The organism is Pseudogemmobacter hezensis, from assembly GCF_013155295.1.
GTDB lineage: Bacteria > Pseudomonadota > Alphaproteobacteria > Rhodobacterales > Rhodobacteraceae > Pseudogemmobacter > Pseudogemmobacter hezensis.
This window is the reverse complement of the sequence record NZ_JABJXT010000006.1, coordinates 57,519-113,808: the sequence shown is the minus strand read 5'-3', so window position 1 is coordinate 113,808 and position 56,290 is coordinate 57,519. Positions and strand designations below refer to the sequence as shown.

Annotated in this window: 57 protein-coding genes and 1 tRNA gene (2 of these 58 only partly in view); 10 read left to right on the top strand and 48 right to left on the bottom strand. The window is 62.2% G+C overall.

The window, feature by feature from the left end:
- From HOY34_RS08580 to ptsP, 29 genes are all read right to left on the bottom strand, one after another.
- Positions 1–1,583 carry the 5' portion of a ribonuclease J gene (locus tag HOY34_RS08580; protein ID WP_172361849.1) on the bottom strand. It extends 94 nt beyond the left edge of the window, so 1,583 of the gene's 1,677 nt are visible here — the first part of the coding sequence; its start codon is at positions 1,581–1,583; the stop codon falls past the left edge of the window.
- Positions 1,580–2,353, bottom strand: coding sequence for a type III pantothenate kinase (locus HOY34_RS08575; RefSeq protein ID WP_172361847.1), 774 nt, complete (start codon positions 2,351–2,353; stop codon positions 1,580–1,582). The genes HOY34_RS08580 and HOY34_RS08575 overlap by 4 nt, the downstream gene beginning before the upstream one ends.
- An 18-nt stretch (positions 2,354–2,371) precedes the next feature.
- Positions 2,372–3,100: a biotin--[acetyl-CoA-carboxylase] ligase gene (locus HOY34_RS08570; protein ID WP_172361845.1), complete on the bottom strand. Its 729-nt coding sequence runs from the start codon at positions 3,098–3,100 to the stop codon at positions 2,372–2,374.
- Positions 3,090–4,547, bottom strand: a complete 1,458-nt coding sequence (gene nuoN, locus HOY34_RS08565; RefSeq protein WP_172361843.1) for an NADH-quinone oxidoreductase subunit NuoN — start codon at positions 4,545–4,547, stop codon at positions 3,090–3,092. The genes HOY34_RS08570 and nuoN overlap by 11 nt, the downstream gene beginning before the upstream one ends.
- Before the next feature lie 12 nt (positions 4,548–4,559).
- Positions 4,560–6,119, bottom strand: coding sequence for an NADH-quinone oxidoreductase subunit M (locus HOY34_RS08560; protein ID WP_172361841.1), 1,560 nt, complete (start codon positions 6,117–6,119; stop codon positions 4,560–4,562).
- 15 nt (positions 6,120–6,134) lie between these two features.
- Positions 6,135–8,534: an NADH-quinone oxidoreductase subunit L gene (nuoL, locus tag HOY34_RS08555; protein WP_172361839.1), complete on the bottom strand. Its 2,400-nt coding sequence runs from the start codon at positions 8,532–8,534 to the stop codon at positions 6,135–6,137.
- A 4-nt stretch (positions 8,535–8,538) separates the two neighbouring features.
- Positions 8,539–8,844, bottom strand: a complete 306-nt coding sequence (nuoK, locus tag HOY34_RS08550) for an NADH-quinone oxidoreductase subunit NuoK (protein WP_172361838.1) — start codon at positions 8,842–8,844, stop codon at positions 8,539–8,541.
- A 29-nt stretch (positions 8,845–8,873) separates the two neighbouring features.
- On the bottom strand, positions 8,874–9,389 hold the full coding sequence (locus HOY34_RS08545) for a hypothetical protein (RefSeq protein ID WP_172361836.1): 516 nt from the start codon (positions 9,387–9,389) through the stop codon (positions 8,874–8,876).
- A complete protein-coding gene (locus HOY34_RS08540) occupies positions 9,386–9,928 on the bottom strand; it encodes a hypothetical protein (protein ID WP_172361835.1) in 543 nt (180 codons plus the stop codon). Before HOY34_RS08540 ends, HOY34_RS08545 begins: the two co-directional genes overlap by 4 nt.
- A gap of 3 nt (positions 9,929–9,931) precedes the next feature.
- A complete protein-coding gene (locus HOY34_RS08535) occupies positions 9,932–10,534 on the bottom strand; it encodes an NADH-quinone oxidoreductase subunit J (RefSeq protein WP_172361833.1) in 603 nt (200 codons plus the stop codon).
- Complete coding sequence (locus HOY34_RS08530) at positions 10,531–11,001, bottom strand: carboxymuconolactone decarboxylase family protein (RefSeq protein ID WP_172361831.1); 471 nt, start codon at positions 10,999–11,001, stop codon at positions 10,531–10,533. The genes HOY34_RS08535 and HOY34_RS08530 overlap by 4 nt, the downstream gene beginning before the upstream one ends.
- A 21-nt stretch (positions 11,002–11,022) precedes the next feature.
- Positions 11,023–11,517: an NADH-quinone oxidoreductase subunit NuoI gene (gene nuoI / locus HOY34_RS08525; protein ID WP_172361830.1), complete on the bottom strand. Its 495-nt coding sequence runs from the start codon at positions 11,515–11,517 to the stop codon at positions 11,023–11,025.
- Between the two features lie 5 nt (positions 11,518–11,522).
- Positions 11,523–12,560, bottom strand: coding sequence for an NADH-quinone oxidoreductase subunit NuoH (gene nuoH, locus HOY34_RS08520; protein ID WP_172361828.1), 1,038 nt, complete (start codon positions 12,558–12,560; stop codon positions 11,523–11,525).
- Positions 12,561–12,630: 70 nt separating this feature from the next.
- Positions 12,631–13,032, bottom strand: a complete 402-nt coding sequence (locus HOY34_RS08515; protein ID WP_172361827.1) for a YNQ4 family lipoprotein — start codon at positions 13,030–13,032, stop codon at positions 12,631–12,633.
- 4 nt (positions 13,033–13,036) lie between these two features.
- Positions 13,037–15,079, bottom strand: coding sequence for an NADH-quinone oxidoreductase subunit NuoG (nuoG, locus tag HOY34_RS08510; RefSeq protein WP_172361825.1), 2,043 nt, complete (start codon positions 15,077–15,079; stop codon positions 13,037–13,039).
- Positions 15,080–15,085: 6 nt separating this feature from the next.
- Positions 15,086–15,604 carry a DUF3291 domain-containing protein gene (locus tag HOY34_RS08505; RefSeq protein WP_253944326.1) on the bottom strand — a complete coding sequence of 173 codons (519 nt, stop codon included), beginning with the start codon at positions 15,602–15,604 and terminating at the stop codon, positions 15,086–15,088.
- Positions 15,601–16,023 (bottom strand): DUF5333 domain-containing protein, encoded by a 423-nt coding sequence (locus HOY34_RS08500; RefSeq protein WP_172361823.1) that lies wholly within the window; start codon positions 16,021–16,023, stop codon positions 15,601–15,603. The genes HOY34_RS08505 and HOY34_RS08500 overlap by 4 nt, the downstream gene beginning before the upstream one ends.
- Positions 16,024–16,148: 125 nt before the next feature.
- Positions 16,149–16,520 (bottom strand): hypothetical protein, encoded by a 372-nt coding sequence (locus HOY34_RS08495; protein ID WP_172361821.1) that lies wholly within the window; start codon positions 16,518–16,520, stop codon positions 16,149–16,151.
- A gap of 25 nt (positions 16,521–16,545) precedes the next feature.
- On the bottom strand, positions 16,546–17,844 hold the full coding sequence (nuoF, locus tag HOY34_RS08490) for an NADH-quinone oxidoreductase subunit NuoF (protein WP_172361819.1): 1,299 nt from the start codon (positions 17,842–17,844) through the stop codon (positions 16,546–16,548).
- 12 nt (positions 17,845–17,856) lie between these two features.
- Positions 17,857–18,078, bottom strand: a complete 222-nt coding sequence (locus HOY34_RS08485) for a DUF5337 domain-containing protein (RefSeq protein WP_172361817.1) — start codon at positions 18,076–18,078, stop codon at positions 17,857–17,859.
- Positions 18,079–18,088: 10 nt separating this feature from the next.
- The gene (nuoE, locus tag HOY34_RS08480; RefSeq protein WP_172361815.1) at positions 18,089–19,183 is read right to left on the bottom strand and encodes an NADH-quinone oxidoreductase subunit NuoE; all 1,095 of its coding nucleotides are present in this window, start codon (positions 19,181–19,183) and stop codon (positions 18,089–18,091) included.
- Between the two features lie 99 nt (positions 19,184–19,282).
- Entirely contained in the window at positions 19,283–19,570 is a 288-nt protein-coding gene (locus HOY34_RS08475; protein ID WP_172361813.1) for a hypothetical protein, read from the bottom strand.
- Complete coding sequence (locus HOY34_RS08470) at positions 19,570–19,848, bottom strand: hypothetical protein (protein ID WP_172361811.1); 279 nt, start codon at positions 19,846–19,848, stop codon at positions 19,570–19,572. The genes HOY34_RS08475 and HOY34_RS08470 overlap by 1 nt, the downstream gene beginning before the upstream one ends.
- Positions 19,845–21,101 carry an NADH-quinone oxidoreductase subunit D gene (locus HOY34_RS08465; RefSeq protein ID WP_172361809.1) on the bottom strand — a complete coding sequence of 419 codons (1,257 nt, stop codon included), beginning with the start codon at positions 21,099–21,101 and terminating at the stop codon, positions 19,845–19,847. Before HOY34_RS08465 ends, HOY34_RS08470 begins: the two co-directional genes overlap by 4 nt.
- Complete coding sequence (locus HOY34_RS08460) at positions 21,098–21,703, bottom strand: NADH-quinone oxidoreductase subunit C (RefSeq protein ID WP_172361807.1); 606 nt, start codon at positions 21,701–21,703, stop codon at positions 21,098–21,100. Before HOY34_RS08460 ends, HOY34_RS08465 begins: the two co-directional genes overlap by 4 nt.
- Before the next feature lie 5 nt (positions 21,704–21,708).
- Positions 21,709–22,257, bottom strand: coding sequence for a NuoB/complex I 20 kDa subunit family protein (locus HOY34_RS08455; RefSeq protein WP_172361806.1), 549 nt, complete (start codon positions 22,255–22,257; stop codon positions 21,709–21,711).
- Positions 22,248–22,613: an NADH-quinone oxidoreductase subunit A gene (locus tag HOY34_RS08450; RefSeq protein ID WP_172361804.1), complete on the bottom strand. Its 366-nt coding sequence runs from the start codon at positions 22,611–22,613 to the stop codon at positions 22,248–22,250. Before HOY34_RS08450 ends, HOY34_RS08455 begins: the two co-directional genes overlap by 10 nt.
- A 1,035-nt stretch (positions 22,614–23,648) precedes the next feature.
- On the bottom strand, positions 23,649–24,890 hold the full coding sequence (locus HOY34_RS08445) for a DegT/DnrJ/EryC1/StrS family aminotransferase (RefSeq protein ID WP_172361802.1): 1,242 nt from the start codon (positions 24,888–24,890) through the stop codon (positions 23,649–23,651).
- Positions 24,891–24,974: 84 nt separating this feature from the next.
- Positions 24,975–27,221: a phosphoenolpyruvate--protein phosphotransferase gene (ptsP, locus tag HOY34_RS08440; RefSeq protein ID WP_172361800.1), complete on the bottom strand. Its 2,247-nt coding sequence runs from the start codon at positions 27,219–27,221 to the stop codon at positions 24,975–24,977.
- Positions 27,222–27,542: 321 nt separating this feature from the next.
- Between ptsP and HOY34_RS08435 the strand changes: the two genes are divergently transcribed.
- Complete coding sequence (locus tag HOY34_RS08435) at positions 27,543–28,385, top strand: hypothetical protein (RefSeq protein ID WP_172361798.1); 843 nt, start codon at positions 27,543–27,545, stop codon at positions 28,383–28,385.
- 77 nt (positions 28,386–28,462) lie between these two features.
- Here the strand turns inward: HOY34_RS08435 and HOY34_RS08430 are convergent, their stop codons facing one another.
- Positions 28,463–29,008 carry a GNAT family N-acetyltransferase gene (locus tag HOY34_RS08430; RefSeq protein ID WP_172361796.1) on the bottom strand — a complete coding sequence of 182 codons (546 nt, stop codon included), beginning with the start codon at positions 29,006–29,008 and terminating at the stop codon, positions 28,463–28,465.
- Positions 29,009–29,180: 172 nt separating this feature from the next.
- Entirely contained in the window at positions 29,181–30,440 is a 1,260-nt protein-coding gene (locus HOY34_RS08425) for an aspartate kinase (protein WP_172361794.1), read from the bottom strand.
- Positions 30,441–30,673: 233 nt separating this feature from the next.
- Between HOY34_RS08425 and HOY34_RS08420 the strand changes: the two genes are divergently transcribed.
- Together HOY34_RS08420 and HOY34_RS08415 are read left to right on the top strand one after the other, a co-directional pair.
- The gene (locus HOY34_RS08420) at positions 30,674–31,570 is read left to right on the top strand and encodes an S-methyl-5'-thioadenosine phosphorylase (RefSeq protein ID WP_172362053.1); all 897 of its coding nucleotides are present in this window, start codon (positions 30,674–30,676) and stop codon (positions 31,568–31,570) included.
- Between the two features lie 46 nt (positions 31,571–31,616).
- A complete protein-coding gene (locus tag HOY34_RS08415) occupies positions 31,617–32,150 on the top strand; it encodes an adenine phosphoribosyltransferase (protein WP_172361793.1) in 534 nt (177 codons plus the stop codon).
- Between the two features lie 7 nt (positions 32,151–32,157).
- Here the strand turns inward: HOY34_RS08415 and HOY34_RS08410 are convergent, their stop codons facing one another.
- From HOY34_RS08410 to coxB, 10 genes are all read right to left on the bottom strand, one after another.
- Positions 32,158–33,570: an FAD-binding oxidoreductase gene (locus HOY34_RS08410; RefSeq protein WP_172362051.1), complete on the bottom strand. Its 1,413-nt coding sequence runs from the start codon at positions 33,568–33,570 to the stop codon at positions 32,158–32,160.
- Positions 33,571–33,655: 85 nt separating this feature from the next.
- Entirely contained in the window at positions 33,656–34,246 is a 591-nt protein-coding gene (locus HOY34_RS08405; RefSeq protein ID WP_172361791.1) for a GNAT family N-acetyltransferase, read from the bottom strand.
- Complete coding sequence (locus tag HOY34_RS08400; protein ID WP_172361789.1) at positions 34,246–35,505, bottom strand: M16 family metallopeptidase; 1,260 nt, start codon at positions 35,503–35,505, stop codon at positions 34,246–34,248. The genes HOY34_RS08405 and HOY34_RS08400 overlap by 1 nt, the downstream gene beginning before the upstream one ends.
- A 153-nt stretch (positions 35,506–35,658) precedes the next feature.
- Positions 35,659–37,050, bottom strand: a complete 1,392-nt coding sequence (gene thrC, locus HOY34_RS08395; RefSeq protein WP_172361787.1) for a threonine synthase — start codon at positions 37,048–37,050, stop codon at positions 35,659–35,661.
- Positions 37,051–37,062: 12 nt separating this feature from the next.
- Positions 37,063–37,728: an SURF1 family protein gene (locus HOY34_RS08390; protein WP_172361785.1), complete on the bottom strand. Its 666-nt coding sequence runs from the start codon at positions 37,726–37,728 to the stop codon at positions 37,063–37,065.
- Positions 37,729–37,958: 230 nt separating this feature from the next.
- Positions 37,959–38,825: a cytochrome c oxidase subunit 3 gene (locus HOY34_RS08385; protein WP_172361783.1), complete on the bottom strand. Its 867-nt coding sequence runs from the start codon at positions 38,823–38,825 to the stop codon at positions 37,959–37,961.
- Positions 38,826–38,881: 56 nt separating this feature from the next.
- Positions 38,882–39,475 carry a cytochrome c oxidase assembly protein gene (locus HOY34_RS08380; protein ID WP_172361781.1) on the bottom strand — a complete coding sequence of 198 codons (594 nt, stop codon included), beginning with the start codon at positions 39,473–39,475 and terminating at the stop codon, positions 38,882–38,884.
- Positions 39,472–39,708, bottom strand: coding sequence for a cytochrome c oxidase system small membrane protein (locus tag HOY34_RS08375; protein WP_172361779.1), 237 nt, complete (start codon positions 39,706–39,708; stop codon positions 39,472–39,474). Before HOY34_RS08375 ends, HOY34_RS08380 begins: the two co-directional genes overlap by 4 nt.
- The gene (gene cyoE, locus HOY34_RS08370; protein ID WP_172361777.1) at positions 39,708–40,652 is read right to left on the bottom strand and encodes a heme o synthase; all 945 of its coding nucleotides are present in this window, start codon (positions 40,650–40,652) and stop codon (positions 39,708–39,710) included. The genes HOY34_RS08375 and cyoE overlap by 1 nt, the downstream gene beginning before the upstream one ends.
- Before the next feature lie 71 nt (positions 40,653–40,723).
- Positions 40,724–41,638, bottom strand: a complete 915-nt coding sequence (gene coxB, locus HOY34_RS08365; RefSeq protein WP_172361775.1) for a cytochrome c oxidase subunit II — start codon at positions 41,636–41,638, stop codon at positions 40,724–40,726.
- A gap of 184 nt (positions 41,639–41,822) precedes the next feature.
- Here coxB and tldD point away from each other — a divergent pair, with 184 nt between their 5' ends.
- From tldD to HOY34_RS08350, 3 genes are all read left to right on the top strand, one after another.
- On the top strand, positions 41,823–43,247 hold the full coding sequence (gene tldD / locus HOY34_RS08360) for a metalloprotease TldD (protein ID WP_172361774.1): 1,425 nt from the start codon (positions 41,823–41,825) through the stop codon (positions 43,245–43,247).
- A gap of 136 nt (positions 43,248–43,383) precedes the next feature.
- Positions 43,384–43,800 (top strand): hypothetical protein, encoded by a 417-nt coding sequence (locus tag HOY34_RS08355; protein ID WP_172361772.1) that lies wholly within the window; start codon positions 43,384–43,386, stop codon positions 43,798–43,800.
- Positions 43,801–43,842: 42 nt separating this feature from the next.
- On the top strand, positions 43,843–44,430 hold the full coding sequence (locus tag HOY34_RS08350) for a hypothetical protein (protein WP_172361770.1): 588 nt from the start codon (positions 43,843–43,845) through the stop codon (positions 44,428–44,430).
- Positions 44,431–44,563: 133 nt separating this feature from the next.
- On the opposite strand, the gene murD is transcribed toward HOY34_RS08350, so the two are convergent.
- Positions 44,564–45,970 carry a UDP-N-acetylmuramoyl-L-alanine--D-glutamate ligase gene (gene murD / locus HOY34_RS08345; RefSeq protein ID WP_172361768.1) on the bottom strand — a complete coding sequence of 469 codons (1,407 nt, stop codon included), beginning with the start codon at positions 45,968–45,970 and terminating at the stop codon, positions 44,564–44,566.
- A 411-nt stretch (positions 45,971–46,381) separates the two neighbouring features.
- Positions 46,382–46,477 (bottom strand) — tRNA-Sec (locus HOY34_RS08340).
- Between the two features lie 312 nt (positions 46,478–46,789).
- Here HOY34_RS08340 and HOY34_RS08335 point away from each other — a divergent pair.
- Positions 46,790–48,211: a GGDEF domain-containing protein gene (locus HOY34_RS08335; RefSeq protein WP_172361766.1), complete on the top strand. Its 1,422-nt coding sequence runs from the start codon at positions 46,790–46,792 to the stop codon at positions 48,209–48,211.
- A gap of 367 nt (positions 48,212–48,578) precedes the next feature.
- On the opposite strand, the gene HOY34_RS22305 is transcribed toward HOY34_RS08335, so the two are convergent.
- The 3 genes from HOY34_RS22305 to HOY34_RS08325 are packed head-to-tail and all read right to left on the bottom strand — an operon-like array spanning position 48,579 to position 49,993.
- A complete protein-coding gene (locus HOY34_RS22305; RefSeq protein ID WP_366926938.1) occupies positions 48,579–48,908 on the bottom strand; it encodes a transposase in 330 nt (109 codons plus the stop codon).
- Positions 48,878–49,525 carry an IS5 family transposase gene (locus tag HOY34_RS22300; RefSeq protein WP_301538892.1) on the bottom strand — a complete coding sequence of 216 codons (648 nt, stop codon included), beginning with the start codon at positions 49,523–49,525 and terminating at the stop codon, positions 48,878–48,880. The genes HOY34_RS22305 and HOY34_RS22300 overlap by 31 nt, the downstream gene beginning before the upstream one ends.
- Before the next feature lie 15 nt (positions 49,526–49,540).
- Positions 49,541–49,993 carry an AraC family ligand binding domain-containing protein gene (locus tag HOY34_RS08325; RefSeq protein WP_172361765.1) on the bottom strand — a complete coding sequence of 151 codons (453 nt, stop codon included), beginning with the start codon at positions 49,991–49,993 and terminating at the stop codon, positions 49,541–49,543.
- Between the two features lie 364 nt (positions 49,994–50,357).
- Here HOY34_RS08325 and HOY34_RS08320 point away from each other — a divergent pair, with 364 nt between their 5' ends.
- Both HOY34_RS08320 and HOY34_RS08315 read left to right on the top strand, forming a co-directional pair.
- Positions 50,358–50,969, top strand: a complete 612-nt coding sequence (locus HOY34_RS08320) for a DUF6778 family protein (protein ID WP_253944325.1) — start codon at positions 50,358–50,360, stop codon at positions 50,967–50,969.
- Positions 50,970–51,160: 191 nt separating this feature from the next.
- On the top strand, positions 51,161–52,549 hold the full coding sequence (locus HOY34_RS08315; protein ID WP_172361763.1) for an NAD(P)/FAD-dependent oxidoreductase: 1,389 nt from the start codon (positions 51,161–51,163) through the stop codon (positions 52,547–52,549).
- Positions 52,550–52,635: 86 nt separating this feature from the next.
- Here the strand turns inward: HOY34_RS08315 and HOY34_RS08310 are convergent, their stop codons facing one another.
- Positions 52,636–53,562: a GT-B fold glycosyltransferase domain-containing protein gene (locus HOY34_RS08310; RefSeq protein WP_172361761.1), complete on the bottom strand. Its 927-nt coding sequence runs from the start codon at positions 53,560–53,562 to the stop codon at positions 52,636–52,638.
- On the bottom strand, positions 53,559–55,823 hold the full coding sequence (locus HOY34_RS08305; RefSeq protein ID WP_172361759.1) for a glycosyltransferase family 61 protein: 2,265 nt from the start codon (positions 55,821–55,823) through the stop codon (positions 53,559–53,561). Before HOY34_RS08305 ends, HOY34_RS08310 begins: the two co-directional genes overlap by 4 nt.
- A gap of 379 nt (positions 55,824–56,202) precedes the next feature.
- On the opposite strand from HOY34_RS08305, the gene HOY34_RS08300 reads away from it, so the two are divergent.
- Positions 56,203–56,290: the 5' portion of a glycosyltransferase family 2 protein gene (locus HOY34_RS08300; protein ID WP_253944323.1), read on the top strand. The gene runs 2,189 nt beyond the window's last position; 88 of the gene's 2,277 nt are visible here — the first part of the coding sequence; it begins with the start codon at positions 56,203–56,205; its stop codon lies off the right edge, out of view.

Here is a 56,290-nt window from a genome sequence, read left to right as displayed (position 1 = left end):
TCCTCGACCTTCTCGTCGTTTTTCAAAACCTTACGTCCGGCGCGGCCCATCCATTCGTCAAGCTCGGCCTCCATCGTCTCGGCCAGATCGCGCCCGCCCTTGCCGCGCGGCGTCAGGCCCATCAGTTCGACCCAGGGCTCGCCCAAAGGCTCACCCGCCTCATCCAGGATCACCGTCGCCAGCACATGCCCGTTCAGCGCCATGCGGATCCGGTTGCGGATCACCCCATCCAGCGCCCCGATCAACACGGTGCCATCCAGATAAAGCCGCCCCGTCTCGATATATTCGACGACCTTCGGATGCTCGCCGGTCAGATCGACCATCATGCCGTTCACAGCCACCTGGGTGGCAATCCCCCCCTCCGAGCCGATCCGCGCATGTTCGGTCAGATGGCGATGCTCGCCATGCATCGGGATCAGCATATCGGGCAGCAACAGACGGTGGACATGCTCCAGATCCGGGCGGTTCGCATGGCCGGAAACATGGTAAAGCCCGCCCGCATCATCAACGACCCGGACGCCCTTCTCGGAAAACTCGTTCCAGATCTTATAGACGCCCTTTTCGTTCCCCGGGATCGTGCGTGAGGAAAAGAGGAAAGTATCGCCCCGCTTCAGCTCATGGCCCAGATATTTGCCGCGCGACAGCGCCGCCGCTGCCGCCCGCCGCTCGCCCTGACTGCCGGTGACCAGCAGCATCAGATTGGCGCGCGGGATCTCCAGCGCGTCCTCGGTCGAAACCACACGCGGGAAGGATGTCAGCACCCCGGTCGCCTGGGCAACCGAAAGCATCCGCTTCATCGAGCGCCCCATCACACAGATCGTGCGATCCGCCGCCACCGCCGCATCGGCCAGCGTCTTCAGCCGCGCCACATTCGAGCCAAAAGTAGTGGCCACGAACATCCCGTCCGAGGCCTTGATCAGCTCGGCCAGGGGTTCCGCCAAAGTCGCCTCAGAGCGGCCCGGATGGGTCGAGAAGACATTGGTGCTGTCGCACATCAGCGCCTTGACCGGGGCCTCATCAGCCACCGATTGCCACAGCGCATCATCCCAGGGCTCACCCACCACGGGCGAGCGGTCCAGCTTGAAATCGCCCGAATGCACCACACGGCCCGCCGGGCTGTCGATGATCAGCGCCGCCGATTCCGGGATCGAATGCGAAAGCGGCACGAATTGCACCTTAAACGGCCCCGCCTCGACCACGTCAGGCCGCGCCCCCACCGTCACAATCGCATCCGTCGGATGGCCCAGCTCATCCAGTTTCAGCTTGCCGATCGCGGCGGTGAATTTCCGCGCATAGACCTTTGCCTTCAGCTTTGGCCACAGATGGCCAAGCGCGCCGATGTGATCCTCATGGGCATGGGTGATGAAGATCGCCTCAAGCCGCGAGGCGCGTTCCTCCAGCCAGGTGATGTCGGGCATGATCACCTCGACGCCGGGCGCACCATCCATATCGGGGAAGGTCACCCCCATATCGACGAGGATCAGCCTCTCCTTCCCGGGGGCGCCATAGCCGTAGACATAGGCGTTCATCCCGATTTCACCGGCACCACCGAGGGGAAGGTAGATCAGCCGTTCGCTTTTCATGCGTTTTCCTTGTTGTAGTCATGGATCAGGACGAGGCCATGCATGGTCAGATCGTCCTCAATCGAGTCGAAAATTTCCGTGTCCTGGGCGAAGAGCGGCGCAAGACCGCCGGTGCCGATCACCTTCATCGGGAGATCTCTCTCCTGGCGGATCGCACGCACAATGCCTTCGACAAGGCCAATATATCCCCAATACACGCCAGACTGCATACAGGCCACCGTATTCGTGCCAATCGCCTGCTGCGGCCGCGTCACATCAACATGAGGCAGCGCGGCGGCGGCCATATGCAGCGCCTCAAGCGACAGGTTCACCCCCGGCGCGATCACGCCGCCGATATAGGCGCCATCGGTATCGACCACATCGAAAGTGGTCGCGGTGCCGAAATCGACCACGACCAGATTGCCGCCATGACGGTCAAAGGCCCCTGCGGTATTGACCAGACGATCGGGGCCGACCGTGGTGCCCTGATCGACGCGCGGCTGATGCGGCAGCAGGCATTCGGGCTTACCGACCACCAGCGGGCGGCAGTCGAAATAGCGGTTCGACAGCACCCGCAGGTTAAAGACCACCCGCGGCACGGTCGATGAGATGATGACCTCTTCGATCTTCGGCTCGATCCCGTTCAGCATCATCAGCGAGGACAGCCAGACGTAGTATTCATCCGCCGTCCGCTTGTGATCGGTGCCGATGCGCCAGGTGGCAAGAAAGCGCGTGCCGTCCCAGATCGCAAAGACGGTATTCGTGTTGCCGCAATCAATGGCGAGAAGCATGGCTCTGCCCCGTCGGTTTCAGAAAAAGACTTCCGCCGCCGGAATGGCAACGGTGCCAGAGGCCATGCGCAGAACCAGGTTTCCGTCCTGGTCGATGGTCTCGAAAATTCCCTCACGGGTTTCAGATCCGGTGCGGGCGATGATCTTCTCGCCGATCCGCGCGGCCCGCGACAGCCAGGCGCTGCGGATCGGGGCAAAGCCCTCATGGCGGAAGACCGCCTCCCAATGGGCCATGGCGGGGGCCAGCGCATCAAGGAATTGGCCGGGCGTAACGCGCACCCCGGTTTCCCCCAGCAAAGAGACGGGCGGCACGGCACCAGGCTCGACGGCGCTGGCGGGGGGGGCGTGGATCAGGTTGATCCCCATGCCGATCACCAGCACCGGGCCAGAGGCCTCAAGCAGGATCCCGGTCAGCTTGCCGCCATTCAAGAGCACATCATTGGGCCATTTCAGCGCAAATCCGGTGCCGTCACCGACGACCGCGACAAAGGCATCGTAAAGCGCCAGCGCCGCGATGAAGCTGCGCAACCCAAGGCTTGCGGGCGGCTCATCCAGGCGCTGCGCGAGGCTGCCATAGAAATTGCCGGGCGGGCTGGACCAGGGACGCGCCCGCCTGCCCTTGCCTGCCGTCTGCTCGCCCGCAAGAATCCACAGGGGCCCCCGAAGATCGGGAGCCCGCCGGAAGGCCTCAAGATTGGTGGAGTCGACCGAAGCCAGCTCCAACCGTTCCGTGTTATCAGCGCACAAGGGATTGCGCCGCTGCAAGGGCCGGGCCCTCGATGCCAAAGAGGTTGATCGCCCCCAGCACCAGGATCGCCGCCACAGCCATCATCAGCACCCATTGCACCGGAGACATGCGGCTTTGCGCCGGGTCTTCGCTGTCGCCGAAGTAGATGAAGTAGACGACGCGCAGATAGTAGAAGGCCCCGATCACCGAGGCGATACCGCCCGCCACCGCCAGCCAGACCATGCCCGCATCGACCGCCGCTTTCAGCACGGCGAATTTGGCGTAGAAGCCGATAAAGGGCGGCACGCCTGCAAGGCTGAAGAACAAAGCCAGAAGCGCCAGCGCCTTCAGGGGCTCTGATTTTGACAGCATTTTCAGGCTGGCAATATCGGTCACCGGGCGGCCATCACGCTCCATCGACAGGATGAAGGCGAAAGACCCCACGCCCATCGTCACATAGATCGCCATATAGATCAGCGTTGCCTGCACGCCCTGGACGGCCTGATCGGCATTGCCCGTGGTCGCAGCCGCCAGACCAATCAGCGCATAGCCCATATGGGCGATCGAGGAATAGGCCATCAGACGCTTGATGTCTTTCTGGCCAATCGCCGCAATCGCGCCCAGATACATCGACAGCACCGCCATTGCCGCCAGCACCTGGCCCCATTGGCTGGGGATTGCGCCAAAGGCATCCCAGGCCAGCCGCGCGATCAGCGCCATGGCCGCAACCTTGGGCGCGGTGGCGAAGAAGGCGGTGACGGGCGTGGGCGAACCCTCATAAACGTCGGGCGTCCACATATGGAAGGGCGCGGCCGAGATCTTGAACGCCAGACCCGCCAGCATGAACACCAGACCGAACAGCAGGCCAAGGCTGACATCATCCTGCAGCGCAACCGAGATCCCGTCAAAAGCCGTGGTGCCGGTAAAGCCGTAAACCAGCGAGGCCCCGAACAGAAGCATCCCCGAAGAAAGCGAGCCAAGCACGAAGTATTTCAGCCCCGCCTCTGACGATTTGGCGCTGTCACGGCGCATCGCGGCGGTCACGTAAAGCGCCAGCGACTGCAGCTCCAGCCCCATATAAAGCGCCATCAGATCGCCCGCCGAGACCATCATCATCATGCCGGTCACGGCCAGGGTGATGATCACCGGGAACTCAAAGCGCAGCATATTGTAGCGCGCCATATAGTCCTGGCTCATCACGATGACGGCTGCCGCCGAGGCCAGGATCACCACTTTGGCGAAACGGGCGAAGGGGTCGTCATTGAACATGCCGTGGAAGGCTGTCCGCTCGCCCTCGCCCGCGAAACCGATCCAGAGCGCAAGCGCCACGAACAGCCCCGCCGTGGCCCAGACCAGCGGCACCGCCACTTTGTCCTTGCCGGTAAAGACGCCGAACATGAGCGCCGCCATCGCATAAAGCGCGAGGATCACCTCGGGCAGGACGATGTTGAAATCAACTGCGGTCATTGTCGCGCTTCCTCAGTGCATCGCGGCCTGCTCTGCCACAACGGGCAGAGCTGCGCGGAAGTTCTCGATCAGATGGGTCACAGACGGCCCGATGATGTCGGTCACGGCGCTTGGGTAAATGCCGAGGAACAGCGTCATCACCACCAGCGGCGCGAAGACCAGTTTCTCACGCGTGGTCATATCGGTGATCAGTTTCAGGCTGTCTTTGGTAAGCGTGCCAAAGATCACCCGGCGGTAAAGCCACAGCGCATAGGACGCCGAGAAGATCACCCCCGAGGCCGCGAAGAAGGCGATCCAGGTATTGACCTGGAAGATCCCCATGATGGTCAGGAACTCGCCCACGAAACCCGATGTGCCCGGCAGACCGACGTTCGCCATGGTGAAGAAGAGGAAGACAAGCGCATAGGCCGGCATCCGGTTCACCAGACCGCCATAGGCGTCGATCTCACGGGTATGCATCCGGTCGTAGATCACGCCCACGCAAAGGAAGAGCGCACCAGAGATGAAGCCGTGGCTGATCATCTGGAAGATCGCGCCGTCAACACCCTGCTGATTGACCGCGAAAATCCCCATGGTCACATAGCCCATATGGGCGACCGAGGAATAGGCGATCAGCTTCTTCATATCCGACTGCACCAGCGCCACCAGCGAGGTATAGACCACCGCAATCGCCGACATCCAATAGACCAGCGGTGCCAGCATATCAGAGGCCACCGGGAACATCGGCAGCGAGAAGCGCAGGAAGCCATAGCCGCCCATCTTCAGCATCACCGCCGCCAGGATCACCGAGCCTGCGGTGGGTGCCTGCACGTGGGCATCGGGCAGCCAGGTATGAACCGGCCACATCGGCATCTTCACCGCAAAGCTGGCGAAGAAGGCAAGGAACAGCATCGTCTGCACGCCGCCGACGACATGGATGCCCAGAAGATCAAAGGCCTCGAAGCTGAAGGTATGGGTCAGAAGCGAGACCTGGCCATCGCCACATGCGCCGATACAGGTGGTGCCTGCATCCATATACATGAAGATCATCGCCACCAGCATCAGCACCGAGCCGAGGAAGGTGTAGAGGAAGAATTTGAACGCCGCATAGATGCGGTTCACGCCCCCCCAGATGCCGATGATCAGGAACATCGGGATCAGCCCTGCCTCGAAGAAGAGGTAGAACATCACCAGATCCAGCGCGCAGAACACGCCGATCATCAGGCTTTCCAGCACCAGAAACGCGATCATATATTCCTTGACGCGCTTTGACACATCCCAGGCCGACCAGATCACCAGCGGCATCAGGAAGGTGGTCAGCATGACGAAAAGGATCGAGATCCCGTCAACGCCAAGCCGCCATTTCAGGCCAAGGATCCAGTCCGCCTCGGTGACGAACTGGAAATCGGTATTCGACGGATCAAACTCGGCCAGCAGGAAGAGGCTGGCGAGGAAGGTCGCAATCGTCGCGAAGAGCGCCAGATATTTGGCATTGCCCTGGGCGCACTCATCATCGCCGCGCAGGAAAAGCGCCATGATCAGCGCCGCAACCAGCGGCAGGAAGAGGATGATATTGATAAGTTGATGTGCCATGGATCTCGCGCCTCCTTATTTGGCGCCGCCGAAGAGCGTCATCCAGGTGACCAGGGCAACAATCCCGAGCACCATGGCGAAGGCATAGTGGAAGACAAAGCCCGATTGAACGCGGGCCGCGAGGCGGGTGAAGAAGGGAACGATCCCCAAAGCCACCCCATTGATGGTGCCGTCAATAACTTTGACGTCGTTTTTCCAGAACAGGCGGCCAAGCGCTTTCGAGCCTTTGACGAAGACGAAAGTATAGACCTCGTCGAAATACCACTTGTTCAGAAGGAACAGATACAGCGGGCGCTGCTGGCGCGCCAGCCGGCCCGGCCAGGACGGGTTTTTGATATAGAACAGCCAGGACAGGATCAGCCCGATCACCATTGCGATAAAGGGCGAAACCTTGACCCAGGACGGCACCATATGCGCGGCCGCGATGATCGTGTTCGGGGCATGGCCCGAAGCCTCGACCTTTTTCGCGTCCACGCGGGTGTCGACAATCGCCTGCTCTTCGGCGCCATAGGGCAGGATCAGCAGCGCGCCTTTCGGGGCCACACCATGGGCGGCGTCGTGGGGGGCTGCGTCATGGGCCGCGTCATGGGCGGTTGCGTGATCGCCCGCTTCGACAGCCTCACCCGGGTCGGTGACACCAGCGTCAACATTTGCCAGCGCCTCGGCCTGGGCCTGGGCTGCGGCTGCATCAGCCTCAGTCATATCTGTAGTCGTCGCGGCATGTTCGGTTTCCCCGGCCACGACATGATCTGCGGCAGGCTCAGCATGCGCCTCTTCGACGTGATGGGCGGTCAGCTGCTCCATCCCGAACCAGTCGCGCATCTTTTCTTCGTCGCCGAAGAAGACCTTATACCACAGCATCCCCGAGAACAGCGCACCCAGCGAGAGCACCGCCAGCGGGATCAGCATAACCAGCGGGCTTTCATGCGGCTCGTGATGGTGGCCGTGGTCATCATGCCCGTGGTCCTCATGCGCATGATCATCGTGGCCGTGGCTGGCATGGCCGTGATCATGACCATGCGCATGGTCATCATGCGGCTTCTGATCGGCGCGGTTGGCGCCGAAGAAGGTCAGGAACATCAGGCGCCAGGAATAGAAGCTGGTCATGCCAGCCGCGATCACCAGCATCCAGAAAGCATAGTTCGAGCCGATATAAGCGCTTTCGATCACGGCGTCTTTCGACAGGAAGCCTGCGAAGCCGTAATAGGTCAGCGGGATACCGACGCCGGTGATGGCCAGCGTGCCGATCATCATCATCCAGAAGGTGAAGGGGATCTTTTTGCGCAGACCACCATACCAGCGCATATCCTGCTCGTGATGGGTCGCGTGGATCACCGAGCCCGCGCCCAGGAACAGCATCGCCTTGAAGAAGGCATGCGTGAAGAGGTGGAACATCGCCACCGGATAGGCGCCAACGCCTGCCGCCACGAACATATAGCCCAGCTGCGAACAGGTCGAATAGGCGATCACCCGCTTGATGTCGTTTTGCACCAGGCCAACGGTCGCGGCGAAGAAGGCGGTCGTCGCGCCAAGCACCGTGATGAAGCCCGTCGCATAGGGGGCATATTCATAGACCGGCGACATGCGGCACACGAGGAATACGCCCGCGGTCACCATGGTTGCCGCGTGGATCAGCGCGGAAACGGGCGTCGGCCCCTCCATCGCGTCCGGCAGCCAGGTATGCAGGAACAGCTGCGCCGATTTCCCCATCGCGCCGACGAACAAGAGGAAAGCGATCAGATTGACGGCATTCCAGTCGGTCCAGAGGAAGCGGACGGTGGTCTCGGTCAGCTCGGGGATCTTTGCAAAGACCTCATCGAACTGGATCGAATCCGTCAGCAGGTAAAGCCCGGCGATCCCCAGGATGAAGCCGAAGTCACCAACGCGGTTGGCGATGAAAGCCTTCATCGCGGCAGCGCCCGCCGATTGTTTCTTCCAATAGAAGCCGATCAGCAGGTAGGAGGCGACCCCCACCCCTTCCCAGCCGAAGAACATCTGCAAGAGGTTATCTGCCGTCACCAGCGTCAGCATGGTAAAGGTGAAGAACGAGAGATAGGCGAAGAAGCGGGCCCGGTAAGGCTCATCATCGGTCCAGTTCTCGTCATGCGCCATATAGCCAAAGCTATAGAGATGCACCAAAGCCGAGACCGAGTTCACCACAACCAGCATGATCGCGGTCATACGGTCAACGCGGATCGCCCATTCAGTCGAAAGCGTGCCGCTTTCCACCCAACGCAAAAGCGTGTGGTGCTCGGTCACGCCGTCGAAGCCCAGGAAGATCACCCAGGACAGCGCGGCGGCCAGGAATACCGCAGCCGTGGTCAGGATCTGCGCCGGTTTCTCACCGATCACCTTCCAGCCGAAGCCGCAAAGAATGGCCCCGATCAGCGGAGCGAAAAAGACAATCTGAACCATTCTCTCAGCCCTTCATCACGTTCACGTCTTCGACGTCAATCGTTCCGCGGTTGCGGAAGAAGACGACGAGGATGGCAAGGCCAATGGCAGCCTCGGCTGCGGCGACCGTCAGCACGAAAAGCGTGAAGATCTGCCCGGTCAGATCGCCGTGATACGACGAAAAGGCCACAAAGCTGATATTCGCCGACAGAAGGATCAGCTCGATCGACATCAGAATGACGATCACATTCTTCCGGTTCAGGAAGAGCCCGAAGATGCCGATGACGAACAGGGTCGCCGCCACCATGATGTAATGTTCAATTCCTACCATCTCATCCGTCCCTCAGGCGCTCTCGCCCGTTATTGTGCCTCTGTGCTGCGATCGGCAAAGGGGATCATCCCTTTGGGACGCAGCTCAGGAAAGTAAGTGTTGCAGGCGCAGGTCTCTTCGTTGTCACGAAGCTCCAGCACCTTGCCATAGACGGCTTTCGCCGCCTGCGTCATCTGTCCGGCCGTCGCCCGGCGCTTTCCCTGCACCGCCTTGCGCAGAAATTCAGTCGCCCCAAGCACTTCGGCCAGTTTGTAGCTGTCAGCCTCAGCCGCTATCGCCACCATCCGCCCCGAGGCGCAATGGGTGACACGGCTGCCCGAAAACCCGTCCAGGCCCTCTGGCGCGATCAGCTGCGGCGCGGCGTGATGGTCGCTGCCATAGTCATAGATCACGCTGTAGCCTTCAAACACGAGGCCGGTGCCCTCGGCCCAGGCCACCGGGCCGGTCTGCATGCCGGATTCGACACCCCCGCAAGGCGGCAGCGGCGTCAGAGCATGGGCCGATCCGGCCAGCCAGGTCACAAGGGCAGCAAGCGGCAATCTCATAGCGCCCCCCCGTTTTCCGGCGCCTTTGCCGGGAAGAGGGTCTTGCAACCGCATTCGAAACTGACTTTGCGCCCGCCCAGATCAATGGTTGCGCCCTGCGCCACCAGCTGAAAATCATTCGCCCCATGGCGGCTGGCAAGCCTGCGCAGCGCGGCAAGATCGGTGTTTTTCCGCCCTGCTGCCCGGCTCAGCCTGCCTTCAAGCGCGGTATCTTTGCGGTCGGCTTCGGGGGCATAGAGATCATATCCCGCCCCGCCGATCACCAGGCTTTCACTGCGGGCACAGTCATGCACCACAAAAGAGCGGCTGCCCATACAGCCATTGCCGACCGTCATGGTCTGGATCACGAAGCCAGGGGCCAGCACCCGCGCCTTTGACACCTGCGCCATATCATAGGGCGAGGCATTCCAGCTGGCCTCACAGCCCGCGCCGCGCTGCACGCCCGCCATCGGCACCAGCTCGGCAGGCGAACAGGCCATCGCAGGCGTAACCGCCAGCGATGCTGCAAAACCTGCGAATATGATGCCCCGGCGGATCATGGATCAGAGCCCCTGCCCCGGCTTGACGTCTTTCATCTCGACTGTTTCAGCCGGGTCGCGCCACATCTGATGCAGCACGTTCTGGCGACGGATCCCGGTGCGGTGACGCAGCGTCAGCAGGATCGCGCCGATCATTGCCACCAGCAGCACCAGCCCCGAGGCCTGGAACAGATAGATATAACGGTCATAGACCAGCAGGCCGATCGCGCGGGCATTGTCGATATCGCCCGGGGTCGGGTTGGCGAGGCTCATATTGCCAGACACCCGCCAGGCGCTGAAGGCGATCCCGATCTGCATCAGCAGGATCACCCCGATCAGCAAAGCAAGCGGCATGGCCCGGGCCATCTCACCTTTAAGCGCGGCGAAATCGACATCCAGCATCATCACCACGAAAAGGAACAGCACAGCCACCGCGCCGACATAGACGATCAGCAGCAGCATGGCGATGAACTCGGCCCCCAGCAGCACGAAAAGCCCGGTTGCGCCGACAAAGGCCGAGATCAGCCAAAGCACCGCATGCACCGGGTTGCGGCTGATCGTGACCATCAGCCCCGAGCCGACAACCACCGCCGCAAAAATGTAAAAGGCAAAATCCGCGACGGTCATTTGCTGTCTTCCTTTTTCTCGTCAAAGACGGCCTGGGCGATATCCAGCGCCTGCCGCATGGCGGGCAAGCCGCCGAACATGCTCATCTGCCAGATCACCTCGGCGATCTCGCGTTCGGTGGCACCCGATTCCAGCGCGTGCCGGATCGTCACCTTCATCTGCGGCTCGGCCGGGCCGCCGGGCAAAGCCGCGCCCTGAACCGCCAGCCCCGCCAGGGTGACCAAAAGCCGGGTGCGGCTGTCCAGCCCTTCCCGGTTAAAGGTCTTGCCGAACCACATCTCCATCAGATCGGCCGGCATGGTCGGGAACAGCTTGTCGAATGCCCCCGTCATGCCACCCGCCTTCATGCCATCTGCCATGCCAGACATGCCCTCGGTCATCGAGGCCAGCGCAGGGTTGAAGCTGCGCAGCATCTCCTGGCCGCTTTCCATCATCTGGCTCAGCATTTTGGCATAGGCATCGGTCATCTCTGGGCCGCCTTTCCGGGTTCAGCGATAGGGCGCGTCGAGTTCCAGATTGCGGGCAATCTGGGCCTCCCAGCGGGCGCCGTTATCAAGCAGCTTTTCCTTGGTGTAGAACAGCTCTTCACGGGTCTCGGCCGAAAACTCGAAGTTCGGGCCCTCGACGATGGCATCGACCGGGCAAGCCTCCTGGCAGAAGCCGCAATAGATGCATTTCGTCATGTCGATGTCATAGCGCGTGGTGCGGCGCGAGCCATCCTCGCGCGGTTCCGCGTCGATGGTGATCGCCTGGGCCGGGCAGATCGCCTCGCAAAGCTTACAGGCGATGCAACGCTCTTCGCCATTCGGGTAGCGGCGCAGCGCGTGTTCCCCACGGAAGCGCGGCGAAAGCCGCCCCTTTTCATGCGGATAGTTGATGGTGGGCTTCGGCTTGAAGAAATACTTCATACCAAGCGCAAAGCCCTTGATGAAATCCACCATCAGGAAATAGCGCGTGGCGCGGTTCCAGTCGATATTGGCCATTTGCCTCAGCCCCCGATCGCCCAGCGGGCCCAGAAGCCGCCAAGCACCTCAAATTTTGCAAGGAATGCCACCAGAACGACCCAGCCAAGGGACAGCGGCAGGAACACTTTCCAGCCGATCCGCATCAGCTGGTCGTAGCGATAGCGCGGCACAATGGCCTTCACCATTGCGAACATGAAGAACCACATCCACATCTTGGCAACCATCCACCACCAGCCATCAGCGATGCCGGGGATTGGCGACAGCCAGCCGCCGAAGAAGAACAGCGAGATCAGCGCGCACATCAGGAAGATGGCGATATATTCGCCGGCCATGAACAGCAGATAGGGCGTCGAGGAATATTCGACCATGAAGCCCGCAACCAGTTCCGATTCAGCCTCGGGAAGGTCAAAGGGCGGACGGTTGGTTTCAGCCAGCGACGAGACGAAGAACAGAACCAGCATCGGGAAATGCGGCAGCCAGTACCAGCCCAGCATGCCATAGCCGGTGTCCTGCGCCCGCACGATGTCGGACATATTCATCGAGCCGGACGAGATGATCAGGCCGATGATGATCAGGCCAAGCGAGACCTCATACGAAATCATCTGCGCGGCCGACCGCAGCCCGCCCAGGAAGGCGTATTTCGAGTTCGAGGCCCAGCCGCCCATGATCACGCCGTAAACCTCAAGCGAGGAGACGGCGAAGACAAAGAGGATGGCGACGTTGATATCGGCCAGCACCCAGCCGTAATCAAAGGGGATCACCGCGAAGGCCAGCAGCGCCAGGATGAAGGACAGCAGCGGCGCCAGGAAGTAGACGGGGCGGTCAACGCCCGCAGGCACGACGATTTCCTTCAGCACATATTTCAGCGCATCCGCAAATGTCTGCAGGATCCCCCAGGGGCCAACCACGTTCGGGCCGCGCCGCACCTGGACCGCCGCCCAGATCTTCCGGTCGCCATAGACCATGAAGATCAGCGAGATCATGACGAAGGCGACCACCGCAAGGCATTGGGCGATCAGAATGACCGCCGTGCCAAGCCCCGTCGAGAAAAATCCGTCCATCTTTCTACCGTCCTCTCAGTCCGTCTTAAGGGACCGCTGTCTTATGCCTTTCGTCCGGGGGCGCTGCCCCTCAGACCGTCGGTATGCCAAGGGCGCCGCAATCCTGCACCGTCACCTCGGCATCAATCGTCTTTATGCCCCGCGGCAGCGCCGCCGAGACCAGCCAGACCGAGTCGCCCCGGATCGTGCCGCCCGACTTCGCCACATTTGTCCGCACATGGCGGGCAAATCCCGCGCCCCGGATCAGCGCATATTGCGCCGCCGCACAGCGGGCGTAGTCCTCAAGATCCCTGCCCTCTTGCGTGCCCTTTATGGCGACGCGAAAGCTGACCATATCGCCTTGCAGCAGCACGGTCTGGATCCCGAGATATTCTTTCTTTCCAGCCTCTTGCACCTGATCACTCTCAGATGCGCAGCCCGCAACCGCCGCCAGGGCAGTCACGACCAGCGCAGTTGAGAGGGCCTGGCGCATTCCTTTACTCCGCCGCCATCGGGGCCGCGAGGCGCGCTTTGGCCTGGGCCGAGAGATCGGCCATCACCGAAGAGGCCCGCGCAATCGGGTTGGTCAGATAGAAGTCGCGGATCACATTGCGGAAGGCCGCTTTGGCGGGCATCCGCAGCTCCAGCGCCTGCCATTCGTTCGCTGGAACCTCGTCGATCTGGGCCAGATGCGGATGATCGGCAACCAGGGCTGCCCGCAGGCCCGCCAGGCTGTCCCAGGGCAGTTTTGCGCCCAGTTCCGCCGAAAGCGCCCGCAGGATCGCCCAGTTTTCCCGCGCATCACCAGGCGCAAAGCCAGCCCGGAAGGCCAGTTGCGGCCGGCCCTCGGTATTGACGAAGAGGCCGTTTTCCTCGGTATAGGCGGCGCCCGGCAGGATGATGTCAGCACGGTTTGCGCCGCGATCCCCATGGCTGCCCTGATAGATCACGAAAGGCGCATTGCCCGAGGTATTGGCCTCACGCGAGATCTCAATCTCATCGGCACCGAGGTTGTAGATCACCTCTGCGCCCTCGGTTGCAGCCGCCAGACCACCCTCGGTCACCGCGCCCACATCCATCGCGCCCACGCGGGCAGCCGCCGTGTGCAGGATCAGCAGTTTCGAGTTCGAATTCTCGGCCAGCTTCATCGCATGGGCCAGAACCGCCTCGCCATCGGCCTCATTGATCGCGCCCTGGCCGACGATCACAATCGACGGGGCCTCGCGGGTGGCGTCAGAGATCTCTTTGCCCGACAATTCAACCAAAGCCGCACGGTCGGTGCCGACATGGGTGTAATCATAGGTCAGATCGACCGCCTCACCCAGCAGCGCAACCGTCGCGCCATTGGTCCAGGCCTTGCGGATCCGCGCATTCAGAACCGCGCTTTCAACACGCGGGTTGGTGCCGATCAGCTGGATCATCTTCGCATTGTCGATGTCCTCGATCGAGGCCGTACCGACATAGGCCGAGCGGTTGCCAATCGGCAGCCGCGCCCCATCGGTGCGGCATTCAACCTTGCCGCCAAGACCCTCAACCAGCTTTTTCAGGCTGTAGATCGCCTCGACCGGGGCCAGATCACCGATCAGCGCGGTGACCTTCTTACCCTTCATCGCCGCCGCCGCAGCCGCCAGCGCCTCACCCCAGGTGGCTTTCTTCAGCTTGCCGTCAACGCGCACATAGGGCGTGTCAAGGCGCTGGCGACGCAAGCCGTCCCAGATGAAGCGGGTCTTGTCGGAGATCCATTCCTCATTCACGCCGTCATTGTTGCGCGGCAGAATGCGCATGACTTCGCGGCCCTTGGTATCGACCCGGATGTTTGATCCAAGCGCGTCCATCACGTCGATGGTTTCGGTCTTGGTCAGCTCCCAGGGGCGGGCGGTGAAGGCATAGGGCTTTGAGGTCAGCGCGCCGACCGGGCAAAGGTCGATGATATTGCCCTGCAGATTGCTGTCCAAAGTCATGTTCAGGTAAGAGGTGATCTCGCTGTCCTCACCCCGGCCGGTCTGGCCCATCTGGGTGATGCCCGCCACCTCTGACGTAAAGCGCACGCAGCGCGTGCAGGAGATGCAGCGCGTCATCGCGGTCTTGACCAGCGGGCCAAGGTTCAGCTCGTCCGAGGCGCGTTTGGGCTCGCGGTAGCGCGAAAAATCGACGCCATAGGCCATGGCCTGGTCCTGCAGATCGCATTCGCCGCCCTGGTCGCAGATCGGGCAATCCAGCGGGTGGTTGATCAGCAGGAACTCCATCACGCCTTCGCGGGCCTTCTTGACCATCGGCGATTTGGTTTTCACCACCGGGGCCTCGCCATTCGGGCCGGGGCGCAGGTCTTTCAGCTGCATCGCGCAAGAGGCGGCAGGCTTGGGCGGGCCGCCCACGACCTCAACCAGGCACATCCGGCAGTTGCCCGCAATCGAGAGCCGCTCGTGATAGCAAAACCGCGGGATCTCGATCCCGGCAGCTTCCGCCGCCTGGATGATCGTCATCGAGCCGTCGAGCTCAAGCTCGGTGCCGTCGATGTTGATTTTCTTCAGATTCGACATCTGCGCCTACTCCGCCGCGATCCGACCGCAATCATGGGCTTTCCATGTTGCAGCCTCTTCCAGATACGACCAGCCAAAGGCCTGATCGCTGTCCCCAAATTCCTTGCGCATCTTCCAGCGCGCATGACCCTCGGCCATGTCCGGGCGATGGCCCGCCGGTATGAACCACAGGACCATCTCGCCCGGGGCATCATACCATTCACCCTTGCGGGCGTAGAACTGCCTGTGCACCGTGGTCCAGACAAAGCGGCCCAGACTATCGGCATCCTCCCAGACCGAAAGCGTCGAGGCCATGCGCGGATCGCCCGCAAACGGCCCCGAAGTCTCTGCCTGAGCGGCCTCCATCGCCTCATCATCAAGGCGCCACACAAAGCCCGGAGCCCGCGCCGCAATACCATTCACCAGATCCAGCCCATTGGCGAAATCTGCGATCTCGGGCGCATCCCAATCATGGCGCAACAGGCCAAAATTGAAGACGGCCAGATGGTATCCGGGGCGCATGCCCGATGCTTTGCCTGTGGTCATCTTACCGACCTCAGCAACTGGCCGATCAGGCTTTTCTTCGCAATCTCTGCCTCGCCCACTTCGCAATAGGCGGCGGGCTTGCCGGGCACAGCGCCGAATTGCTTCAGCCAGTCTGCAGCCTCGGCACGGGCGCGTTTCTTCTCGGCCTTGTTTTCCACAAGAGCGGTGATCTCGGCGCGGGTATAGCCCTGGGCCAGCGCGTAATCCCGCAGCTTCGTCAGCTCATTGAGGGCACGCAGTTTGCGCGGGCGCATGGTCGGGCAATTGTCGGCAATCGTATCGGCGATAAAGCCCTGGCGCAGCGTATTGGTGATATGCGCTTCCTGGTTGATCGGCGTGCGGGCCTCGGCTGAGCCCACGAAAACCGGCGCCATCAAAGCAAGGGCCGCGATCTTTGCGAATTTCGTCACTGACTGCATAACTGACACTCCACCATATGCACTGATCTTCTGATCAGAGCCGCATTCTGCCAGAACAGAAGGCGCAGCAGAACGCAAAGTGTCATCGCTTTTGCGTGAGGAAATTTGGCTGACATATTGCAGGATCATGCGCAGCCTCCGGCAAAGAGCCAGGCGCCTGCCCGGTCATATTTCCCGATGGCTTTCTCGCGGAACTGGCCGCCCGCCGCCGCGCAGGTGGCGCGTGCGGCCTTCTTCGCCAGCGCACCCTGATCATTGCGCAGGCCGCCCGCGCTGGTCACGCGGATCTCCTGGCCGCCAATCGGGCGGGCCCCGACCACGGTGATCTGCAGGCCGGTCGGACCGGGGCGAACCTCGCCCTGGAGTGCCTGGCCGTCAACCTGAACCGGATAGGCTCCCGGCGTCACCGTTTCCGGCAGCGGCGTATGGATCACCGCACAGCCCGACAGGACAAGCGCCAGCGCCACAGCCGAAAGGCTGCGGGCAGATGCTGTCATGTGTTGGGTCATGCGGGTCATGGTCTTATTCCGCCGCCAGCGCAGCCGAGATACGGCCGGTTTTCTTTGCCTTGATCCGGTCCTCAATCTCGCCACGGAAATTGCGGATCAGACCCTGGATCGGCCAGGCGGCTGCGTCGCCAAGGGCGCAGATCGTATGGCCTTCGACCTGTTTGGTGACCTCAAACAGCATGTCGATCTCTTCGATCTCGGCATCACCCGTGACAAGGCGCGCCATGACGCGGCTCATCCAGCCGGTGCCTTCGCGACACGGCGTGCACTGGCCGCAAGACTCGTGTTTGAAGAAGGTGGAAAGCCGCCAGATCGCTTTGATCACGTCAGTCGACTGATCCATCACGATCATACAGGCGGTGCCGAAGGAGGACTTCAGCTCGCGCATGCCGTCATAATCCATGATGGCGTCTTCGCACATCTCGGCGGTCAGGATCGGGCAGCTTGCGCCGCCGGGGATCACCGCTTTCAGGTTCTTCCAGCCGCCGCGCACACCGCCGCCATGCTTCTCGATCAGCTCTTTCATCGGGATCGACATCGATTCCTCGATGACGCAGGGGGTGTTCACATGGCCCGACATTGCGAAAAGCTTGACACCTGCATTGTTGGGGCGCCCGAAGGAGGCAAACCACTCGCCGCCACGGCGCAGGATGGTCGGCGTCACCGCGATGGATTCCACGTTGTTCACCGTGGTCGGGCAGCCGTAAAGCCCCGCGCCTGCCGGGAACGGCGGCTTCATCCGGGGCATGCCCTTGCGGCCCTCAAGGCTTTCCAGCAGCGCGGTTTCCTCGCCGCAAATATAGGCCCCTGCCCCGTGGTGCAGGTAAACGTCGAAATCATAGCCCGATTTGCAGGCATTGCGGCCGATCAGCCCGGCATCATAGGCCTCGTCGATCGCGGCCTGCAGGGCCTCTTTCTCACGGATATATTCGCCGCGAATGTAGATATAGGCCGCCACCGCATTCATCGCAAAACCAGCGATCAGCGCGCCTTCGATCAGCGTATGCGGGTCGTGGCGCATGATCTCGCGGTCTTTGCAGGTCGCGGGCTCGGATTCGTCGGCGTTGATCACCAGATAGGCCGGACGCCCATCCGAGACCTTCGGCATGAAGGACCATTTCAGACCCGTCGGAAAGCCCGCGCCGCCACGGCCGCGCAAGGCGGATTTCTTCACCTCTTCCACGATCCAGTCGCGGCCTTTGGCAAGAATATCCTTCGTCCCGTCCCAATGGCCACGCGCCATCGCGCCCTTGAGGGAGCGGTCATGCATCCCGTAAAGGTTCGTAAAGATACGGTCCTGATCCTTGAGCATCTCTTGCTCTCCTTACGCCCGGCTCTTGCGCCAGATCTGATACGTCACGGCAAGCGCCCAGATGAAACCGGCAATCGCGGCGAGGTCGAGAAGGAAGGCAAACCGCGCCTCCAGCCCCAGTTGACCGCCAAGCCATTGCCCGCCCATCCACAGGATCATCGTCGCCGCGATGACAACAGCCACCAGACGCACCTGGCGTCCGCGCTGAAGGTCACTGGCAGATGGTCCCGGCATTCACCTGTCCTCAGTAGTCGTTGGTTTTGGCCCGGATGCGGAATGCCTCCAGCCCTTCAGCCACAATCAGTTTCGCCTGCGCCACCCATTTGTCGCGGGTCACGCGGCCTTTGAACCCTTTCAGGTTCTCATCCACCCAGGCGATTTCCTCTTCGCTCCAGGCAGCAATCTGGTCGTAATGGAAGAAGCCCAGCTCATGGCACAGCTTTTCCATCGCCGGGCCGATGCCCTCGATCTCTTTGAGGTTGTCGGCCTTGCCGTCACGTGCCTCTGCCAGGCCCTCAGGCTTGCGGCCGACGGTTGCCGGAGTGGCTGTTGCCGGAGCGACTGACGGGGCGGCATCCGCTGCCGCAGCCTTTGCGGGCGCTGCTTCCGCAACCGGGGCCGCCGCGCCGCGATTGCGCAGCCAGGACAGGTTCAGAGGCACTTCGGTGCCGTCGATCCGCTTGACCGTCTCGCCGATATCAAGCGCCCGCTGCACCGAGCCGTTGTATTTCGCGCCTGTGCCCTGATGGTCTTTCAGCGAGGTCAGATTGTTCAGCGGCTCGGAGGAATAGCGCCCGTTTTGCGAGCCGGGCTGCGGCACCTCACCCTCGCGGAAGCGCGCGATCAGCCCGCGCAGCACCGCAGGCGTCAGATCCTCATAGTAATCCTTGCCGATCTGGGCCATCGGCGCATTGGCGCAGGCGCCAAGGCATTCGACCTCTTCCCAGCTGAATTTGCCATCCGCAGAAACCGTGTGCGGGGTCGGCGCGATCAGCTCTTTGCAGACCGAAACCAGATCCTCGGCCCCGCAGATCATGCAGGACGTGGTGCCGCAGATCTGGATATTCGCCACCGAGCCCACCGGCTGCAGCTGGAACATGAAGTAGAAAGTCGCCACTTCCAGCACGCGGATATTCGCCATGCCCAGCATCGAGGCCACATATTCAATCGCGGGCTTGGACAGCCAGCCTTCCTGTTCCTGCGCCCGCCACAAAAGCGGGATCACCGCCGAGGCCTGACGGCCCTCGGGATATTTGGTGATCTGGCCCTTCGCCCATTCCAGATTGGCGGGGGTGAAGGCGAAACTCGCGGGTTGCTCGTGATAGAGACGGCGCAGCATGTCAGAATTTCCCTGCGGCGGAGATATCGGCCCCGGTGAAAGCCGCCATCAGAGACGGCTGTTTCATCAGGGAAAAACGGGTGTGGCAGAGGGCTGGCATCAGCTGCAGGCCTCCGTTTTGGCGATCACGGTCTGGGTTTCCTCTTCGAGGACCAGCTTGCCCTCGGCCACCAGGTCCTGCAGGACAAAGACCGTCCAGTCATAGCCAAAGCCCAGCGGCGGCAGTTTTACCTCGGCCTCATCCTCGGTCATTTTGCAGCCATTGGCCTCGATGGCCCCGACCAGCAGCGCCTTCCAGTCGGTTCCCGGCGGAACCGCGCTTTTGTCAGCCAGAGCGGGCGCTGCGATGGCAGCAATCGCCAGGGAAAGTGAGAGGTGCCAGCGCATCAGCAGCCCAATCCTTTCAGACGGAAGGACTCGGGCGCTTCCTGGACCAGATAACCGCCGGTGATCAGCTCGACCGTGCCGGCCATGACGTCCTGATCGGTCATGTCCTGCGACAGATGGGCCTGAACCGCATCGGTATTGGCCTTGGTCAGGGTGCAGCCCTCAGCCGCGATTGCGGCGGCAAGGCCTTTGGTATGTTCGCCCAGGTCTGCCGATTGGGCGGCGGCCTGCAGCGGCATCAGGGCCGCCAGCGCCAGCGCGGGAAGAAAGCGGCTCATCGGTCCACCTCACCAAAAACGATGTCCATCGTTGCGATGATCGCCGAGATATCGGCCAGCTGGTGGCCTTTGCCCAGGTAATCCATCGCCTGCAGATGGGCATAGCCCGGCGCGCGGATCTTGGCGCGATAGGGTTTGTTGGTGCCGTCAGCCACCAGATAGACGCCAAACTCGCCCTTGGGAGCCTCAACGGCGGCATAAACCTCGCCCGCAGGCACGTGGAAGCCTTCGGTGTAAAGTTTGAAATGGTGGATCAGAGCCTCCATCGAGGTCTTCATCTCACCGCGTTTCGGCGGCGTCAGCTTGCCACGCGCCAGAACGTCGGTCCGGGCGGCGGGCTCACGCAGTTTGGTGATCGCCTGACGGATAATCTTGACGGATTCGCGCATCTCCAGCATGCGGCACAGATAGCGATCATAGCAGTCGCCATTCTTGCCAATCGGCACCTGGAAGTCGAATTCGTCATAGCATTCATAGGGTTGCGCACGACGCAGATCCCAGGCCATGCCCGAGGCCCGCACCATCACACCCGAGAACCCCCACTCCAGCGCATCCTGCTGGGTGACCGGCGCAATATCAACGGTGCGCTGTTTGAAGATCCGGTTTTCCGTGATCAGCCCGTCGATGTCGTCGATCAGTTTCGGGAAGGTCTCGGTCCAGGCCTCGATATCGTCGATCAGCTGCGGCGGCAGATCCTGATGGACGCCACCGGGGCGGAAATAGGCGGCGTGCAGACGGGCGCCGCAGGCGCGCTCATAGAACTGCATCAACTCTTCGCGGGCGGTGAAGCCCCAGAGTGGCGGCGTCAGCGCCCCGATATCCAGCGCCCCCGTGGTCACGTTCATCAGGTGGTTCAGGATCCGGCCGATTTCCGAGTAAAGCACCCGGATCAGCTGGCCACGACGCGGCACCACGGTGCCGGTCAGCTTTTCAATCGCCAGACACCAGGCATGTTCCTGGTTCATCGGCGCCACATAGTCGAGGCGGTCGAAATAGGGCAGGTTCTGCAGGAAGGTCCTGCTTTCCATCAGCTTTTCGGTGCCGCGATGCAAAAGGCCGATATGCGGATCGGCGCGTTCGACGATCTCGCCATCCAGCTCCAGCACCAGACGCAGCACGCCGTGGGCCGCAGGGTGCTGCGGGCCGAAGTTGATGTTGAAATTGCGGATACGCTGCTCTGAAGTTTCCAGATCGACAGAGCCATCATCGTAATGATTGCGGCGCATGTCCTGATTTTGCGAGCCGTCCATCATTTGGCCTCCGCTTTCTGATCACCGGGCAGAATATATTCCGCGCCCTCCCAGGGGGACATGAAATCGAACTGCCGGTATTCCTGCACCAGTTTCACAGGCTCATAGACGGTGCGCTTCTGCACCTCGTCATAGCGCAGCTCGACATAGCCGGTGGTGGGGAAGTCTTTGCGCAGCGGATGGCCGCGGAAGCCGTAATCGGTCAGGATGCGGCGCAGATCAGGGTGGCCCGAGAAGATGATCCCGAACATATCGAAGGTCTCGCGCTCATACCAGTTTGCACCGGGGTGCAGGCTGGTCAGCGAGGGCACCATTTCCTCATCGCGCACCGCAACCTTCACCCGGATGCGCTGATTGCGATACATCGAAAGCAGGTGGTAAACGACATCGAAGCGGGCCGGACGCTCGGGATGGTCAACCGCCGTGATGTCGATCAGCGTCGAGAACCGACAGCTGGCATCATCACGCAGATATTCCATCAGCGCCAGCAGATGCGCGGGCGTGACGGTCAGCGTCAGCTCGCCAAAGGCCACCGCATGCGAGAGCACCGCATCGGGCTGACGCAGGGCGATGGTGGCTCCGAGTTCTTGCAAAGCTTCCGACATCGCGCTTACCTCACCAGGGTGCCAGTGCGGCGGATCTTGCGCTGGAGCTGCAAGAGCCCGTAAAGCAGCGCCTCAGCCGTGGGCGGGCAGCCCGGAACATAGACATCCACCGGCACCACACGGTCACAGCCGCGCACCACCGAATAGCTGTAGTGATAGTAACCGCCGCCATTCGCGCAGCTGCCCATCGAGACAACATAGCGCGGCTCTGGCATCTGGTCATAGACCTTGCGCAGGGCGGGGGCCATTTTATTGGTCAGCGTGCCCGCGACGATCATCAGATCCGACTGGCGGGGCGAGGCGCGGGGCGCCATGCCGAAACGTTCCACATCGTAATGCGGCATCGACATCTGGATCATCTCGACCGCGCAGCAGGCCAGACCAAAGGTCATCCAGTGCAAGGACCCGATACGGGCCCAGTTGATCACATCCTCGGTCGAGGTCAGCAGGAAGCCTTTGTCCTGCAGATCACGCGAGAAGGCCGCGACATCGCCGTCGCGGTCCAGGCCCACGGTATTGGCTCCCGTCTGCACTTTTCCCGGCATCACTCCCATTCGAGAGCTCCCTTCTTCCATTCATAGGCGAAGCCGATGGTCAGCACGCCAAGGAAAACCATCATCGACCAGAAGGCGGTCATCGAGATCTCGCTGAACGCAAGCGCCCAAGGGAAGAGGAATGCGACCTCAAGATCGAAGATGATGAAGAGGATCGAGACCAGATAGAACCGGACATCGAATTTCATCCTGGCGTCATCGAATGCGTTGAACCCGCATTCATAGGCCGAGACCTTTTCGGGGTCCGGATTGCGTATTGCGATTACCGCTGCAGCAAGGATCAGAACAAGGCCAAGCCCCGTCACGATCACAAGCAGAATGACAATCGGAAGATACTCTCGGAGAAGCGCGTCCACGAGATGCTCCTTCAGCTGGCGTCAGCGAGCCGTGAACCCTTTTTCGGCCCACTTGCACTCATTGGTTCGCTTTACCCTTGCCCCCGCGCCGGGTCAACTGAGGCAGAGGGCTTTTCCCGGCCAATACCCCCGGCAAAGCCCTTGTTTTGCTGCATCGCATACGATTGCATACAAAAAAAATCTGTGTCGGTGCTGCATTGCGGCACCCCTCGCCGCCCCAGCGACAGAAAGCCGCAGGCAAAGGAATCACAAAAGCAGCGACCCCCCTGTATTACCATGAAAAACAGTAGGAAATTATTGCAGCAGCATTCCTGACCCTGACCGCAATTCTGTTTCGTCCTGAACGGACAGCGGTTCAGATCAGCGGCGTTACATGCCGCCCTGCCCCATCATCGGCCATGCTGCGGCCATGCTGCGGCCTGGTCTGAGGGGGGCCTGAAGGCGGTGTGCGGGCAGGTCGGCGGGCAGGTCTGCGGGTCGGCCTGCGGGCCGGCCTGCCGCCCGATTGATACCCCCGTGATCGCCCCGGTGATCTATCCGTTGATCCCCCCGCTGATCCACCCGGTGGCGCCCGGTTGCCCCCCGCGCGCGGCACGGTCATTGCCCGGGCAGCACCTGAGCAGAGCGCGGCTTCCGGGCCTGGTATGTTTTCCCGTGGCGAGCCTCTCACCTGCCCCGGGCACCGGCTTTTGCAGCGTCGGGTTCACCCCGGTTTTCGCCTGTCACTTCGCGCTGCCCGGCAGGCGTAACCTCCCGCAGGAATTTGATTACGAGCGCCCTGCCTTGCCCGCGCATCAGCTGATGTCCCAGAGCCTCAGCCGCACAGGCCTTCTTTGCTTCTGATGGCCAATGCCGCCTGCCTTTGCCGGCCAGCTGATACAGCAGATGACTGACCTGCCTGACCACGAACGCCTCAATCCGCGCTGACCGCTATCGCAACGCAAGCAGCGGGGGGCCGCGACAGGCCGCCTGCCGCCTTAGCCGACCGGTTTCATTTGGGCCCGGGAACGGCCGATCAGTCTAAGTCAATCGGCCTCAGTCGATTTCGGGCGCAGCGACATCGCCGCTGATCTCCGCCTGGGCGGTAATCAGCACCTCTTCGCGGATGATGCGGGCAATCAGCGCCACATCGGCGGGCGAGAAGGTCAGCGGCAGCCGCATGTCGATCAGCCCGGCAAGGATCCGGTCGGTGTTCGGGCAGCTCTGCCCCCCCGCATAGCGCCAATGTGGATAGCGCGAGGTGAAAGCGACCGGGTCTTTCACCCCGAACCACTTCAGCTCGACGCCCCGCGCAACAGCCCTGGACAGCAGCATGGCAATCCGCGCCTCTTCCCAATCGGGCAGCGCGAACTGGAATGAAGACCCCACATGACGCTCGACCAGGGGGCGCGGGATCAGGCGCAGGCCGGGCGTCTCTGCCAGCCCCGCCTCCATCGCGTGATAAAGCGTGGTCCAGCGGGCGCGGCGCTCTGCCAGCAGCGCGACCTGGGGGCGCAGGATCGCGGCCCGCAGATTGTCCATCCGCCCCGAGACATTGGGCACATCAAGGCGGATATCCTGATAAGCCTCAGGCCCGGGTGCGGCGCGGTGGCGGGTGTAAAGCATATAGCTGCCCGAAAGCAGCACCATCCGCGCCGCCAGGTCCGGATCATCGGTGATCAGCAGACCACCCTCGCCCGAATTCATATGCTTATAGGTCTGGGTCGAGTAGCAGGCGATCACCCCATGCCGCCCCGAGGCAATACCGTTCCATTCAGCCCCCATCGTATGGGCGCAATCCTCGATGATCTTAAGGCCAAGCCGATCACAAAGCGCCACCAGCGCCTCCATATCGCAGCTATGGCCGCGCATATGCGACAACAGCAGGATCCGCGCCCCGCTGTCCTGGGCTTTGCGGGTAAGGTCGTCGAAATCAAGCACCAGATCTTCGGTAATCTCGACAAAGACCGGGCGCCCGCCACAGGCGGCAATCGCGCCCGGCACCGGGGCCAGCGTAAAGGCATTGGTCAGAACCGGCTCGCCCGGCTGCAGCTGCAGCGCCCTGAGCGCACAGCCCATCGCATAGCCGCCCGAGGCCACGCCAAGGCAATACCGCGCCCCGGTAAAGGCGGCGAATTCCTCTTCCAGCGCTGCGGCCTCGGCGATCTCATCGCCCTGCGTGTTGTAGCGGTGCAATCGCCCATGGCGCAAAACCGCCATGGCGGCCTCGATCCCGGCCTCGGGGATCGGCTCTTGCTGGGTGAAGCTGCCCGTAAAACGCTCAGCAGATGTTGTCATAAAACTGCCCGTCATCCTGCCCGCCGTTTTGCTTTTGCTGCCGCCCCTGCGCCATTTCGGGAAATCGGCGCACCCAAGGCCCGATCAGACCTTTTGATGCGCCAGCCAGTCCATCAGCCGCGGGCGTGCGCTTACCTCACCTGCGGCGCGGGCCGCGTCCAGCACCGCCCTGACCTCGCCCAGATCAACGCTGCGGATCAGCGCCTTCACCGGGCCGATAGAGGCCGGACGCATGGAAAGCGTGCGGAACCCAAGCGCCGCCAGCGCCAGCGCCTCAACCGGCCGCCCTGCATCCTCGCCGCAAAACGACAGCGGCGTGTCTGTCTCGGCACAACGGGCGATGATCTGCCCGAGGAAATCAAGGAAGCTGATATTGAGCGTGTCATAGCGCCGCCGCACGCGCTCATTCTCGCGGTCGGCGGCGAAGAAGAACTGCTTCAGGTCATTGCCACCGACAGAGATGAAATCGACCGCCTCAAAAAAGGCCTTTGGCGCATAGGCCAGCGAGGGCGTCTCGCACATGGCGCCGATTTCCAGGCTGGATGGCACCGGATGACCCAGCGATTTCTCGCGGTGGATTTCGCGCAGGGCCTGGGCGCGGGCCTCGATGAACTCGCTGAATTCGGCGATGAAGGGGAACATCACCGTCAGGGGCCGCCCCGAAGCCGCGCGGATCAGCGCCTGCATCTGCATGCGCAAAACGCCCGGCTTATCCAGGCCAACCCGGATCGCCCGCCAGCCCATCGCGGGGTTCGGCTCGTCATTGGGCTTCATATAGGGAAGCACCTTGTCCGAGCCGATATCAAGGGTGCGGAAGGCCACGCGCCTGCCGCCTGCCGCCTCCATGACACGGGTGTACAGCGAGGCAAGCTCGGCGCGTTTGGGCATCTTGTTGCGCACAAGGAACTGCAGCTCGGTGCGGAAAAGGCCGACGCCCTCGGCGCCAGAGCCCTCAAGGCTGGGCAGATCGGCCATCAGGCCCGCATTCATATGCAGCGCGATCACCTGGCCGCATTTCGACTGCGCGGGCAGGCCCAGCAGGCTGGCATAGCGCTTTTGCGCCTCGGCCTGCATGGCGATCTTGTCGCGGAAGGCCCGGGCCACGGTTTCCTCGGGGCGCAGATGGACGATGCCCTGATCGCCATCGACCAGGATATTGTCGCCGTTCAGCGCTTCAGAGGTGATGCGTTCGGCATGGATCACCAGCGGGATCGCCAGCGCCCGCGCCACAATCGCGGCATGAGAGCCGACCGAACCCTCTTCCAGCACCACGCCTTTCAGGCGACGGCCATATTCCAGCAGTTCTGCCGGGCCGATATTGCGCGCGATCAGGATCGGATTGTCGGGCATCGCCGCCCCGGTATCGGCGCCCTGCCCGGTCAGGATCCTGAGCAAACGGTTCGAAAGGTCATCAAGATCCTGCAGGCGTTCGCGCAAGTAAGCATCGGGCACCTGTTCCAGCCGCGCCCTTGCGGCGGATTGCTCTTTTTCCACCGCGGCCTCGGCGGAAAGGCCCAGCTGGATGTCTTCTTCCATCCGCTTCAGCCAGCCGCGCGAATGGGCGAACATGCGATAGGCCTCAAGCACCTGCTTTTGCTCTTTGTCCAGCTGTTCGGCGGCCAGAAGATCGTCGATCGAGATGCGCAGCTGGCCGACCGCATCGCGGATGCGCTCGATCTCGGTCAGCGGATCATCGGCAACGGGGTTCGTCACCACGACGCGCGGCTCATGCAGCCAGACGCGGCCCTCGGCGGCCCCCTCCTGGCCGGTGGTGGCGCGAAACATCAGCGCCTGACGGTGGATCGGACGCCCGCCACCATCATCGCCCGCAAAAGCGCCCAGCTCGGTCATTTCGGCCAGCACCATGGCCACGACCTCAAGCGCGTCCAGCTCATCCTCAGAGAAAACCCGCGCCTCTTTCGACTGCACGACCAGAACGCCCAATTTCTCACCCACCCGTTGCAGGGGCACGCCGAGGAAGGAAGAGAAGATCTCTTCGCCCGTTTCCGGCATGAAACGGAACCCTTTTTCCGAGGGCGCATCGGCGGTATTGACCGGCAGGCCCGTGCGCGCAACCCGGCCCACCAGCCCCTCACCCAGCCGCATGCGGGTCTGGTGAACGGCGGATTTCTTCAGCCCCTCGGTGGCGAACAGCTCAAGCGTTTCCTCATCGCGGAAAAGATAGATCGAACAAACCTCGGTCGCCATCGAATCGGAGATCAGATGGGTGATGCGGTCCAGCCGATCCTGGCCCTTGCCAGGCATGGCCAGCACATCACGCAGGCGACGCAAGAGCCTGCGGCTTTCGCTTTCTGTCCGTTCGGCGGGCATGATCGGGGCGCGACCTCCGTTGATAGACTGATCCCGGGCCAGTTCCCTCCCCTTAGACCACAGGAACAGGGGAAGGGAAACGGCTGGCTTACGCCGCAGCGCGGCAATCAGGAAGCTTGCCCATTCTGCGGGCAGATCAGTGGCCGTTGACGGGCGGCAGGCAGGGATGGCTGCGTTGTTTTGAGCCCTTAGCCGCCGGTCGCGCCTTCCATACGGGAAGAAAAAGGCGTGCACATGCTGGGGCCCGCCGCAAAATTGCCATACGCAATTGTCAGGTTTTGGGATGTGTGCTTCCCCTTAGTATCATCTACGAGAATCCGGATGCCTTTATTCCTTCGGGCTATTCCTTTGTCGCTCCTTACCTTTTGGCGTTATCTGCTGGCGCTGCCGTTTCTTGTGATCGCGTCAGCCATTCTGCTGATGCTGTCCTTTATCCCACTGCTCGGCACGCTGATGCCCGGTGCATTTGCTGCCGGTTTCACCCTGGTCGGGCTGCGCTGCGCGCTAGCCGCGCGGGGTTATCCCCGGGTGTGGCAAGGAAACGGACTGTTTACGCTCGCGCTGGCCTATAGTGCAATTATGCTGCTCGGCGGCCTGATCGCAGGCTATGCGCAACAAATCATGCAATGGGCCATGGCCATTTCGGGTTTCGTGCCGGATCGGGAAGCCATATTGCGTGAAGCTGGACGGCTGGGTCCCGCCGGTATCACGATCTGGGTTGTTGCCATCCTGCCAAAAATGGTGCTGGCCACTGTGCTTATTGTGCCGATGACTGCCGCAGCCGCGGCTCGTGACTGGCGTAATGGCGGGCTTCTGTTCGGCCTGGGTGCCGGTACGTTTGGTCTTATGGTGCCGCTACTGGCCTGGGCGATCCTGGGCAATATCTGGGCATTCTTCGGCGAAATCACGAACCTCACGCTGCTCCTCGCCTCGGGTATCTCCCAACTGGTTCGGGTGGGGAACGCCAGTCTCGACCTGCTGTCCAACACCTATTTCATGGCCAGTTTTGTCGGCATGGCCTGGGCGTCAAGCTGGTTCTTCACCACCGCAGTGCTGTATTGGGAACGGGCGGTGAAGCGCCACCACGTCGGCAAGCCCGACCGAGTGGGGGCAGAACGTGTAAGCAGCGATGATATTCGTGCATTGAGACTGTCTAGAGAATAGCAACGCGCCAGGGGTTAGGGCATCGTATCCGCACAGCTGCGAACGTCCGCTTTGTCCGCATAGCTGCCATTCGAGGGTTAACCTTTCATTGCCAACCACTCGTTACGCAGAAGGCCATAAATGAGCATATCACACAGCCCCTTGTGCGTCACTTCGTGCTGGCGCAGGTAACCTTCCCGGACAAAACCCAGGCGTTCGATGAGTCTCACCGATGCTTGGTTTTCAGCATCGATTTCCACATAGAGTCGGCGATAATCAGCCTCAGAGAAGAGGTGATCTATCAACTGAGACATGCACTCCGTCGCAACGCCATGTCCCTGCCGATCTGCTACGGTGATGTAGCCGAGCTCAAGCACCCCCTCGTCTCGCCCGGGGAAGGCGACGTAGCGGCCTGCAAGACTGCCATCTGCCTTGTCTATGGCCACCCATGTTCGGCCGGGCCATCCGCTGTCAGTGAGCCAATCAGCCAAGCCATCCAATGAGGAAAAATGCGGCTGCGACATATATCGGCACTGGGCTTCGCCAGAAAACGTCCCATAAAGAGCGACGGCATCAGAGCGCGTAAGCGCACGCATTGTGAAACGCGTTGTGTTGAACGTCTCAGTTTGAAGTCTCGGCGCCATGTATCCAATCCTGTCTCTGCTCTTGTGGCCGCGCCATACTCGAACGGATTGATGCGCCCAAGGTGAATCGTGCAGGGTGACCGCTTTGTCCGCATAGCTGACGCTCAGAACAGGGTATCCGTAAATAAAAACGCCCCGACACTGCGGGGCGTTTCAGGAATGAGACCCGTGATCAGGCCTTTTCCAGCTCAAAGGCGTCGTGCAGCGCCTGCACGGCCAGTTCCATATATTTGCGGTCGATCAGCACCGAGATCTTGATCTCAGAAGTGGCGATCACCTTGATATTGATCCCCTCGGCCGCAAGCGCGCTGAAGGTGCGGGCCGCGACGCCTGCATGGCTGCGCATCCCGATACCAACCACCGAGACCTTGGCCACCTCGGTGTCGATGATCAGCTCGTCATAATTGATCTCGCCACGCGCCTTCGCGTCTTCCATCGCCTTTTTGGCCCGCTCGACCTGGCCCACCGGGCAGGAGAAGGTCATATCGGTCACCGCGCCGGCGTGACGCTCGTCATAGTCTTTTTCCGAGATGTTCTGGACGATCATGTCCACATTGACCCCGGCCTCGGCCAGCGGCCCAAAGATCGCCTGGGCGACGCCAGGACGGTCTTCGATGGTGAACAGCGTGATCTTGGCTTCTTCGCGCGAAAAAGCCACGCCGCTTACGACTTTCGATTCCATGATTTCCTCCTCGTCACAGACCAGGGTTCCAGAGTTCTCGTCGGTATCCTCGAACGAGGAAAGCACCCGCAGGCGCACCTTATAGCGCATCGCCAGCTCGACCGAGCGGGTCTGCAGCACCTTCGCGCCCAGAGAGGCCAGTTCCAGCATCTCTTCAAAGGCGATTTTGTCCAGCTTGCGGGCCTTGTTCGAGACGCGCGGGTCGGTGGTATAGACGCCGTCGACATCGGTATAGATATCGCAGCGCTCGGCCCCGAAGGCCGCCGCAAAGGCCACGGCGGTGGTGTCGGACCCGCCCCGGCCCAGCGTGGTGATCCGCCCCTCGGGGCTGATCCCCTGGAAGCCCGCGACGACCGCGACTTTGAACCCTTCGGCGAATTTCGCATCGAGGTTTTCGCGCGGGATCGAGACGAAACGCGCGGCTGAATGCGCCGAGGTGGTGTTGATCGGCACCTGCCAACCCTGCCAGGATCGTGCGGGCACGCCCATCTCCTGCAGGCGCAGCGCCATCAGCCCGGCAGTGACATTCTCACCGCTGGCGACAACCGCGTCATATTCACGCGCATCATAAAGCTTCGAGGTGCCCTCGACCCAGCCGACCAGTTCATTGGTCTTGCCCGACATCGCACTGACGATGACGATCACGTCATAGCCACGCTCGACCTCTTTTTGCACCTTTTTCGCGGCATTTGCGATACGGTCGAGATCGGCGACGGATGTGCCCCCGAATTTCATTACCAGAAGCGGCATCGTAACCCCCCCGAGGCCCTGTTTGGAGGCCCTGTCAGGCCTGTCCCGATGGTGGGGCCGTAACCCCGCCAAAATCGCGGTTTTCCTAGCCTCCGCGCAACCAGGGCGCAAGGGGCTGGCGCGATTTCCCGCAGAGAATTGTCAGCCCCCTCGGGAAGGCCCGATCTTTTGGCGGCTGCGCCCCTCTCCCGCCTGCAGCGCCACAAGCTGCGCTCTGGTCGCGCCAGCCTGCCCTGCGGTCGCACCAACTTGCCCTGGGCGGGGTTGGGCGCTATTTCTGCGGCAACGAAAATGGCCGCTGGCAGCCTGTCACGACACCCTGGGGCCAGCCCTCGGATCAGATCCTGACCGGAGAGCTGGGCGGGCTGCGGATCGCCTTCCTGCCGCGTCATGGGCGGGGCCATGTTCACAGCCCCTCTTCCGTGCCCTACCGCGCCAATATCGACGCGCTGAAGCGGATCGGCTGCACCGATCTGCTGGCGGTCTCGGCGGTGGGCTCGCTGCGCGAGGATCTGACACCGGGGCAATTCGTGCTGGTCGATCAGCTCATCGACCGCACCTTCGCCCGCGACAAAAGCTTTTTCGGCCAGGGGATGGTGGCGCACCTGGGCTTTGCCCATCCGACCTGCGCCCGGCTTGGCGGCCTGGTGACCCGCGCCGCAGAGGCGGCCGGTATCCACGTGCACCAGGGCGCGACCTATCTGGCGATGGAGGGGCCGCAGTTCTCAACCCTGGCTGAAAGCCGCCTTTACCGCAGCTGGGGGACCGATCTGATCGGCATGACCGCCATGCCAGAGGCGAAACTGGCCCGCGAGGCAGAGCTTTGCTATGCCAGCCTTGCCATGGTGACCGATTATGACTGCTGGCACCCGGACCATGACGCGGTCGATGTCGCGGCGGTGATTGCCGTTCTGGCGGCAAATGCCGACAAGGCCCGCGCCGTGATTGCCGCCCTGCCCGCGACTTTGACCACGCCTCAGGCTGCGCCCCTGACAGCCGCAGGTGGCACGCGCCTGCCCTGCCCCTGTGGCTGCGACAGGGCACTGGACACGGCGCTGGTAACGGCGCCCTCGAAACGTGATCCGGCGGTTCTGGCAAAGCTGGATGCCGTCGCCGGACGCCTGCTCTGAGCCCGCCCAGACCTCTGTTCCCCTTACCCCTCCGGAAAGATCCGAAATGTCAAAGACCGTCCGTGACTATATCCGCACCATCGTCGATTTCCCGCATGAAGGGATCCTGTTTCGGGATGTGACCACGCTTTTCGCCGATCCGCGCGGCTTTCGCATGTGCATCGACCAGCTGCTTGCGCCTTATGCCGGAATGCGCATTGACAAGGTGGTGGGGCTTGAGGCGCGGGGCTTCATCCTGGGCGGCGCGGTGGCGCATCAGCTGTCAACGGGCTTTGTGCCGGTGCGCAAAAAGGGCAAGCTTCCTGGCCAGACGATTTCCCAGGCCTATAGCCTCGAATATGGCGAAGCGGTGGTCGAGATCCACGAGGATGCCCTGAGCGCGGGCGAGCGGGTGCTGCTGGTCGATGACCTGCTGGCCACGGGCGGCACCGCCGCCGCCGGGATCTCGCTGATCGAGAAGCTGGGGGCCCAGATCATCGGCTGCGCCTTTGTCGTCGATCTGCCGGATCTGGGCGGGCGGCGTAAGCTTGAGGCGCTCGGGATGGATGTTCATTGCCTTTGCGCCTTTGAGGGGCTGTAAGCCGCGCCTATAGCGGCAGCACCGCGCCGGGGTTCAGGATGCCGTTCGGATCAAGCGCCGTCTTGATCCGGCGCATCGCGTCCAGCCGCGCCGGATCGCCAAAGCGCTGCAGATCGGCGGTTTTCAGACGCCCGATGCCATGTTCAGCAGAAACCGAGCCATCCAGGGCATCGACCATCTCATGCACCAGGTCCGACATCTCACCCGCCTGCGCCGCATATTCGCCCCGGTCGCGCCCCTTCGCGGGGAAGAGGTTGAAATGCAGATTGCCGTCGCCCAGATGGCCGAAACAGTTGATCCTGATATCGGCCAGCGCTCGCAGCCGCGCCCCCGCCTCTTCGATAAAGCCGGGGATTGCGCCCAGCGGCAGCGAGACATCATGGCTGGAGATCGAGCCCACCCGCCGATTGGCATCCGGGATCGTCTCGCGCAGCGCCCAGAGGTGATCGGCCTGCGCCTCTGAGGCGGAAATCACCCCGTCCTGCACCAGATCCAGCTCTGCCGCCTGGGCATAAAGCCCGGCCATCGCCGCTTCGGCATCCATCGCCGCAGGCAGGCCCAGTTCGATCAGCACCAGCCAGTCGGGCAAGGGATCAAAGGGGGCTTTCAGATCGAACCCACCCTCGGCCAGAAAGTCAAAGCCCATGCGCGACATCAGCTCGAACCCCGAGATCAGCCCGCCCAGTTCCGCCTCAGCCAGGCGCAAAAGCTGCTGCGCCGCGGCAGGGGAAGCAACCGCCAGCAAAGCGACAACCCGTTTCTTCGGGTTCGGAAAAAGACGCAGACTGGCGGCCGTTATCACCGCAAGCGTGCCCTCAGAGCCCAGGATCAGATTGCGCAGATCATAGCCGGTATTGTCTTTGCGCAGCCGCTTCAGCCCGTGGATGATCTCGCCGCTGGCCAGAACCGCCTCGATGCCCAGACAAAGCTCGCGCGCATTGCCATAGCGCAGCACCTGGGTGCCACCTGCATTGGTCGCCAGATTGCCACCGATCGTCGCGCTGCCTTCCGAGGCCAGCGACAGCGGGAAGAGCCGCCCCTCCGCCTGTGCGGCCTGACGCACGGCGGCAAGCGTCATCCCCGCCTCAACACAGATTGTGTTTTCCTCTGGCCAGATGCCCCGCATCTCAGTCATCTTTTCGAGAGACAGGATCAGGGGCAGCGGGCCTTCAGCCATAACCTGTCCCGCGACCAGCCCGGTGCCGCCCCCCCAGGTGACAACCGGCACCCGGGCGGCATTGCAGGCGGACAGGATGACAGAAACCTCAGCTGTGTTGCGCGGCAGGGCCAGCGGCCCGGGGCGGCCCGGCCATTTTCCGCGCGGCTCTGTCAGATGGCGCGGCTCTGCCTCTGCCAGGCGTCCGGCAGGCAAATCGCGCTGCAAAACCTGTAGAAAGCCATCATCCACCGCGTTCAGCATGGTCATTTTCCTTTTCGCATCCACCGGGTGCAAGCCGATTTCTTGCAAGAAATCGGAGCGGAGTTTTGCAAAACTCCGCGCTGCCTCAGGCCGGTCCCACATCGGTTCTGCCACGGCGATCGGCGCGCAGACAGGAATAAAGCACATGATTGCGCCAGCGTCCGTTGATCTGCAGATAGGCCTGGGCGACCCCTTCATATTTGAACCCGGTCTTTTCCAGAACCCCGCGCGATGCCAGGTTTTCCGGCAGACAGGCAGCCTCAATCCGGCTCAGATCCATGCGGGTAAAGGCGTAATGCACGACCGCCAGGATCGCCTCACGCATATAGCCCTGACGTGCGAAAGCCTCGCCCACCCAATAGCCCAGCGTTCCCGCCTGAGAGGGCCCGCGCCGGATATTGTCGAGCGTGATCGAGCCGATCACCCGCTGATCGTCGCGCCGCACCATCATCAGTGGCAGTGCTGTTCCCGAGGCCTCGGCCCGTTTCGCCCAATAGACACGGCCTGAGAAATTGCGCCGCGAGAGATGCTGGTCAGACCAGACCGGCTCCCATGGTTTGAGAAAACCCTCACTGGCCGCCCTGACCTCGGCCCATTGCCGCCAGTCGTCATGCGTCGGCAGCCGCAGCGTCAGTCGCTGGGTCTCGATCCTGACCCTGCGCGTCAGGCCAAGCATTATGCCTTCATCCCCGCCATGATCGCCGCCACCGAAGGGGCACGGCTGACCGGGCCATAGACCGCCAGCGCCGCCGGACGGGTCAGGATCAGCGCCGCCTGCTCGCGCACGTCGACAAGCGTTACCGCCTCGATCTTGCCCACCGCCTCATCGAGATCGGGCACCCGGCCCCAGATCGCCAGCAGCCGCGCATTGCGCTCGGCGCGCGACGAGGCACTTTCCAGGCCCATAACCAGCCCCGCCGTCAGCTGCGCACGGGCGCGGGCGACCTCGGCCTCGGACATATCTGCGGCTGATCGCTTCAGCTCGGCCACGGTCAGCTCGGCCAGCTCGCCGATCTCGGCAGAAGATGTGCCGGCATAGATGGTGACATGGCCGGTGTCTTCATAGGCTGCAGGCTGGGCATGGATCGAATAGCAAAGCCCGCGCTCTTCGCGGATCTTCTGGAACAGACGCGAGGACATGCCGCCCCCCATCGCCGTCGTCCAGACCTGCGAGGCCCAGATGCCGGGATCGCGGTAAGAGGGCGCCTCAAGGTTCAGCGCGAAATGCGCCTGTTCGAGGTCTTTCTCTTCACGCCGCTCACCGGCGGTGAACTGTGCCTTCTCGGCCGTCAGTTGGCCCACGGGTTTCAGCCCGCCGAAAAGCGCCTCGGCCTGGGCGATGATCTCGGCCGCATTCACCCCGCCAGCCGCCGAAAGGATCATCCGGTCGGGGCCGTAATGGCGGGCAACGAAGGCCAGAAAATCGTCGCGCCCGAAGGCCGCGACTCGCTCTTCGGGGCCAAGGATGGTGCGGCCAAAGGCCTGGCCCGGATAGCTGGCCTCATGCAGCCAGTCGAAGATGATATCATCGGGCGTGTCATTCGACTGCCCGATTTCCTGCAAGATCACATGGCGCTCTGTCTCGATATCTTCAGGGCTGAATACGGGGTTCAGCACGATATCGGCGATCACGTCCAGCGCCCGCGGCACATCAACCGACAGGCAGCGCGCGTAATAGGCGGTCATCTCACGCGAGGTATAGGCGTTGATATAGCCGCCGACATCCTCGATCTCTTCGGCGATCTGCAGAGCGCTGCGCCGGGGCGTGCCTTTAAATGCCATATGTTCCAGAAAATGCGCCACGCCATTCTCGGCCAGCGCCTCATGCCGCCCGCCAACACCGACCCAGATCCCGATCGAGGCCGATTTGAAAGCGGGCATGGTTTCGATGACAATGCGGAAACCATTGGCGAGAGTATGTATCTGAACGGTCAAATCCTGCTCCGGCGACAGAAACGGTGATCCCTGCCTCATACATCCGGCGACGGACAGGCGAAAGAGTGTGATTTGCGACCGGAGCCTGTCTCGCCGGGCTGCCACCTGACGAAGGGACTGGCGCGCAGCGTTGCCCGCGCCAGCCGCAACGGGTTACTTGCCGGCCAGCCGCTCACGCACCAGCGTTTTCAGGGCCGCCAAGTCGTTCGGAACGCGGGTCACACGTTCGTCCCGTGAGAAAAGATCCGCCATCCGCGCCGGCAGATCGGGGCGGATACCGCTGGCGCGTTCCACCGCATCAGGGAATTTCGCCGGATGCGCGGTCGCAAGCGTCACCATCATGCCCTGGCCCGCCTGCTCTTTGGCCACCTTCACCGCCACGGCGGAATGCGGGCACAACAGCTCGCCCGTCAGGCGGTATTCGTCGGCGATGGCCGCAAGCGTCTCTTCCTCTGAGGCGCGGCCCGAGAGGAAGGTTTCACGCAGGCGCGACAGGGCGGGTTCGGGGATCGTAAAGCCGCCCGACTGTTTCAGCCCGTCCATCAGTGCCTGCACCGCCGCCCCGTCACGGCCAAGCGCATCAAAAAGCGCCCGCTCGAAATTCGATGAGACCTGGATATCCATCGAGGGGCTGATCGAGGGATCAACGCCCGTGGTGCGATATTCGCCGGTTTTCAGCGCCCGGTCGAGAATGTCATTCTGGTTGGTGGCGATCACCAGGCGGTCAATCGGCAGGCCCATGCGCTTGGCGATGTAACCTGCGAAAATATCACCGAAATTCCCGGTGGGCACAGTGAAGGAAACCGCGCGGTCGGGCGCGCCGACCGACAGCCCTGCGTGGAAGAAATAGACAACCTGCGCCAGAACCCGCGCCCAGTTGATCGAGTTCACCCCGGCAAGACGCACCCCGTCGCGGAACTCAAAATCGTTGAACATGTCTTTCAGGCGGGCCTGGGCGTCATCGAAATCGCCCTCAATCGCCAGGGCGTGGACATTGGCCTCGACTGGCGTCGTCATCTGGCGGCGCTGCACATCCGAGACGCGGCCATGCGGGAACAGAATGAAGACATCGACATTGGAAAGGCCCCGGAAGGCCTCGATCGCGGCCGAGCCGGTATCGCCCGAGGTCGCGCCGACGATGGTGATCCGCTCGCCGGTTTTGGCCAGCGCTGCCTGCATCATCTGGCCGATGATCTGCATGGCAAAATCTTTGAAGGCAAGCGTCGGGCCGTGGAACAGCTCCATCAGGAAGTGATCCGGCCCCAGCTGCACCAGCGGCGCCCGCGCGATATGGCCAAAGCCCTGATAGGCCTTTGCGATCAGCCCGCGAAACTCTTCATCGGCAAAGAAATCGCCGATAAAGGGCTTCATCACCCGGAAGGCCAGCTCTTCATAGGACAGGCCGCGCAGCGCGGCGATCTGATCTTTCGTGAATTCGGGCACCGTTTCGGGGACGTAAAGGCCGCCGTCACGGGCAAGCCCCGTCATCATCGCTTCGCCGAAACCCAAGACCGGCGCCTGGCCGCGTGTCGAAATATATCGCATGATTTCCGTCCTTCAGACCCTGCGCGTCCTGATACGCCAGAGCCAGTAGATTGTCATCCCTGCCCAGACAAGGGCCAGACCGAACCAGGTGACCGAATAGCCCAGATGATCGTTGCGAAAAGCCGCCGTCGCGGGCTGGGCGGTGATGCCGTCGCCGGTATCCTCGCGGGCGATCACCATCACCGGCTCGGTCTGCAGCTGTGCGGCCATCGCGGTCACATCGCGGCCAAACCACATATTGGCGGCGATATCGGGCGCGGGCGTGGATGAGGTCACATCATCGGGCCAGTTCAGATTGCCTGTAACGCTGGCCGGATGGCCGGGGCGCGGGGTATTGCGGGCGGTTTCGCGGACATAGCCGCGATCAACCAGAATGCGGCGCCCGTCATCGGTTTCAAAGGCGGTGATGATCAGAAAGCCTGGCCCCTGCTCGCGGGTTGAGGTCAGGACATGGGCCTCGGCGTCCGTGAAGCGGCCGCTGACGGTGACGGGGCGGTAGCGGTCCTTTTCCGGGTCGGGGTTCGGCGGCAGCGGAACGGCAGGGGATGTGATCATCTGATCAGCGGCGGCGATCAGCCCCTCTTTCCATTCCAGCCGCTCCAGCTGCCAAAAGCCCAGCCGCATCAGGTATCCGGTGCCGCAAAGGCCGATCACAATGGCGAAAAGAATTTGCCGCATCAGAGTCTCTTAATGGATGAAGGGGCGGAAGAGAGGGCCAAAGAACCAGCCGCCAGACTGCCGGCCCCGTGTGGTGAAGGCCAATGGTGACGGACCTGTGGTGACCGCCCTGTGGTGACCGCCCTCTGGTGACGGCCCAGGGGGGCAACTGGGCCATCTGTTTAACGCAGGCCGCTTTCAATGGCAAAACGGGCCCCATTGGGGCCCGCAGCTCAGGGTGTCAAAGGCGCTTACTGGCCCCAGATATAGATCACGGCAAAGAGGAACAGCCAGACCACGTCAACGAAGTGCCAGTACCAGGCCGCAGCCTCAAAGCCGACATGGGCTTCCTGGGTGAAATGGCCCTTCAGCGCACGCAGCAGGCAGACCAGCAGCATGATGGTGCCCATGATCACGTGGAAGCCGTGGAAGCCGGTCGCCATATAGAAGACGCCGCCATAGACCGAGGGCTCGCCCGCTGCGTTATTGGCAAAGCCAAAGGCCGCGTGGCTGTATTCATAGGCCTGCAGGAAGGTGAAGATCACCCCCAGCGACACGCCGATGATCAGACCGTTGATCATGTCTTTGCGGTTGTTCTCATGCGCCAGCGCGTGGTGGGCCCAAGTCACCGCACAGCCCGAAAGCAGCAGGATCAGCGTGTTGATGAAGGGCAGGTGCCAGGGATCAAAGGTCTCGATCCCGGCGGGCGGCCAGCTGCCGTCAACCCAGGGGGACCCCTCGGTCATCGGATACATGCGGATCTTGAAGAAGGCCCAGAACCAGGCCGCGAAGAACATCACCTCGGACATGATGAAAAGGATCATGCCATAGCGCAGACCGATGCGGACAACCGGGGTGTGATCGCCGGTCTGCCCCTCATGGGTCATATCCGAGAACCAGCCGAACATGCAGTAAAGCACCAGCGCGAGGCCGATCAGGAACACCCAGGGCTGATGCCCGGCCGTCTGCTCGATCCAGGAGCCCGAGGGCGAGGTGTCAATCTTCGTGCTGCGCCAGAGCACACCGCCGAAGGCCATGACAAAGGCGCCGACAGACAGCAGGAAGGGCCAGATCGAGGCTGGCAGAATATGATAGTCGTGGTTCTTTGCGTGGGCCATGGCCAGTCTCCGTCCCTCGTAGCCCTTAACAGGCGTGTTCTTTCAGTTCCGTTAATTCAGTTCGCCGAAACCGCCGTGGTGGCGGGGGCAACCTCAGCCGCAAAGCCCTCGGGCAAAGGCGTGCTGTGGAAAGTATAGCTAAGCGTGATCTCTTTCAGAACGCGGCCCTCGGGATCATCCATGATCGAGGGGTCGACGTAAAAGCTGACCGGCATCATCACCCGCTCGCCGGGCTGCAGCACCTGCTGATCGAAGCAGAAGCAATGCACCTTGACGAAATAGCCGCCCGCAGTGCTGGGCGCGACATTATAGCTGGCGGTGCCGGCGGTCGGCACATCAAGCGGGTTATAGGCCTCATAGAAGGCCAGGCCATTGCCGCCGATTTTGATCTTCATCTCGGTCAGCTCGGGGCGGAAATCCCAGGGCATGCCCGCCGCCTTTGAGGCGTCAAAGCGGATGGTGATCTCGCGGTCGATCTCAGTGGTTGAGGCCTCAGCCGCGACACCCGTGGTGCCGCCAAAGCCCGTTACCCGGCAGAACCAGTCGTAAAAAGGCACCGCCGCGAAGGAAAGGCCCAGCATGACCGGAACAACTGCGGCCAGCGCGAGCGCCGTTTGTTTCTGCTTTTTCAGCGACTGACGGCTGCTCATGGCGTGGCCTCCGGCCCCGGGTGCGAATTTGGGGACGAATTGGTGGGCAATGCGGCAGGGCCGACACGCGGCTGCTCGGCGGTGTGGTCAAAACCCTGGATCGGCTCGCCCCGCTGGATTTTCACCACCGTAAGCGCGAAAACCAGCGCGACAAAGGCCAGAAGCAGCCCGGCCACGCCGACATTGCGGCCAAGGCGGCGCCTGTGCAGCTCATGCGTTGGTTGCAGCGCCATCACCAGCCTCCCAGCCCGTAGGGGCGCAATGCGGCTTCGGCAAGGAAAGCGCCGAAATGCAGGAAAAGATAGAGGATCGAGAAGGCGAAGAAGCGTTTCTCGACGCGGTAGCCATCGGCCTCGGCCATGGTCTCATCGCGGCGCCAGATCATCACGGCGCCTGCCAGGAAGATCGCGTTCAGCACCAGCGCCGTCACCAGCGAGATCGGCCCGCCGATTGAGGTCATCGCCGCCCAGAGCGGCACCGGGATCAGCAAAAGCGTGTAGATGATGATATGGGCGCGGGTCGATTTCTTGCCATGGGTCACCGTCAGCATCGGCACTTTGGCTTTGGAGTAATCGCTGTTGATAAACAGCGCCAGCGCCCAGAAATGCGGCGGCGTCCACATGAAGATCAGCGCGAACATCAGCACAGCCTCAAGCCCGACCGAGCCCGTCGCCGCCACCCAGCCGATCATCGGCGGGAAGGCACCAGCCGCGCCGCCGATCACAATATTCTGCGGCGTCCAGCGTTTCAGCCACATCGTATAGATGACGGCATAGAAGAAGATGGTGAAAGCCAGCAGCCCCGCCGCCAGCCAGTTGGTCGAAAGCCCCAGCATCAGCACCGAAAGCCCCGAGAGCGCCAGTCCAAGGCCAAGCGCCTCGCCGGGCGCAATGCGGCCGGTGGGAACCGGGCGGCCCTGGGTGCGGCGCATCACCGCGTCGATATCAGCATCCCACCACATATTCAGCGCCCCCGAGGCCCCTGCCCCAAGCGCGATGAAGAGAATGGCCGAAAAAGCCTCGACCGGATGTAGGTGGACAGGCGCAACCAGCAGCCCGACCATGGCGGTAAACACCACCAGCGACATCACGCGCGGCTTCAGCAGCTGCACGTAATCGCCAAAGCTGCCCTCGCCGGGATCGTTTGCCGAACGCTCATATGAGCCGGTATTGCTCATTTCATCCCACCTTCACCTTGTGCAAAAGACCGCACCTGACTGGCCCGGTCCCTGCCCTGGGTTCCCTTGCCTCAGTTCGCCGCAGCAACCACGGCAGTATGCTTGAGGACAACGTCACCATCGAGCGCTTGCCGGGTCCAGGCGTCATAGTCAGCCTGCGAGACAACCTTGACCGTGATCGGCATATAGGCGTGATCCTTGCCGCAAAGCTCTGAACACTGGCCGAAATAGATGCCTTCTTTCTCGGCCTCGAACCAGGCCAGCGCCATGCGACCAGGCACCGCATCCTGCTTCACAGCGAAAGCCGGGATGGTCCAGGAGTGGATCACGTCAGCGCCGGTGATCTGCAGCAGGATCTTTTTGTTGACCGGAACCACCATTGCGGTGTCGGTGGCCAGCAGGAAATGCTCTTTGTCATAGCCTGCATCAACCAGACCCTTTTCGGTCGCGGCGGTCAGCGTCGAGTTGCCGCCCCAGTTGGTGCCGCCGATCATATAGCTGTCGAATTGCAGCGGATCGCCGCCTTCGCCATCATTGACCTGGGGATATTCATAGGTCCAGTACCACTGGTTTCCGGTGACCTTGATCACCACATCACCCGCCGGGAAGGTCTGCTGTTTGACCAGCGTCGGCAGCGAATAGACCCCGATAAAGATCAGGATGACGATCGGCACGATGGTCCATGCGATTTCCAGCGGCGTGTTATGGGTGAACTTGCGCGGCACCGGATTCGAGCGGCTGTTGAAGCGCAGGATCACCACCAGCAGCAGCAGAACAACAAAGAGTGTAACGACACCGATGATCCAAAGCACCATATTGTCGAGGAAGTGCTTGTCATGGGCCAGCTCGGTCGCAGCCGTCTGGAAATTCACCCCCCTGTCATGAGGTTGCCCAATGATCTCAAGAGTTTGTGCCATGGCCGACCCAGAGGTCAGTGCCGCAAAACCTGCAAGGGCTGCGCCCTTCAGAGTGGTCATCACACGCATGTTTCGTCCCGCTTCTGGGTGCGGCCTGTTGCCGCTGCCTTGAGGGCTCTCTGCCCGACCAATCACGATCCGGAGAGGAATCCCATTGTTTCCGCTGTCGTTCAAACCATATTGGGCGCAAGACGACAAGAGAAACCATTATGTCGCAGCCCGGCATGGTTGACCTGAATCAAGGACAGACCCTATGAGCACAGCCCCCTTTCGCCCCTTTGAGGATAAAATCGACGAAGCCACCGCGCTTGCCACCCTGCGCGAGGCCGTAAAGGGCGCCGATGATGGCGAGCTGTTCCTTGAACGGCGGCGCGGTGAAAGCCTCGTGCTCGATGATGGCCGCATCCGCAATGCAAGCTATGACGCAAGCGAGGGCTTCGGCCTGCGCGCCGTGCGCGGCGAGGTGGCAGGCTATGCCCATTCGACCGAAATCTCGGAACAGGCGCTGCGCCGCGCGGTCGGCACGGCCCGGCTGGCGGTGGGCGATGGCGGCGGTGTGCTGGCCGCGCCGCCTGCGGGCACCAACCACCACCTTTACAGCGCCATTGACCCGCTGGAAGACACCTCTTTCGCCGGAAAAATCGACATCCTGAAAGAGATCGACGCTTTCGCCCGCGAGCAGGATCCCCGCGTGGTCCAGGTCTCGGCCTCGCTTTCGGCCAGCCTGCAAGAGGTTGAAATCCTGCGCCCCGAGGGGCTGCGCTTCTCAGACATCCGGCCGATGGCGCGGATGAATGTCTCGGTGATTCTTGAGGAAAACGGGCGGCGTGAAAGCGGCAGTCATGGCGGCGGCGGTCGGCATGGGCTGGCCGAACTGCTGGATCCGGCCAATTGGAAAGCCGCGATCCTTGAGGCGATCCGCATCGCCCGCGTCAACCTGACCGCCGTGCCCGCGCCTGCGGGCATGATGGATGTGGTGCTGGGCCCGGGCTGGCCGGGGATCTTGCTGCATGAGGCCATCGGCCATGGGCTGGAGGGCGATTTCAACCGCAAGAAAACCTCGGCCTTTGCGGGGCTGATGGGGCAGCAGATCGCCTCTAAAGGGGTGACGGTGCTGGATGACGGCACGCTGCCGGATCGGCGCGGCTCGCTGACATTCGATGATGAGGGCACGCCCTCGGGGAAGAATGTGCTGATCGAGGACGGGATCCTGGTGGGCTATATGCAGGACCGCCAGAATGCGCGGCTGATGGGGGTTCAGCCCACCGGCAACGGCCGGCGCGAAAGCTTTGCCCATATCCCGATGCCGCGTATGACAAATACCTATATGCTGGCGGGCCAGGATGATCCGGCCGCCATTCTGGCCGATCTGAAAGACGGCATCTGGGCAGTGGGCTTTGGCGGCGGCCAGGTGGATATCACCTCGGGCAAATTCGTCTTCTCCTGCACCGAGGCCTACCGCGTCCGCAACGGCCAGGTCGGCGAGGCGCTCCGGGGTGCGACGCTGATCGGCGACGGCGCGACCGCGCTGAAAGGCATCCGCGCCATCGGCAATGACCTGAAGCTTGACCCCGGTATCGGCAATTGCGGCAAGGCAGGCCAATGGGTGCCGGTGGGCGTCGGCCAGCCGACGCTGATGATTGGCGGCCTGACGGTCGGCGGCCAGAAGGCAGGCTGAGGATCCGTTCGGGGCGCAGACAGAGGGCCGGGCGACTTTGCGCCGCCTGCCCTCTTTGCTTCCCCATATCTGCAGCTTCGCAGCGGGCCTTGCCGGGTGTAGCTTGCCCCTGTCACAACCAGTTTCGGAGTATCCGGTGAGCCTGATCCATTCCACCCCCGACGGCTTTCGGATCATCGGCGTTCGTGTGCTGCTGATAAATGCGCTGATCTGGAGCCTGATCCCGGTCATCGCGGGCGGTATGGTCTTTCTCTGGCCCTGGGACAGGTCAATCGCCTCCGGTGTCGGCGGGCTGACGGACCTGGATCTGCTTGCCTTCGCGCTGATGTTCAGCCCGCTGCTCACCGGGCCGTTCTGGCTGGCGCTGACACTGGCGACGGCGCTATTCACAAGGCGCGGCTGTTACGGCTCGCTGGTGGCTGCCATCTGCGGCGCAGTGCTCGGCGGCGTGGCCGCTTGGCTGACCCAGATGCCAGCGCTGATTTTTCTGGGCGCGATCCTCGCCACCTTGCACCGCTTTGTGCTGGCGCTGATCCGGCCCGCGGCTTTCTGATCCTCGCCAGCGTATCGACGCACACGAGCGGCCACCTTTCTGATGCAGATCCCGTCCGAACCCTGGCCGCGATACCAAACAGGCGAATATAAACATACCATTCCAAAACTCAGCCTATTCCGGATGCAAAACGACATGCTCAAAACAGCACACGCGCTCTGCGCGATTTCTCTCATTGTGACCGCATTCGGCTATGCAAAGGCAGAGACCTTCACATGTTTTCCTGGCCGCATATGCTATGATTATCCGCCATGCTCTGCGGCCGACGGTTCCCAGAAAGATGTCTGCCAGGACCGGGCTGCCTGTAATGCGGCAGACGACAGGGGGCTTTCTTTCACGATCAATCTTCCGGATCAGGGCGAAATTGCCGAACTGAAATATCCCGATCTGAGATCTTTCCAGGCACTCGTGCTTTCCCGGTCTACTTCTCCATATCGGGAAGATCCGCTGGAACAGATCACGCTTTCAGTGGTTCCGGTAAATGATGATCATGCGCCCAACCGAACCATGATTTACCTTGAGGTGAATCGCACCGCAGACGTCACCACCGCAGAAGCCGTCGCCGCAGACCTGTCCACGGGTTTCGAACGTGGAACAGTGACAATCTACAGCTCATGCTCCGCCCAGTGACGCCCGACGGGCACCAGCGCGCTGGCATGAGAAACCTGACATAGGGAAACTGACATGGGGAAACTGATCTGCGGGCCGCCGGCAGCTGCGGAGAAGACCGCTGATCGCCCCGCTCACCCGTGTTTCTGATCGCCTACACGACCCCCGGCAGCGCCCTGACCAGACGGGTGAAATCCTCGCCACGTTTCTCAAAATTCGGATATTGGTCGAAACTGGCGGCGGCGGGGGCCAGCAGAACGACCTCTCCGGCCTCGGCCTCTGAGGCTGCCAGAGCGACAGCCCGCTCCATGGTTTCGCAGATCTCATGCGGGGTCTGGCCGATCTGCAATGCGAAATCACGCGCCGAATGGCCGATCAGATAGGCCTTCACCACCGCGCCCAGGTCGGGGGCAAGGCTGGCGATGCCGCCCTCTTTGCCCATGCCACCCGCGATCCAGCGGATTTTCGGGAAAGCCCGCAGCGCCATGGCCGCGCTGTCCACATTGGTGGCCTTGGAATCATTGATGAATTTCACGCCGTCCCGCTCGCCCACCAGCTGGCTGCGATGGGGCAGGCCTTTGAAGCTGGCCAGCGCGCCTTCGATCAGCTTCGGGCTCAGCCCCAGCGTCCGCGCCACCGCCCAGGCCGCACAGGCGTTCTGATGGTTATGCGCCCCCGGCAGGCCCGGCATGGCACGCAGATCAACCGAGGCCATCTGCTTGCCGCGCCGCCATTCAGCCAGAAAGCCTTTGCGGGCAAAGACCGACCAGCCGAAGCCCTCAAGCTTTGTGCCCGAGGAAATACGGATCACCCGGTCATCCCCCGGCCCCTGCGCCAGCTGCCCGGCGAGAAAACGGCCCTCAACCTCATCGACGCCGATCACCGCGCGGTCTGGCCCGCCCTCGGCGAAAAGGCGGCGTTTGGCGGCGAAATAGCCGCCCATGCCACCATGTCGGTCCAGATGGTCGGGCGAAAGATTGGTAAAGACCGCCACATCCGGCGTCAGCGAACGGGCCAGATCGGTCTGGTAAGAGGACAGCTCCAGCACCAGAACCTCGCCATCGCGCGGCGGGTCGATGGAAAGCACACCTTTGCCGATATTCCCTGCCATTTGTGTCGGACGGCCTGCAACCTCCAGGATATGGTGGATCAGCGCCGTGGTCGTCGATTTCCCGTTCGAGCCGGTGACGCAAACAACCTTCGGAACCGTCTCAAAATCATCCCAGTCGGCGCTGCCCCAGGACTGGAAAAACAGCCCAATATCATTGTCGACCGGCACCCCCAGTTCCAGGGCGCGGGCGATGACCGGATGCGGCTTTGGGTAAAGATGCGGGATCCCGGGCGAGGTCACCAGACAAGCCGCCCCCTCCAGCGCCGCGTTGCGGGTCAGATCGGTCAGGGCAAAGCCCTCGGCCTCGGCATTACCCCGTGATTCCGGGCTGTCATCCCACAAAAGCGGCTCGGCGCCCCCCGCGATCAGCGCCCGTGCCGTCGCCAGCCCAGAGCGCCCCAGCCCCAGAACCGCAACCTTTTGCCCCTGAAATCCACGCACCGGAATCATCGTCTCAAACCCCTGCAGACTGCCTTGTCAAAGCCATAGGCGAGACAGAGCGGCGGCGAAAGCCCGCCTGCGGCCAATCTCCGCGGGCTTTCGCCCAAAAGCCCGAAACCTGCGCCCCTGCGCCCTGATGCCTGCCCCTGCCCCTGTGCCCCTTAACCCATTGGCCAGCCACGCTGACCACGCCCGCATGATCACACAGGCAGACGACCACTTCCGGCCGGGCTGACGCAAGAACTGACAAATGCCCCCGACGCAGATCCAGATTGGTCAGAGGTGTTTTTTTTCGGCTGCCGCCCACCCGATGCACGTGCAGCGTGCTGCAGTTACAACTGTGGGTGCAACGCCCGCATTCCGGGGGGCGGACGCATCCACGCCTTGGCTGCGCGCAGCCAGCCCTTCAGCCTCACGTGCTGGCGGATGGGAGTGGGAGTCGAACCCACCCGGGACAGTCTCGCTGCCCCAACCGGTTTTGAAGACCAGCCGCCCCACCGGGGACGATTCCCGTCCACATCTCACGTCAGTGATGCCTGAATATAGGTGTTAAAAACCACCGAGGAAAGCCGCGCTTTCTTCCGGATAATTCCGAAAAATCTATGCGGATTCACTGGCGAAATGCGGCTCACCCCGAGCCCTGTTAACACTTTATTGCGAAACGAGGCGCATACTGTCCGCAGCTTTGACGGGTTACGGGGAACCCGGCCCGAACCGGTATTTTGCATGCGGGTCATGGTTGCCCGCCAGACGCGGCTGATATCGCCCTGGCGGATTGTGATGTTACAGGCGGCGCCGGGCAGCGCCCAAGGCCAGGAAGGGGCGCAGATGAACGCAGAGATCGAAGCTCGCACCGCAGCGCTGCCTCTGGCATGGCGGGCGGCATCTGTCGTCTTTTTCGTTGTCTTTGCGGCAACCCTTTTTGGCATCTATACCCGGCCAGTGGGCTTTCTGGCCAGCATCTGGCCTGCAAATGCGGTCATGTTGGGGCTTTTACTGCGCAACCCGGCCATGGCGCAGACGCAGGGGTGGATCGCGGGGTTTGCCGGATTTATGGCGGGCGATCTTCTGAGTGGCTCGCCGCTCGACAAGGCCGCGATCCTTAATCTTGCCAATCTGGTCAGCATAGGCACGGCCTATGCAATCCTTATCCGGCTTCCGCCAGAGATATGTCAGCTGCGTCAGCCTGTTGCTATGCTGTGGCTGGTGCTTTCCTCGCTGGCAGGCGGGTTCGCCTCGGGCCTTATCGGGGGCCTGGCCAGCCCGATTTTCTGGGGGGGGGATATACTCAGCGGCATTGTCTATTGGACGGCGGGCGAGTTTGTGACCTATATCGCCATCGTCCCGGTGATCCTCTCGGCGCCCCCCTTCGAGACCATCAGCAGGTATTGGTATCGCCTGGACCTGATCAAACGCGCCGACCTCGCGCCGGCAGGGGCAGTGGTGCTGTCATTTATCGCCTCACTGGTCATTGGCGGTCCCGGTGCCGTGGCTTTCCCGGTGCTTGCCCTGCTTTGGTGTGGTCTGACCTGGCCAGTCTTTGCGACCGCGGTGCTGACGCTGGTTTTCGGGGTGCTTGCGCTTGGGGTCATCGCATCCGGTCTGGTCACGCCGATGCACGGGATCCCCGACAAGGCCGCCTTGTCGTCCTTTCGGCTTGGAACATCGGCGATCGCACTGGTGCCAATCACCCTGGCAATCGTCATGCACAGCCGCAATGAACTGACCGAGAAGCTGCGTTATCTGGCCAGCCATGACGCGTTGACGGGGGTGACAAATCGGGCCGCCTTTCATGAACAGGCGACGCGCCGCCTGGCACTGGGGAACAAATGCACCGCTCTGATGATGATCGACCTGGATCATTTCAAATCCATCAATGACACCTGGGGCCATGCCGCAGGCGACGAAGTTCTGCGCGAAACAGCGCGGCGAATTGGTCAGGCCCTGCGCCCCGGGGATCTGTTCGCCCGGATCGGCGGGGAAGAATTTGTCGTTATGGTCAATGCGGTCACATCTGCGCAGGCGCAAAGTGTTGCGGCAAGATTGCTGAGTGTCATCTCAGAACAGCCAGTACGGGTCGGGGAGAAATCCGTTCTGATCGCCGTCACTGCCAGCATCGGGCTGGCAACCGCACGCGGAGGCCCGGGAGAGACGCCAGATGCTTTAATGCAGCAGGCCGATCATGCACTTTACCGTGCGAAAAATGGCGGGCGAAACCAGGTCGTCACAGAAGGGATGAGTGAAAAATGAAGAACCTGGCATTTCACCGGCCCATAGAACATAGGGCAGAGCAGCATTGCCCCTGACATTACCCTGCGAGCATCAAATTCGTAAAAAAACCGCCATCCAGGGCACTGATACCTCACACAAATGCCGATCACAGCCGGATACTGGCAAGCGCCGGCCAGACGCAGCCCGAACAAACAGATTCCGCCACGGCTTCACATCTATACGGGAGGACTTCACATCGGCATTGTTGCAGAAGTCGTGGATTGGCCGGACGCTCCCCTTTCCCCGCAGTGTTCATGCCACGCGTTCGATCTCGGCAGTGCCGCGTGCATTGAAACGGTTCATGAGTGCTACGCGGATCTGGACCTCGGCGGTTTGGCGATCCGGATCACGTGATGCGATGCGTTCCCCGAATGCCTTGAGTGGAGCAGGTGAACGCCATCGGTTCAAGAGAACCTGCGACGGTCATCTTTGCCTCTATCCGACTTCGGGCGTGATATCCGGACCAGCGCTTCCAGGCTGCCCGCCCCAGGCGTTGTGTCGGCTTGAGGATCTCGTTGCGAGCCTTGGCGGTGGGGCAGGTCTCCCGCCATCGCCGCCCGTTCTTTCGGATGGGTATGACCGCTGTGCCGCCGCGCTCCAGGATCGCGGTGTGACATCGCCTTGTGTCAAAGGCACCGTCTCCGGTCACGGTGCCGATCTGCTCATCGGGCGGGATCTGGTCCAGCAGGTGGGGCAGAACGGGGCTGTCTCCCTTGTCGCGTCGCCGGTGAACTCCACCGCCCGAATGTCGCCGGTGGCCGTGTCCATCGCCAGTATGAGGAGGATCAGGAAACGATCCAGTGGATCGTTTCCCCGACGATTGTCCTTGCGATACTGGCGTCGGCGCTGTGTGCCATGCTTGCGTGCAAACCATTCCCCATCGCCGAGGAACTTGATCCCGGTGCTATCCACCAGAAAGTTTAGAGGACCCGGCGCACGACGGTTCGATATCTGCACCGTGATGCGCTTCTGCCGACGGCTCAGCGTTGAAAAATCAGGCACCGGCCATCGATAGAATGCTCGCCACCATACCGCCTCGGCAGGGTTCCTCGAACCAATGGCGGAACCTGGCTCGATTTGTCGAAGCGGCAGCCCGAACAGAACCTTCACCATCAGGCAAAACTGGATCGCGACATCGCTGAACACAGCCGGTCGGCCATTGCCACCGGCCTTCGGCGCAAGCCACGTCATGTCCTTGTCCAACCAGACCAGCAGGGAACCGCGCCGCTTTAGGGCATCGTTGTAACTCTTCCAGTTCGTCGTCCGATAGCCGGTAGGGGCAGGTCGCGCCATCGCAGACCATTAGCCCTATGGATTCCTCGCGTGAATCCTGCTCGCAGGGGAATTCTGCAACAACGCCGGATGTCTCAGGCGCGGCTGGTTCAGACAGGCAGCCAGCCGGGCCAGCGCCCGCGTCAGCGCAAATCCCTGATCCTGCGGCGCGATCTGCGCGAAGCCTTTCAGCCTGCTCAGGCCCAGCACTTCGCGCACCGCCGCCTCAGAGACGTAAAGCATGTTATACCGCACCCGCCCCGCCGCCGCATGGCCGGTATGGGCCTCTTCGGGGTTCATCAGCGATAGCGAGCCCGCCGGCAAAACCATGCTTTCCCCGCGGCAGATATAGCCACCCGCACCCTCGGCAATCGCGCCGATGGCAAAGCCCTCATGGGCATGGCGGGCGAAGGTCTGGCTGCTGAACTCGGCCTCGAACAGCTCGATCCCATGGTGCCAGGCCAGGTGGTGAAGGCGGTTTCTCGGCATGAAGCGGGATATAGGCCTGATCGGTCCGGTCGTGAAGCGGGTTACAGGTGCCGCCCGGAACCATCGCGCCAAAGCCCCGGGGCAAATCTCAAAACCGAGAGTGGCCGATGGGGCATCGCATTGCAACCCAAGGGTGTTTCACCACCCGAAAACCGCGAAGGCCGACCCAAAAGGCCGGTTTCGCCGCCCTGACCCGCCCTTTTCGTCTGGCTATTTGCCCCGTATTGACGTGATAAAGCCATGAAGCTGCCAGCTTTTTCATATATAGCTGCGGCAGAGAATCTGGTTACGGCCCGCATATTTCGTCGGCTCGGCCAACCTCAGATCCAAAGGGCCATTCGCCCGAAACAGGAGCAGAGCAGAAATGATGATTAAAATCGCCGCCGCCCTTGGTGTGGCCCTCATGCTTGCAGGTTGTGGCGGCAGCAATTTTGAAACCAATTACACCCAGGTTGAACGCAGTGCCGCGCAAAACTGGCGCGTCGCCAATGTCGAGGTCATCGTGCCCGACACACTCAGCGTTTCTGAGGTGAACAGCTATATGCCGAATGCCGATATCGTCTGGCATGGCGATCCGGCCGGTGACCGTCACGCCCAGGTCGCGGCGATCTTCCGCAAGGCGATTGCAGAGGGCACCTCGGGCCTGCGCGGCAAGCAGCCGGTCACCCTGCGTGTGGTGGTTAGCCAATTCCATGCGCTGACACCCAAGGCCCGTGGCCTGGGCGGGAATGTCGGCGTGCATGACATTCGTTTTGACGCCCAGATCTTCGACAGCCGTACGGGCCAGGCGCTCAGCGAGAAATTCCCGATCAAGGCTGATATTGCAGCCCTTGTCGGCCAGGATGCGGCTGATGCCGATGCACGTGGTTTTACCCAGAAGGTAGAGATCACCGAGCATCTGGTCACCGTGTTCCGCAACTGGCTGGGCGGCTATGGCGCGGATCCGCGCAACAGCTTTAGCCGTCTCGGTCGCTGAGCCACAATCAGCCTGAAAAATCAGCGCCGCCCGCATGAACTGCGGGCGGCGCATGCATTTTCGCCCCCCTGTCCGTGGCTGGTCATGGTATCTGCCACCCCAGGGCCCTAAGCTGGCGCATCATGGCGCCCCCGCTCAGACCAGAGCGGCTGCCGAAGGGATGCGCCCAAAGGATACAAAAGCGAAAGAATATGACGGCGATGCAAAACGGTGGGGTCTCTTTCTGGTATAAAAATATCGGCGGCACGCCGAAGCCCAGGGCGCCGCTGCCTGGAAATATCCAGGCGGATGTCTGCATCATCGGGGCCGGATATACCGGGCTTTGGACGGCCTATTATCTGAAAGAGGCCGAACCCTCGCTGAATATCGTGGTGGTCGAGAAGGAATTTGCCGGTTTTGGCGCCTCGGGGCGCAATGGCGGCTGGTGCTCGGGCGAGTTCGGCTGGAGCCGTGACCGATACCTCTCCACCGGCAGCCGCGAGGGGGTGATCACCTTCGCCCGCATGCTGCGCGAGACCGTCGCCGAGGTCGGGAAAGTGACGCAGAAAGAGGGAATCGACTGCGACTTCCTGATGACCGACTGCCTGACTTTCGCCCAGACCCCGGCCCAGTGGCAGCGCCTGCAGCAAGATCACGCCGCCGCCATGTCCTGGCAGGTGCCGCAATCGCGGCTGCAACTGATCGGGGCCGATGAGGCCAGCGCCAGGATCCAGGTCGCCAATGCCCATGGCGCGATGGTGCGGCACGAGGTGGCGCGGGTGCAGCCTGCGAAACTGGTGCGCGGCCTGGCCGATGCGGTCGAGCGGCGCGGCGTCTCCATTTATGAACAGACCTGCGTGACCGCCATTGCGCCGGGCCAGGTCAGCACCGATCGCGGCACGATCAGGGCGCGGCGGATCGTGCGGGCGACCGAGGGTTTCACCCATGGCATAGCCGGGCAAAAGCGTGAGTGGCTGCCGCTGAACTCGGCCCAGATCGTGACGGAACCCCTGCCAGAAAGCCTGTGGGATGAGATAGGATGGCAGAAATATCAGCTGCTTGCCGATGCCAGCCACGCCTATTGCTATGCGCAGCGCACGGCAGACAACCGCATCGCCATGGGCGGGCGTGGCGTGCCTTACCGCTTTGGCTCGAAAACCGATGTGAACGGCCAGACCCAGCCTGCGACCGTCGAGGCGCTGACCGCCATCCTGCACCGCATGTTGCCACAAACCAAAAACGTTAAGATCGAGCATGCCTGGTGCGGCGTTCTGGGGGTGCCGCGCGACTGGTGCACCACCGCCGGGCTGGATCCGAAAACCGGCATCGGCTGGGCGGGGGGCTATGTCGGGCTTGGCGTCTCGACCTCAAATTTCTCGGGCCAGACGCTTGCCGATCTGGTGCTTGACCGTGAGACAGAGCGCACCAGCCTGCCCTGGGTCAACCGCCGTCCCCGCAAATGGGAGATCGAACCGCTGCGCTGGCTGGGCGTGCATGGGATGTATCGGCTTTATCATCTGGCCGACGCCCGAGAGGCGCGTTCGGGCAGCACAAAGACCTCTGTTTTTGCCGGGCTGGCCAATCGCCTGACCGGGCGCTGACAGCGGGCGCCCGGGGGCACGCTGTCGCCCGCTCTCTGCCCCCCCCTCCCTGCCCCCGGCTCAGGGGCCCCTGCTCAGTCCCCGGCTCAGGCCCCTGCGCGGGCGGCAAAACTGTCATGCGGCCCGCCAACCTGGGCGATACGGCGCACGCCCGCATGCCGCTCTAACAGGTTTTTGGCCTTGCGGGTCAGGCCGACCTCTTTCAACACCTCCCACTGACGGTAATGAACGGTGAAAATCTCACGGCCTGCAGGCAACGGCTGCCCGCGAGAACGCCCGCCAAGAATGAAATGCTGCTCATCGGGCAGGATATTCCAGTCCAGCCCCGCGCGGCGGATCGCCAGCGGCATCGACATCTGATCAAGATAGGGGCGCTTTTTGGGCAGCTCAGGCGCCGCATCCAGCATCTGCGCCACCTCCATCCAGACCTCGGGAAAGGTCAGCCCGGCGGCGTTGCGGTGCTGCTCGGGGAAGCTGAACAGGCCGGACGAGAAATAGGGCATCACTTTTTCACCGCGCTCCTGCTTCATCAGGCGGAAACGCTCGACCGGCTTTTCCATATCGCAGATACGGTAAATATCGTCCCAGATCTCCTGGCCGGTCCAGACCATAGAGGCCGCTTTCGACAGGCTGACGTGGCCGGGCTTTGTGACGTTTTCCACAAGATTCGGACGGATAAACAGCACATCAGAATCGACAAAGCAGGAAAAAGCGGTGTCACGTTTTTCCAGCGTTGCCAGCAGCTTATTGCCATGCGGATAGGGTGGGTCAAAGCGGCCCTCGACCTCAAAGCTGCGCAAATCACAGTTCAGACGACGCAGGATTTCGCGGATCGGCTGCTGCACGAGGTCAAATTTTGGCGCCGGGCAATAGCCGACCAGCGCCACAGTGTCCCCGAACTGTTCGCGCAATGATGCGGCCAGAAAACAGGCCATCAGCTCATAAGACGGGGGCTCGACGATGAAGTAAAAAGTCAGCTGCGGCACGGGGCCCTGGGCGGGGACAGCCTTCATTCTTCATCCTCCTGGTGGCTTTCACCTGGTTGCAGCGCCCGAAACGGGGTGCCGCGTTTGTCCTGATAGCTGGCCAGAATGGCCGCAAGATCACCCTCGCCCGGCAGATCCGGGCGAAAATTCGCGGGAAGATACTTCAAATATTTCAGCCTCTTAAACAGCGCTGCGAAGTCCAGCTCGCCAACCGAGCGGAAGTCAGAGCGCGCCAGCCCCTCGGCCACCCAATCGGTTTTGATCACCCGAACCACATCAGGCGTGATACCGATAAAAGAGCGGAATTGCAGGTCGTAATCATCCACATTCGCCGCCGAGCGGCGCAGGATCATCGCAACCCGCCCGTCCCGGGGCATCACGAAAGCCGCCAGATGCAAAGCCGAGCCGTCCAGCGCCACGATGGATTTCGCCGCCTTATAGCGGGCGATCTGCACCTCAAGCGGGTGCTTCTCGGGGTGGAAGATCTCATAGCCGGCGCGGGCCATGTTTTCTTCGATCAGCGCTTCGCCCAGCACACCGCCCCGCGTCGCAGGCAGCCGCGCACGCGAGACATAGAGCTTTTCGCCCCCTTCGGCGGGCGCCGCCGCGTTCAGATGCGACTGCATATAATCGCGGTATCCGGGCGACCCGGCGTAACGCTCTGACCAGCCGAAGCCCAGCTCTGGCACGATCAGGCGCTCAACCCGTTGCGGCTCGCCGAAGGTCTGAACCGGGATATCGACCCCCAGCAGCCGGAAAAACGGCGCCATATTGCGGATGGCGCGGCGGATCGGCTCGACCTCGCCGCGATAGGGCAGGTAAATCAGACTGTCCGGGCGTTTGCCCAGATGCCCAAGCGCCCAGAGCCGCGAGGTGGAATCGACGAGGAAATGGCCGAAATGGCGGCGAAAATGGCCACCGTAAAGATGGGTGCCCGGCAGATCCCGGACCACCTCATCCGGGGCAAGCGTCGGAATGGGCGCCGGACGGTGAGCGCGGATCCAGCAGCGCGCGTTTTCGCACCAGCGGCCGTCGGCGTAGAACACCCCCTGGGCGATCAGCTGGTCATGCTTGCGCTCGGGCACCAAAAGCGCGTTGGAGAGGGTTTCAATCTCGCCGGTAAAGGGCGGCAGGGTGCCTGGCAGATCGATCACCCGGATCTGATCGGCCGCCACCTGATCCACCCGGCCCGTGCTGCTGCCCGTGCCGCTGCCCGTATCCCGGCCCCTATCCCGGCCCTTTTCGCGTTTGGCCGCCCGTCTTTCGGCGCGGTCTGATGTCTGTGGGGGCGCGTCGGATTTGGCCGCCTTTTGCTCCTGGCGCAGACGGCGGGCAAAGCGGCGGGCAAAGCGGTTGCTTTCATCAATCGCCTGCAGTCGCCTGGCCGCCCGCCACGCCATTCCTTTGTGACCACGCTCTTCGGCCAGCGACAAAAGCCCCCGCTGCCAGCCCAGGTGTTCGCGCCTTGCCCGCATCTTTGTGGCGAAATCCTGCGGGTTCATCCGGCCATGCCCGACGGCTTCGATCAGATCCTGCAGCATGCCCAGCGCCTTAATCTGGCGGATCGCCCGGTGCCCCATCATCGGCGCCCGCAGGCTCACGACATTGGGGCCCCTGATCCGCGCGACATGCAAACGGTCTGCGGTGGTGAAGGGATCATAGACCAGATAGGCCTCGGCGAGGTCGGGCGCGGTTTCGGCGGCGTCCAGCAAGGGGGCGCTTTGCCAGTCCCATTTCCGGCTGCCAAAACGATAGCGATCCTCAAAGGGCACAATGTCTGGGGCCAGCGTTGACTGCGGGCTGAAGGCCAGCACCACCGCACCCGGCACCAGCGAGGCCAGCGTCAGGGCCGCAAAGCCCCCCATCGAGGCCCCGATGAACACCACGCGGCGGAACTGACGGAAGAAACCCGCATCGCGCAGCGCAATCAGAAACGCGGGCGCATCCTCATTGCGGTACCAGTCGCGGCGACTGGCAAGCAGCCCCAGGATCGAGAACCCGGCCTTTGCCGCCCGCGCCTGCATCCAGGGCTGGGGTGGCTGATATTCGCCGATCGACGCGAGATTGTCGAAGCTGACCAGCAATACATCCGAGCGCCGGATGAACCAGCCATCAACCAGCCCGTGACGCAGGAAGAAACTGTCCTGGCCCAGGGCCTCGGCCAGGCTGGCGGATTCGGCGGGGCGGGGGAAAATGGCCGGGGCTGGCCCTGACTTTTTCGCGGCCCCGGCATCGTCTGAGGGGGCCGCGTCCGGTGCAGGCTCTGCTGCCATCAACTGATCATCCATCACTGTCATCTGCCTGGCCATCTTACCTGACAATCCCGCTGTGCCCATGGCCCGGCAGGCAGTGTGCCGGGAATTCGCACAGATATGCGCCCAGACACGCGCCCGAACACGCGCACATCAGTTCGCATCGGTACGCGCAGGGGCAAAGACGATAGAGCGGGGTCATTCTGGGCTGGCCTGTCTGGAACTGTTGTTGCCATTGGGGCAAAGAATGCTGGCAACAGTAAGGCGCTGATCAGGCGCTATCCATCCGAAATCCACCGATTGTTTCCAATTTAGCCGCAATATTCCCCTCTATTATGCCACAAATCATACCTTTCCCGCCTTACCGCTGCCCGAAAAGCCGCGCTAGTAAGGGCAAGGATCGCAGGAGACGGATATGAGGGATAAAAAATCCCAGGCCAGCCAGGGCAAAGCAGACAAAGAGACGCGCAACCTGGCGGATCAGAAGGCTCTGGCAGGATCTG

Bases quoted from the DNA above. Each gene is read 5' to 3' on its own strand.
- HOY34_RS08500 (WP_172361823.1), bottom strand. From the start codon at position 16,023: ATGCAGTCAGTGACGAAATTCGCAAAGATCGCGGCCCTTGCTTTGATG.
- HOY34_RS08485 (WP_172361817.1), bottom strand. From the start codon at position 18,078: ATGCCGGGACCATCTGCCAGTGACCTTCAGCGCGGACGCCAGGTGCGT.
- nuoK (WP_172361838.1), bottom strand. From the start codon at position 8,844: ATGGTAGGAATTGAACATTACATCATGGTGGCGGCGACCCTGTTCGTC.
- HOY34_RS08315 (WP_172361763.1), top strand. From the start codon at position 51,161: ATGACGGCGATGCAAAACGGTGGGGTCTCTTTCTGGTATAAAAATATC.
- HOY34_RS08385 (WP_172361783.1), bottom strand. From the start codon at position 38,825: ATGGCCCACGCAAAGAACCACGACTATCATATTCTGCCAGCCTCGATC.
- ptsP (WP_172361800.1), bottom strand. From the start codon at position 27,221: ATGCCCGCCGAACGGACAGAAAGCGAAAGCCGCAGGCTCTTGCGTCGC.
- HOY34_RS08375 (WP_172361779.1), bottom strand. From the start codon at position 39,708: ATGGCGCTGCAACCAACGCATGAGCTGCACAGGCGCCGCCTTGGCCGC.
- nuoE (WP_172361815.1), bottom strand. From the start codon at position 19,183: ATGCTGCGCCGTCTCTATCACGAGCAACCCGCGAGTTTCGCCTTCACC.
- HOY34_RS08445 (WP_172361802.1), bottom strand. From the start codon at position 24,890: ATGACAACATCTGCTGAGCGTTTTACGGGCAGCTTCACCCAGCAAGAG.
- HOY34_RS08380 (WP_172361781.1), bottom strand. From the start codon at position 39,475: ATGAGCAGCCGTCAGTCGCTGAAAAAGCAGAAACAAACGGCGCTCGCG.
- HOY34_RS08545 (WP_172361836.1), bottom strand. From the start codon at position 9,389: ATGAGATTGCCGCTTGCTGCCCTTGTGACCTGGCTGGCCGGATCGGCC.
- nuoN (WP_172361843.1), bottom strand. From the start codon at position 4,547: ATGACCGCAGTTGATTTCAACATCGTCCTGCCCGAGGTGATCCTCGCG.
- HOY34_RS08560 (WP_172361841.1), bottom strand. From the start codon at position 6,119: ATGGCACATCAACTTATCAATATCATCCTCTTCCTGCCGCTGGTTGCG.
- nuoI (WP_172361830.1), bottom strand. From the start codon at position 11,517: ATGGCCAATATCGACTGGAACCGCGCCACGCGCTATTTCCTGATGGTG.
- HOY34_RS08405 (WP_172361791.1), bottom strand. From the start codon at position 34,246: ATGCTTGGCCTGACGCGCAGGGTCAGGATCGAGACCCAGCGACTGACG.
- HOY34_RS08475 (WP_172361813.1), bottom strand. From the start codon at position 19,570: ATGCGCTGGCACCTCTCACTTTCCCTGGCGATTGCTGCCATCGCAGCG.
- HOY34_RS08530 (WP_172361831.1), bottom strand. From the start codon at position 11,001: ATGACCGATGCCTATGCCAAAATGCTGAGCCAGATGATGGAAAGCGGC.
- HOY34_RS08390 (WP_172361785.1), bottom strand. From the start codon at position 37,728: ATGCGGCAAATTCTTTTCGCCATTGTGATCGGCCTTTGCGGCACCGGA.
- nuoF (WP_172361819.1), bottom strand. From the start codon at position 17,844: ATGCTCAAGGATCAGGACCGTATCTTTACGAACCTTTACGGGATGCAT.
- HOY34_RS08455 (WP_172361806.1), bottom strand. From the start codon at position 22,257: ATGGGAGTGATGCCGGGAAAAGTGCAGACGGGAGCCAATACCGTGGGC.
- HOY34_RS08425 (WP_172361794.1), bottom strand. From the start codon at position 30,440: ATGCCGCTTCTGGTAATGAAATTCGGGGGCACATCCGTCGCCGATCTC.
- HOY34_RS22300 (WP_301538892.1), bottom strand. From the start codon at position 49,525: ATGGCGCGACCTGCCCCTACCGGCTATCGGACGACGAACTGGAAGAGT.
- HOY34_RS08460 (WP_172361807.1), bottom strand. From the start codon at position 21,703: ATGTCGGAAGCTTTGCAAGAACTCGGAGCCACCATCGCCCTGCGTCAG.
- HOY34_RS08335 (WP_172361766.1), top strand. From the start codon at position 46,790: ATGAACGCAGAGATCGAAGCTCGCACCGCAGCGCTGCCTCTGGCATGG.
- tldD (WP_172361774.1), top strand. From the start codon at position 41,823: ATGAGCACAGCCCCCTTTCGCCCCTTTGAGGATAAAATCGACGAAGCC.
- HOY34_RS08415 (WP_172361793.1), top strand. From the start codon at position 31,617: ATGTCAAAGACCGTCCGTGACTATATCCGCACCATCGTCGATTTCCCG.
- coxB (WP_172361775.1), bottom strand. From the start codon at position 41,638: ATGCGTGTGATGACCACTCTGAAGGGCGCAGCCCTTGCAGGTTTTGCG.
- nuoL (WP_172361839.1), bottom strand. From the start codon at position 8,534: ATGGTTCAGATTGTCTTTTTCGCTCCGCTGATCGGGGCCATTCTTTGC.
- cyoE (WP_172361777.1), bottom strand. From the start codon at position 40,652: ATGAGCAATACCGGCTCATATGAGCGTTCGGCAAACGATCCCGGCGAG.
- HOY34_RS08470 (WP_172361811.1), bottom strand. From the start codon at position 19,848: ATGAGCCGCTTTCTTCCCGCGCTGGCGCTGGCGGCCCTGATGCCGCTG.
- HOY34_RS08540 (WP_172361835.1), bottom strand. From the start codon at position 9,928: ATGATCCGCCGGGGCATCATATTCGCAGGTTTTGCAGCATCGCTGGCG.
- HOY34_RS08305 (WP_172361759.1), bottom strand. From the start codon at position 55,823: ATGGATGATCAGTTGATGGCAGCAGAGCCTGCACCGGACGCGGCCCCC.
- HOY34_RS08430 (WP_172361796.1), bottom strand. From the start codon at position 29,008: ATGGCGCCGAGACTTCAAACTGAGACGTTCAACACAACGCGTTTCACA.
- HOY34_RS08495 (WP_172361821.1), bottom strand. From the start codon at position 16,520: ATGACAGCATCTGCCCGCAGCCTTTCGGCTGTGGCGCTGGCGCTTGTC.
- HOY34_RS08505 (WP_253944326.1), bottom strand. From the start codon at position 15,604: ATGACCACAGGCAAAGCATCGGGCATGCGCCCCGGATACCATCTGGCC.
- HOY34_RS08410 (WP_172362051.1), bottom strand. From the start codon at position 33,570: ATGCTGAACGCGGTGGATGATGGCTTTCTACAGGTTTTGCAGCGCGAT.
- HOY34_RS08465 (WP_172361809.1), bottom strand. From the start codon at position 21,101: ATGATGGACGGCTCGCAAAATCAGGACATGCGCCGCAATCATTACGAT.
- murD (WP_172361768.1), bottom strand. From the start codon at position 45,970: ATGATTCCGGTGCGTGGATTTCAGGGGCAAAAGGTTGCGGTTCTGGGG.
- HOY34_RS08575 (WP_172361847.1), bottom strand. From the start codon at position 2,353: ATGCTTCTCGCCATTGATTGCGGCAACACGAATACCGTCTTTGCGATC.
- HOY34_RS08535 (WP_172361833.1), bottom strand. From the start codon at position 10,534: ATGACCGTCGCGGATTTTGCCTTTTACATTTTTGCGGCGGTGGTTGTC.
- HOY34_RS08435 (WP_172361798.1), top strand. From the start codon at position 27,543: ATGCCTTTATTCCTTCGGGCTATTCCTTTGTCGCTCCTTACCTTTTGG.
- HOY34_RS08320 (WP_253944325.1), top strand. From the start codon at position 50,358: ATGATGATTAAAATCGCCGCCGCCCTTGGTGTGGCCCTCATGCTTGCA.
- HOY34_RS08310 (WP_172361761.1), bottom strand. From the start codon at position 53,562: ATGAAGGCTGTCCCCGCCCAGGGCCCCGTGCCGCAGCTGACTTTTTAC.
- nuoH (WP_172361828.1), bottom strand. From the start codon at position 12,560: ATGGACGGATTTTTCTCGACGGGGCTTGGCACGGCGGTCATTCTGATC.
- thrC (WP_172361787.1), bottom strand. From the start codon at position 37,050: ATGCGATATATTTCGACACGCGGCCAGGCGCCGGTCTTGGGTTTCGGC.
- HOY34_RS08350 (WP_172361770.1), top strand. From the start codon at position 43,843: ATGCAGATCCCGTCCGAACCCTGGCCGCGATACCAAACAGGCGAATAT.
- HOY34_RS08515 (WP_172361827.1), bottom strand. From the start codon at position 13,032: ATGCGCCAGGCCCTCTCAACTGCGCTGGTCGTGACTGCCCTGGCGGCG.
- nuoG (WP_172361825.1), bottom strand. From the start codon at position 15,079: ATGTCGAATCTGAAGAAAATCAACATCGACGGCACCGAGCTTGAGCTC.
- HOY34_RS08325 (WP_172361765.1), bottom strand. From the start codon at position 49,993: ATGCCGAGAAACCGCCTTCACCACCTGGCCTGGCACCATGGGATCGAG.